Here is a 54,153-nt window from a genome sequence, read left to right as displayed (position 1 = left end):
GTTCCCCGCGCCCCTGGGGGAGCCTGCGGCAGTGCCCCGTCAGGGGCGCGGGGAACTGCGCGAGCAACCCGAGCCGACCCGCACCCGAATCCGCACCGGACCGCACCCGAATCCGCACCGGACCGCACCCGAATCCGCACCGGAGCCCGCAGCGCGGCTACAGATGGGCGCGGAGCCAGTGGCGTACCGACTGGGCCACGCCCCGGCCCCGGAGCAACGCCCCGCCGTGCCCGGCCCCCGCCTCCGTCCGCACCGTCACATCCACCGGCCCCGCCCGCCGCAGCGCCCGCGCAAGCTCCGCGGAGTGCGAGGGCGGCACGAAATCGCCCGTCGAGTGGATCAGCAGCAGTGGCGCGTCATTCGCGCCCGACGCGTGGGACGTGACGGACAGGTCGTCCCACCGCGCCAGACAGCTCCGCCCGGCACCGCGCCGCGGCACGCACCCCGCAAGCCGCTCGGCGGCCCTGCGCAGCTTCCGGCGCTCGGCGGACGCGCCGGACCTCGCGCCGTCCTTCCAGGCGCGGTACGGCGACACCACGGGGGAGAGCGCCACGACCCCCCGTACCCGCGACCGCCCCGCCCCGTACGTCGCGGCCTGCAGGGCGAGGTGCCCGCCCGCCGAGGACCCGAGCACGAGCGGCAGCGTCTCGCCGCCGCCCCGGCGCCGCACCCAGCGCAGCGCCGCGAGGACGTCGTCGCGCTGCGCGGGCCACGCCGCGTCCGAGGTCAGCCGGTAGTCGGTGTCGTACACGGTGAAGCCGCGCGCCGCGAACCACCGCGCCCAGCCGCTCCAGTCGGTGTCCTTGGACCAGTAGCCGCCGTGCACGATGACGAGCGGAGGGCCGGCCTCGCCGTACACCGTGATGTTCTGACGGGGATGTCCCCCGTAATGGACGAGCCGCCCGTGCGGCGGCTCGGGGGCCGCCTCGGCGGCGGCACTGGACGACAGTAGCGCCCCGCAGAGGGCCAGGCTCAGCAACGTACGACACATGGCGAGATGCTGCACCGCGCGGGCGTCCGGTTCCCGCACAACCCCTGCGCGCCACCTGTGCGAGTGGCGACGCGTTCCCCTGTTCGCCCGCAGTGCTCCAGTGTTCGCCCGCAGTGCTCATGTGACGCGACGACCAACGAGCTACGCCTTGTGGGCAATGAAAATGGTGGCCTCGTCGGCATGTGCAGACGAGACCACCACGGAGGGATCAAGGTGAACGGCGGGTCAGCGCACGTCGCCCATGAGCCCGCTGACCTTCTTGCGCGCCATGTAGACCGAGATGCCCGCGAGCACCGCGGCCGTGGCCTCCAGGGCGACCATGCCCCGGCCGTTGAGGTCGACGCCGGCGATGGCGAGCATGCCGGTCACGCTGTCGCCCGCGGTGACGGCGAGGAAGAAGACACCCATCATCTGGGAGGCGTACTTCGCGGGCGCCATCTTCGTGGTCAGGGAGAGACCCACGGGGGACAGGCACAGTTCGGCGACCGTGTGCATCAGGAAGATCAGCACCAGCCACCACATGGTGACCTTCGTGTCGCCGGTGGCCATGCCCATCGGGACGAGGAACACGAAGAACGAGGCGCCGGCCATCACCAGGGCGAAGGAGAACTTCACGATGGTGCTGGGCTCGCGGTCGCTGCGGGCCATTTTGATCCACAGCGCGGCGAAGACCGGGGCGAGCAGCATGATGAAGCCCGGGTTCAGCGACTGGAACAGGGTGTTCGGCATCTCCCAGCCGAAGATGTCCCGGGAGGTGTGGGAGTCACCGAAGAGGGACAGCGTCGACGCGCCCTGGTCGAAGATCATCCAGAAGATCGCGGCGGCCACGAAGAACCAGATGAACGCCGTCATCTTCGTCTGCTCTTCGGTGTTGAGCTCCTTGTCCCGCTTGATCTTGACCAGGACCGCGACGGGGATCAGCAGCCCGGCGACGGTGATCGGGAGCAGCGCCCAGTTCAGGGTCAGGCGGTAGACGTCGGTGAAGGCCACGACGAGGTAGAACGCCGCGATGACGGCGACGGCACCCAGCGTCTTGACGATGACGCCACGCTTTTCCTCGGCCGACAGCGGGTTCGGGACCAGGCTGCTCTCCGCGGAGAGGTGCCGGGAACCGACCATGAACTGGATCGCGCCGAGCGCCATGCCTACGGCGGCCAGGCCGAAGCCCAGGTGCCAGTTGACCTTCTCACCGAGGATGCCGATGGCGAAGGGCGCGGCGAAGGCACCGAGGTTGATGCCCATGTAGAAGATGGTGAAGCCACCGTCGCGACGGAGGTCCTTCGGGTCGCTGTAGAGCTGGCCGACCATCGTCGAGATGTTGGCCTTCAGCAGACCCGAGCCGACCGCGACCAGGGCCAGGCCGACGAAGAACATCACCGAGCTCGGCAGGGCCAGGCACACATGGCCGGCGACGATCACGCAACTCGCGATCGCGACGGTCTTGCGGGCGCCCCAGACGCGGTCGCCGAACCAGCCGCCGGGCATGGCCATGAGATAGACCATGGCCACGTAGACGGAGTAGATGGCCGTGGCGGCCGCCGCGGTGTACGCGAGACCGCCGCCCTGGCTGCCGGTGGCCGCGTCGGCGCCGCCGGAGACCAGGTAGAGCACGAGCAGGGCGCGCATGCCGTAGTAGGAGAACCGCTCCCACATTTCGGTCATGAACAGAGTGGCCAGTCCGCGGGGGTGGCCGAAGAAGGTCTTCTCGGTGCCAGGGGTGCTGGCGGAGTCCTTCGTCAGGCTGGACGCCATGGTCGATCCTCGTGGGTTCGGGACGCGCGGCCGGAGCGTGTGCGCGCCCGGTGGGGGGCGGTCGGCACCGTTGTCGCGAACGTCCAACCCCACGCCCAGGGGAGATTCGTCCCGTGAGAAGGGACGAGGGACGGCGACTCCGGGATCCACACCCTGGCGCATCCTCGCGCTCAGGGCCCGACCACAGGTCATTCCTTTCAAGGCCGGCCGGGGCCGACCCGCACATAAAAGAGACCTAAGGCCGCACAGTGGGCCAAAGGTCCTTTGGGTAGTGCATCAGGCGTTGGGTCACCATACGACACCCCAGGGAGGCATATGGAAGGACTTGAGACATGGATCACAGGTTTCGCTGCAACCAGCAGCACACAATCAAAGGTGTTTCTCAGAATCGCTTCCCACAGCCGCAGGCGTCTCCCTCCACTGTGCGAGCACCTCCCGAGCGTTGTCCAGTGCGGACTACCATCACCCCATGACCCGTGTACTGCTCGCCGAGGACGACGCGTCCATCTCGGAGCCGCTGGCCCGTGCCCTGCGCAGGGAGGGTTACGAGGTCGAAGTGCGTGAGGACGGCCCGACCGCTCTCGACGCCGGGCTGCAGGGCGGTGTCGATCTTGTCGTACTCGATCTGGGACTGCCCGGCATGGACGGCCTCGAGGTGGCGCGAAGGCTGCGCGCCGACGGGCTCACGGTGCCGATCCTCATCCTGACCGCGCGCGCCGACGAAGTGGACACCGTCGTCGGCCTGGACGCCGGCGCCGACGACTACGTGACCAAGCCGTTCCGCCTCGCCGAGCTGCTCGCCCGGGTCCGGGCCCTGCTTCGGCGCGGCTCCACCGAGCCGAAGGAGGCGCCCGCCACGCACGGCGTACGGATCGACGTCGAGTCGCACCGCGCGTGGATGGGCGACGAGGAGCTGCAGCTCACCGCGAAGGAGTTCGACCTGCTCAGGGTCCTGGTCCGGGACGCGGGCCGGGTGGTCACCCGTGACCAGCTGATGCGGGAGGTCTGGGACACGACGTGGTGGTCCTCGACCAAGACCCTCGACATGCACATCTCCTGGCTCCGCAAGAAGCTGGGCGACGACGCGGCGAATCCCCGGTACATCGCGACGGTACGGGGCGTGGGTTTCCGCTTCGAAAAGAGCTGAGTCCCGCCCCGTCAGGGGCGCGGGGAACGGCGCGAGCAACCAAAAGCAAACCCGCACCCGCCATGCTTGCCGCCGCAGGCAGACGCGTCTGCGGCTCCGTCGTGGCCGCCCGCGCAGTTCCCCGCGCCCCTGGGGGAGCCTGCGGCGGCGCCCCGTGAGGGGCGCGGGGAACGGCGCGAGCAACCAAAAGCAAACCCGCACCCGCCGTAGATGCCGCCGCGGGCAGGCGCGTCTGCGGCTCCGTCGTGGCTGGCGGCGCAGTTTCCCGCGCCCCTGGGGGAGCCTGCGGTAGCGCCCCTTGAGGGGCGCGGGGAACGGCGCGAGCAACCAAAAGCGGACCCGCACCCGCCATGCTTGCCGCCGCGGGCAGGCGCGTCTGCGGCTCCGTCGTGGCTGGCCGCGCAGTTCCCCGCGCCCCTGGGGGAGCCTGCGGCAGCGCCCCTTAAGGGGCGCGGGGAACGGCGCGAGCGGCCAAGGCTCAAGGGCACCGAACCCGAGCGGGCCCGCGACGCGGGACACTACTCGCATGCGCCGCAGACTGATCAACAGCACCCTCGCCGTCGTCCTCGTGGTGATCGCCGTCTTCGGCGTGAGCCTCGTCATCGTCGAGACGAGGACGATCAGCAGCAGCGCCCAGGAGCGCGTGGACTCCGAGGCCCTGCGCCTCGCCAGCATCGTCGACAGCCGGCTGATCAGCGAGGAGCGGATCACCGGCGACATCCTGCGCGACCAGGTCGCCACCGACCGCTACGCCCGCATCGAGTTCCCCGGCCGGGACGCCATCGAGATCGGCACCCGCCCGACCGGCGAGGTCATCAGCGCCACCCGCCCCGGCGAGCAGGGCGAGCGAGTCACCGTCCAGGAGCCGAAGGCCGCAGTCACCCGCGAGGTCGGCCGCACCCTGCTGATCATCGCCGCCGTCGCGCTGCTCGCCATCGTCGCCGCCGTACTCCTCGCCGTACGCCAGGCCAACCGCCTCGCCTCGCCGCTCACCGACCTCGCGGAGACCGCCGAACGCCTCGGCTCCGGCGACCCCCGCCCCCGGCACAAGCGGTACGGCGTCCCCGAGCTTGACCGCGTCGCCGACGTCCTGGACTCATCGGCCGAGCGCATCGGACGCATGCTGACCGCCGAGCGGCGCCTGGCCGCCGACGCCTCGCACCAGCTGCGCACTCCGCTCACCGCGCTCTCCATGCGCCTGGAGGAGATCACGGTCACCGAGGAGCTGGACACGGTGAAGGAGGAGGCGACGATCGCGCTGGCCCAGGTGGAGCGGCTGACCGACGTCGTGGAGCGGCTGCTCACCAACTCCCGTGACCCGCGCACCGGTTCGGCCGTCGCCTTCGACCTGGACGAGGTCGTCAAGCAGCAACTGGAGGAGTGGCGCCCGGCCTACCGCAGCGCGGGCCGCGCCATCGTCAGCTCGGGCAAGCGGCACCTGGAGGCCGTGGGCACGCCGGGCGCGGTGGCGCAGGTGCTCGCCGCGCTGATCGAGAACTCCCTGATGCACGGTGGCGGCACGGTCGCACTGCGTACCCGCGTCACCGGCAACCAGGCGGTCATCGAGGTCACGGACGAGGGCCCCGGCGTCCCCGCCGACCTCGGCGCGCGGATCTTCGAGCGGACCATCAGCGGCCGGAACTCGACGGGAATCGGCCTCGCGGTAGCCCGGGATCTGGCCGAGGCGGACGGCGGCCGTCTGGAGATGCTGCAGACGCAGCCGCCCGTCTTCGGCCTGTTCCTGTCGCGTACGCCGCTGTCGAAGGAGACGGACCACGAGCCGGAGGACAACCCGGTGCGCTAGCCGGTCGGCAGCCAGCAGCCAGCAGCCAGCAGCCAGCAGCCAGCAGCCAGCAGCCAGCAGCCAGCGGTCAGCGGCCAGCAGCCAGCGGTCAGCGGCCACTCAGCCACCCGCCCGCCCCGACCCCCGTCCGGCGCCTCAGCCCGCGCGTCGTACGACCGGCGGTTCGCCCGTCTGCTCGTCCTCCAGGAACGATTCCGCATGCGCGACGGTCTCGCGGGCGGGCAGCGCCTTGAACACCCAGGAGCGGTAGGACCAGAAGCGGAAGAGCGTCGCGATGCCCATGCCGAGGAACTTGAAGAAGTTCGCCTGCAGCTTGCCGTCCCAGCCGAACCAGTACGTCGCCGCGTAGAGCACGCCGTTCTCGATGACGAGGCCGACCACGCTGAACAGCAGGAACAGCGTGAGTTCCTTGGTGCGGCCGCTCTTGTCACGGTCCCGGTACGTGAAGTAGCGGAACCCCACGTAGTTGAAGACGATGGCGACGACCGTGGCGATCACGCTCGCCCGCACCACGTGCAGGTCCGTCATGTGCCGCACGAGGTTGAAGACCCCGAAGTTCACCAGAGTTCCGACCGCCCCCACGGCTCCGAACTTGGCGATCTCGCGCGTGAGGCTGTCCAGCCGCACCCGCAGTGCGCCCCGTTCCGTCATGGTGGTCGCCCCAGCCCCCGTCGATTCGTACCGGTCGGTTCGTACCGGTTGTTTACGCGCCGACGGATTGGTGTTTCGGTCGTGTCGACCCAGCCATGCTAACCAGCGGCCCTCTCCGGCGCGCGCGGGCGCCCGGACACTGTGGCGCCGCTGTGACAGGAGCGGCCCAGGGGGCGCTGGTATCCGGCCGTTCCCGGGTGGCCGGTACCGGCCGATACCCTGGGGGTGTGACGTTCCCGGTAGTCGGCATGGTCGGCGGCGGTCAGCTCGCCCGCATGACCCACGAGGCGGGCATCCCCCTCGGCCTGAAATTCAAGCTCCTCAGTGACACCCCGCAGGATTCCGCGGCCCAGGTCGTCGGCGATGTCGTCATCGGCGACTATCGCGACCTGGACACGCTGCGTGACTTCGCGCGGGGCTGCGACGTGATCACCTTCGATCACGAACACGTACCCACCGAGCATCTACGGGCCCTGGAGGCGGACGGCATCCCCGTGCGCCCGGGGCCCGACGCGTTGGTGCACGCCCAGGACAAGGGCGTGATGCGCGAGAAGCTCACGGAGATCGGCGTGCCCTGCCCGCGCCATCGGATCGTGAGGGACCCGGCCGACGTGGCCGCCTTCGCGGCCGAGGGCGCGGCGGACGGCGGCGACGGCTTCCCCGTGATCCTCAAGACGGTGCGGGGCGGCTATGACGGGAAGGGGGTGTGGTTCGTACGTTCCGTCGAGGACGCCGAAGACCCCTTCAGGGCCGGTGTCCCCGTGCTCGCCGAGGAGAAGGTCGACTTCGTGCGCGAACTGGCGGCGAACGTCGTCCGCTCGCCGCACGGCCAGGCCGTCGCGTACCCCGTCGTCGAGTCCCAGCAGGTCGACGGCGTCTGCGACACGGTGATCGCCCCCGCCCCCGGCCTCTCCGAGGAACTGGCGGGCCAGGCGCAGGAGTTGGCGCTGAACGTGGCCAACGAACTCGGTGTGGTCGGCCACCTTGCGGTTGAGCTCTTCGAGACGCGCGACGGCCGCATCCTCGTCAACGAACTGGCGATGCGCCCGCACAACTCCGGCCACTGGACGCAGGACGGCGCGATCACCTCGCAGTTCGCCAACCACGTCCGCGCCGTCCTCGACCTGCCGCTCGGCGACCCGCGCCCGCGCGCCAGGTGGACCGTGATGGCCAACGTCCTCGGCGGGGACTACCCCGACATGTACGCCGCGTACCTGCACTGCATGGCGCGCGACCCGCAGTTGAAGATCCACATGTACGGCAAGGACGTGAAGCCCGGCCGCAAGGTCGGTCACGTGAACACCTACGGCGACGATCTGGACGAGGTCCTCGACCGCGCCCGCCACGCAGCCGGCTACCTCAGAGGAACGATCACCGAATGACCTCCCCCGTTGTTGGCATCGTCATGGGGTCCGACTCGGACTGGCCCGTCATGGAGGCCGCGGCCCAGGCCCTCGCCGAGTTCGAGATCCCCTTCGAGGTCGACGTCGTCTCCGCGCACCGCATGCCGCACGAGATGATCGCGTACGGCGAGCAGGCCGCCGAGCGCGGCCTCAAGGCGATCATCGCGGGCGCGGGCGGCGCCGCGCACCTGCCCGGCATGCTCGCGTCGGTGACCCCGCTGCCGGTGATCGGCGTGCCGGTCCCGCTGAAGTACCTGGACGGCATGGACAGCCTGCTCTCCATCGTGCAGATGCCGGCGGGCGTCCCGGTGGCGACGGTCTCGGTCGGCGGCGCGCGCAACGCGGGCCTGCTCGCGGCCCGCATGCTCGCCGCGCACGACCCCGAACTCCTCGCCCGCATGCGGGAGTTCCAGCAGGAGCTGAACGACCAGGCGACGGAGAAGGGCAAGCGGCTGCGCGCCAAGGTCGACGGCGCGAAAGCCGGATTCGGCTTCGGTTCCGGCTTCGGTTCCGGCTTCGGTTCGGGAAAGTGAGCGCATGACGTCACTCGACGAAGCCCGCGCCCTCCTCGCCGACTTCCCGGTGGTCGACGGCCACAACGACCTGCCGTGGGCGTTGCGCGAGAAGGCGGGCTACGACATCGACCGCCTCGACATAGCCGCCGATCAGACGGGCCGCCTGCACACGGACATCGCCCGGCTGCGCGCGGGCGGCGTCGGCGCGCAGTTCTGGTCGGTGTACGTACGCACCGACCTGACCGGCGACTCCGCGGTGAGCGCGACCCTCGAACAGATCGACTGCGTCGAGCGGCTGCTCGCCCGCCACCCCGCCGACCTGGCCCGCGCCCTGACGGCGGCGGACATGGAGGAGGCCCGCTCCCAGGGGCGCGTCGCCTCCCTGATGGGCGCCGAGGGCGGCCACTCCATCAACAACTCCCTCGCCACGCTGCGGGCCCTGCACACCCTCGGCGTCCGCTACATGACGCTCACGCACAACGACAACATCGCGTGGGCGGACTCGGCGACGGACGAGCCGGGCGTCGGCGGCCTCTCGCCCTTCGGCCACGAGGTCGTACGTGAGATGAACCGCGTCGGCATGCTGGTGGACCTCTCCCACGTGGCGGCGACGACGATGCGGGCGGCCCTGGACACCTCGGTGGCCCCGGTGATCTTCTCGCACTCCTCGTCGCGGGCGGTGTGCGACCACCCGCGCAACATCCCCGACGACGTCCTGGAACGCCTCCCCGCCAACGGCGGCGTGGCGATGGCGACCTTCGTCCCGAAGTTCGTCCTCCAGGCGGCGGTCGACTGGACCCTGGCGGCCGACGAGAACATGCGGGCCCACGGCTTCCACCACCTCGACACGACCCCCGAGGCCATGAAGGTCCACGAGGCGTTCGAGCGGTCGACCCCGCGCCCGATCGCCACCGCGGCCACGGTCGCCGACCACCTGGACCACATGCGCGAGGTGGCCGGCATCGACCACATCGGCATCGGCGGCGACTACGACGGCACGGCGTTCACCCCGTCCGGCCTGGACGACGTGGCGGGCTACCCCAACCTGATCGCGGAACTCCTCGACCGCGGCTGGTCGAAGCCCGACCTCGCGAAGCTGACGTGGCAGAACGCGGTACGGGTCCTCGGCGCGGCGGAAGACGTGGCGCGGGACCTCCAGTCCCGCAGGGGCCCGTCGATCGCGACCCTCGCCCAGCTGGACGGCTAGCCGCTCCCGCACACACGGATGGGGTGCTGCCGGCCCGGGCAGCACCCCATCGACGTAAGAACACCTACCTGACAGCTACGGCAGGTTCCTCGCCACGACGATCCGCGGTTTCCTGTTCCGGCAAGCGTGATCGCTTGACCGCATCCCGGTTCGCCTCCGAGTCCGACCGTGACAGCACGCGGCTGGCGCTGCTGGTCCACTCCGCTGCGGAACGGCTGGGCTGGGGCGGAGACGTGTCCCACGGCTTCTACCTGGAGCGGCCCGCATTTCTGTCCGTAGCCCTGGTGACGTGCTCCCCGAACCGTGCCGCACCGGACGTTGCCTGCGAAGTCGCCTGACAGAGTCGACGCGAACGGCCCCCGGCAGAGTGCCGGGGGCCGTTGCGTTCATGCAGGTGAGACCAGTTCAGTTACGGCAGGTTCCGCGCCATCACGATCCGCTGGACCTGGTTCGTGCCTTCGTAGATCTGCGTGATCTTCGCGTCACGCATCATGCGCTCGACGGGGTAGTCCCGGGTGTAGCCGTAGCCGCCGAGCAGCTGGACGGCGTCCGTCGTGACCTCCATCGCGACGTCCGACGCGAAGCACTTGGCGGCCGCGCCCTGGAAGGTGAGGTCCTTGTCGCCGCGCTCGGACTTGGCCGCGGCGGCGTAGGTGAGCTGACGGGCGGCCTCGATCTTCATCGCCATGTCGGCGAGCATGAACTGGACGCCCTGGAAGTCGGCGATCGGCTTGCCGAACTGCTTGCGCTCCTTGACGTACCCCTTGGCGTAGTCGAGGGCGCCCTGCGCGATGCCGAGGGCCTGCGCCGCGATGGTGATGCGGGTGTGGTCCAGGGTCTTCATGGCGGTCGCGAAGCCCGTGCCCTCCTCGCCGATCATGCGGTCGGCGGGGATGCGGACGTTGTCGAGGTAGACCTCGCGGGTGGGGGAGCCCTTGATGCCGAGCTTCCGCTCCGGGGCGCCGAAGGACACGCCCTCGTCGCCCTTCTCGACGACGAAGGCGCTGATGCCCTTGGAGCGCTTCTCCGGGTCCGTCACGGCCATCACCGTGTAGTACTCCGAGACGCCCGCGTTGGTGATCCAGCGCTTCACGCCGTTGAGCACCCAGAAGTCGCCGTCGCGGACCGCGCGCGTCTTCATGCCCGCCGCGTCCGAACCGGCGTCCGGCTCGGAGAGGCAGTACGAGAACATGCCCTCGCCGCCCGCGAGCGGCGTCATGTACTTCTTCTTCAGCTCCTCGGAGCCGGAGAGGATGACGGGCAGCGAGCCGAGCTTGTTGACGGCGGGGATCAGCGAGGAGCTGGCGCAGACGCGGGCCACTTCCTCGATGACGATGACGGTCGCCAGGGCGTCGGCGCCCGCGCCGCCGTAGCTCTCCGGCACGTGCACCGCGTGCAGGTCGTTCGCCACCAGCGCGTCGAGGGCCTCCTGCGGGAAGCGGGCCTCCTCGTCCACCGCGGCGGCGAACGGCGCGATCTTCGCCTCGGCCAGCGAACGGATCGCGTCGCGGAGCATGTCGTGCTCCTCGGACGGGCGGTACAGGTCGAAATCAGCCGATCCGGCCAAGGTCTCTCACGCTCCAAGGACGCTAATTACCGTTAAGTAACCCGAATTTTAGTGGTGCGTCCGCCGGACGGATACGTGAGCTTGCCGACAGCGCCGAACGTGCCCGGTGAGCGCCACGCGAAGGCCCGACTATGCTCGGTCGCGCACCGCAGCCCGCAGACCTCTGGAGCACCGCATGGCCCTCAAGATCACCGTGATCGGTACCGGCTATCTCGGGGCCACACACGCCGCGGCCATGGCCGAGCTCGGCTTCGAGGTGCTGGGTCTTGACGTCGTGCCCGAGAAGGTCGAGATGCTCCAGCGGGGCGAGGTCCCCATGTACGAGCCCGGCCTGGAGGAACTCCTGCGCAGGCACGTCGCGGGCATCGAGGGCTCCAGCGGGCGCCTGCGCTTCACGATGGACTTCGCCGAGGCCGCCGACTTCGGCGACGTCCACTTCCTCTGTGTGAACACCCCGCAGAAGCACGGGGAGTACGCGTGCGACATGTCGTACGTCGACTCCGCCCTCGACTCGCTGGCCAAGCACCTCACCCGGCCCGCGCTGGTCGTCGGCAAGTCCACGGTGCCGGTCGGCAGCGCGGACCGCCTCGCGGCGCGCCTCGCCGAACTGGCCCCGGCGGGCGACGAGGTCGAGCTGGCCTGGAATCCCGAGTTCCTGCGGGAGGGCTTCGCCGTGCAGGACACGCTGCACCCCGACCGCATCGTCGTCGGCGTACGCGGCGAGCGCGCCGAGAAGCTGCTCCGCGAGGTCTACGCGACGCCGCTCGGGGAGGGGTCGCCCTTCGTCGTCACCGACTTCCCGACCGCGGAACTGGTGAAGACCTCCGCCAACTCCTTCCTCGCCACGAAGATCTCCTTCATCAACGCCATGGCCGAGGTCTGCGAGGCCGCCGGCGGCGACGTCGTGAAGCTGGCGGAGGCGCTCGGCCACGACGACCGGATCGGGAAGAAGTTCCTGCGGGCCGGCATCGGCTTCGGCGGCGGCTGCCTGCCGAAGGACATCCGCGCGTTCATGGCCCGTGCGGGCGAGCTGGGCGCCGACCAGGCCCTCACCTTCCTGCGCGAGATCGACTCCATCAACATGCGGCGGCGCGGCCAAATGGTCGAGATGGCCCGCGAGGCGCTGGGCGGCGGCTCGTTCCTCGGCAAGCGGGTCGCGGTGCTCGGGGCGACGTTCAAGCCGGACTCGGACGACGTACGCGACTCCCCGGCGCTCAACGTCGCAGGTCAGATCCACCTCCAGGGCGGCCAGGTCACGGTGTACGACCCCAAGGGCATGGTGAACGCCCGCCGCCTCTTCCCCACCCTCGGCTACGCGGACACGGCCCTCGACGCGGTCCGGGGCGCGGACGTCGTCCTCCACCTCACCGAATGGCGGGAATTCCGCGACCTGGACCCCGCGGACCTGGCCGCGGTGGCGGCAACCCCCACCATCCTGGACGGCCGCAACGCCCTGGACCCCACGGCCTGGCGCACCGCGGGCTGGACCTACCGGGCCATGGGCCGCCCGTCGGCCTGACCCACCACCCGAAGCGGCGCGGGGAACCGCGCGAAGAGGCGCGGAGAACCGCGCGAAAAATCGCGCGGAAACCGAGCCGGTCGAGGATCATGAAGCAATAGTCGGAGATCAAGGCTTCCGTCGATTGGAGGTCGAGGCTTCCATCAGGCAATCCTCACGGGAGAACACATGCCCCTCGCCGCCTTCCGCGCCGTCGTCCTTGACTGCCCCGACCCCCACGCCCTCGCGGAGTTCTACGCGAAGATCGTCGGCGGCACCCCCGTCCCCGACCCCGCCGACGAAGAGGCCTGGGTCGGCATCGAAGGCCACGGCGGCCCGCCCATCGCGTTCCAGAAGGCCCCGGGCCACCGCCCGCCGCAGTGGCCCGCCCCCGACGGGGGCCAGCAGTTCCACCTCGACTTCACCGTGGACGACATGGACGCCGTGGAGAAGGAGATCCTGACCTTCGGCGCCACGGTCCTCGACGCCGCCGACCGCGACCGCTCCTGGCGGGTTTACGCGGACCCCGCCGGGCACCCGTTCTGTCTCTGTGCCAGTTGAGAAGGAGCGAGACATGGCTGACCCCCATGGCAACACCAGCACCTCTAGCACCTCTAGCACCACAGGCACCTCCGACGCCGCCCCCATCGCAACCCTGCGCAACGTCGTCCTCGACTGTCCGGAACCGCGCAGGCTCGCGGAGTTCTACGCCCAGATCATCGGCGGCACGATCGAGGGGGACGGCGACTGGGTCGACCTCGTCATGCCCGGCCGCGTCAAGGTGTCGTTCCAGCGGGTGAGCGACCTGCGTCCCCCGCAGTGGCCGCGCTCGGACGTGAACGCCCAGCAGGTCCACCTGGACCTCGACGCGGGGCGCACGATCGAGGAGATCGACGCCGCGGAGGAGAAGGTGCTCGCCCTCGGCGCGCGCCCCCTCGACCTGGACGACGACGGCGGGAAGCGGGACTTCCGCGTGTACGCGGACCCGGTGGGCCACCCCTTCTGCCTCTGCAAGATCCCCTGACCGACGTCACGCGACCGTCACGCTACCGGGCCCCGCCCGAGGCAGGGGCCCGGCCGGTCAGCCGTCCAGATGCTCTATCCGCGCCGTCGACGCGGCCCGCCGCTCGCGCGTGGCCCGCGCGGTGAAGTCCGCACCGCGCAGGGCGCGCTGCACGTTCCCCCAGGTGAGCAGGGAGATGTCGGCCTCGGGCCAGCCGCGTTCGACGAGCTCGGCGATCAGCCGCGGGTAGCTCGCCGTGTCGGTCAGGCCCTCCGGGTGCGCTTCGGCGGTGTCGTACGTCCCCGAGAGGCCGACGCACTCCGGCCCGGCGACCCGGCGTACATGATCGAGATGGTCCGCCACCTCGCGTACGGAGGAACCGGTCCGGTCGGTGGCGAGCGGCACCAGGCACAACCCCTTGGCGGCGCCCACCGCGCCAAGGAGCGCGTCCGAGAGGTTCGCCGGATGGTCACGCAGGGCCCGCGCCCCGGAACGGGTGAAGATCACCGGTGCCTTGGAGACGGCGAGGACGCGCCGCGCCGTCGTCTCGGACGCGCCGGAGAGGTCCGCGATGACCCCGAGCCGGTTCATCTCCCTGACGACCTCCTCGCCGAACGGGGTGAGACCGCCGGGACCCGCCCACGACGTACCCGAGAGGGTGACCGCGAACAGGCCCAGGCCGTGCAGCGCGCGCAGGGCGCCCAGCGAGTCGCCGAGCGCGGCGCCGCAGGCCGGGCCGAGCAGCGTGGCGACGCGGCCGCAGTTGCGCGCGTCGGCGGCCTCCGAGGCGTTGCGCACGAGCCGCAGGGCCTCCGGGTGGGCGTCGATGACGTGCCTCGCGAAGTCGATCTGTTCGAGCGTCGCGCCGACGGGCCGGTCGGCACACGGCCCTTCGGGCACGTGCATGGACCAGAACTGCGCGCCGACCTGCCCCGCGCGCAGCCGCGGCACGTCGCTCTCCAGGCCGCTGTCGCCCGTCTCGAAGTCGTGCCAGGGCAGCTCGCGCAGCGCCCAGGGGAGCCCGCTGTAGCCGTCGGCGACCGGATGCGAGGCGAGCAGCGCACGGGCCCGCTCCGCCGGGCCGGACGCCGTTTCGCGCTCGGGCAGCGGCTCGTGCTCGTGCACGGGCAGCGGTTCCGGCACGGGAAGCCGCTCCGGCGGGGGCAGCGGTTCCCGGCCGGGCAGGGGCTCGCGGCGGGGGAACGGCTCGGGGCCCGGCAACGAGGCCCGCGCGGGCGGCGGCTCGGCGGTCGCGTGCGGCGCCCCGGGTGCCCCGGGTGCCCCGGACGCCCGGGGCTCGTCGGGCGAGAGGGCGGGTTCGGTCGGGGCGGGGAGCGCGTCGAGCTCCCCCGCCTCGGCGGGGGTGGAGAGTTCCTCCTGCAGATCTGCCATGGCAGGTGCTCCGGACGTCGGCGGGCGGCAGTTCCCATCACGGTGGCACGGCACGGCCGTTGCTTCGCGGCGGGCGGAGCGTTCGGGGTACGCGGCGGTCCACGGGGGAGGCGCATGGCGCGCCGCGCGGAACGCGGAAGGGCCCCGCCGACCGAAATCGGTGGAGCCCCTTCTCGTACGCGACGGAGAGCGTTCCCGCCGCGCGAACGACCTCGTTGCCGCCCGAGAGCCTCGTTGTCCGGGACCGGCCGCAGTGCCCGGGACCGGCCTCAGTTGCCCGAGACCGTCACCTCGTCGTCGTTGTTCAGCTCCTCGACCAGCTTCTTGACCTTGGCCTTGTCCCAGAGGAGGTTGCCGCCCGTCTGGCCCGCGAGCGGCATGTTCATGGACTTGCCGTCGCCGCCGGTGACGCCCTTCATGGCCCAGAACATGGAGGCCACGTCCATCAGCCCCATGTCCTTGTCGACGATCAGGGTGTCCAGGCCCGCGCCCATCATGGGGTAGAGCTTGAAGGGGTTCATGACCGTGCCGGGCGTCGCGGCCTGGCTGGCGAGGGCCGCGAGGAACTTCTGCTGGTTCTTCGTCCGGTCCAGGTCGCTGCCCGGGAGTGCGTAGCGGGTGCGGACGAAGGCGAGGGCCTGCTCACCGTCGAGCGTCTGTTTGCCGGCCTCGAAGTCGGCTCCGGACTTCTTGTCCTTGAAGCCCTTGGGGATGTCCATCTCGACGCCGCCGACCGCGTCCACGATCTTGGCGAAGCCGCCGAAGCCGATCTCGGCGTAGTGGTCGATCTTCAGACCGGTGTTGAACTCGACGGTGCGGACGAGGAGTTCGGGGCCGTCCTCCGCGTACGCCGCGTTGAGCTTCGTCTGACGGCCCTGGTTCGGGTAGAGCTTGCCGGACTCGGCGCCCTTGAAGGAGGGGATCGTGACGTTCGAGTCGCGGGGCAGCGAGATCATGGTGTTCCCGCCGTCGTCGGCGACGTGCAGGATCATCATCGAGTCCGTGCGCTTGCCCTCGGCCGAGCCCGTGTGCAGCTTCTTCTTGTCCTCGGCGGTCATGCCCTCGCGGCTGTCGGAGCCCACGATCAGGTAGTTCGTGCCGGCGCCGCCCTCGGGCCGCTCGATGACCTTGGAGAGGTCGACCTCGCGCTTGAGCTTGGAGTCGGCCCAGAAGTACGTGACGACGGACGTCACGAGGAGGACGCTGACGACCGTGATCGCGCCCCACTTGATCCGCTTGCGCCAGTTCGGCGCGGGGCGCGGGGCGCGCGGCGGCTGTCCGGTGCCGCCCTGGCCGCCGTTGCCGCCGTTGGGCTGGCCGTAGACCTGGCCGGTGTTGTAGCCGCTGTCGTACGCGTTGCCGGGGCCCTGGCCGTACGGGTCCTGGCGCGGGGTCCGCGGCTCGAAGACGTCGTCGCGGGCGTCGCCGTACGGCTGCCCGTTCCCGTACTGGTCGCCGTACCCGTCGTCGTACGCGGGCTGCGGCGGGACCCCGCCGGGCGGCGTACCGGCCGGACGGGAGGGCTGGCCGCGCTGGATGTGCCGCATTACGCGGGCTCCCTCGTGCTGGGAGTCGCCGCGGCCGCGGCCGTATCCCCGGCCGCCGCCCTGATCGTCAGGCCAATCGCTCATGTGGCCCAGTGTGCCGTCTGGAGGCGTGCGCCTTACAGGGCGGTCGGGAATTCGGGTCAGGGCTGTTGCAGAGCTGATGCAAAACGGGCGGGGGAAGGGTCGGACATACGTCCGGCATAGGGTGGAGGGCATGACAGACCAGGCCCCCGGCTCGGAGTCGGAAATTCCGGGCAAGCCGACTTCGGCGTCCCGCACCACACTGAGCCACATCATGACCCACAACGACACCAACCTCCTCGGTACGGTGCACGGTGGGGTGATCATGAAACTGGTGGACGACGCGGCGGGGGCGGTCGCCGGACGCCACTCGGGCGGTCCCGCGGTCACCGCGTCCATGGACGAGATGGTCTTCCTCGAGCCGGTCCGCGTGGGCGACCTCGTCCATGTGAAAGCGCAGGTCAACTGGACCGGACGCAGCTCCATGGAAGTGGGCGTCCGGGTCCTCGCCGAGCGCTGGAACGAGTCGACGCCCGCGCAGCAGGTGGGTTCGGCCTACCTCGTCTTCGCCGCGGTCGACGCGGACGGCAAGCCGCGGACGGTGCCGGCGGTCGTACCGGAGACGGACCGTGACCGGCGCCGCTACCAGGAGGCGCAGATCCGCCGTACGCATCGGCTGGCCCGCCGCCGCGCGATCAAGGAACTGCGGGAGGCGCGGGCGGCGGAGGGCTTCGACGAGTAGGCGTGGCGGGGGCGCCTTGGGCGGTCTTGTGCGGGTGCGGCTAAGCGGCGGCTTCTCGCGCAGTTCCCCGCGCCCCTTATGGGGCCCGTGCCGGTTGGGTTTTCGTCTGCGGGTGGCAGGTGGCTTGTCGCGCAGTTCCCCGCGCCCCTTTGGGGTGGTCCCGGTTGGGTTTTGTCTGCGGGTGATACGTGGCTTGTCGCGCAGTTCCCCGCGCCCCTTAAGGGGCCTGCGCCGGTTCTGCGGCTCCCCGGGAGGCCAGGGCCTAGGGGTGGCAGTGGCCAGGGTGGCCAGGGGCGCGGGGAACTGCGCGACCAGCCGTAATGCACCTGCAGACAGGAGCCGCCCGAACCCCCCAGGGGCGCGGGGAACTGCGCGACCAGCCACAACGCACCCGCAGACAAGAACCGACCCAAGAACCGCAACGCCCCCCCCCGCAGGGGGAAGCCGCGCCAGGCAGAGCGAGTCCCCTGACCCCCAAGGTCAGGAACAAACCACCTCGTCCCCCGTCACCGCTCCGAACTCCCCCTGCCGAGAATCCTCCGCCCGAACCCCCCGCACCGCCCTGAAATCCGTCCCCGCGATCACCTTCAGCGTCGGCCCCTGCCCAGGCACCGCCCGCATCTCCGCCCCCGGAAGCGCCGTCGCCAGGGACTTCGCGGACCGGTCCCAGCGGGGGTCGAACGTGACCACGGTGCGCGGAGCCGGCCGCGCCGCCGCGCCCGGCACGTCCACCGGCGCCCCCGTGGTCTGGAACCCCGTCGCCCGCAGCCCCGCGTCGACCCGCTGCCCGAGCCCCGGCGTCCCCGTGCCGTTCTCCACCTGGACCCGGATCTGCTGCGGCGAGACGTCGACCATCGTGGCCCTGGACTTCCTGCGGTGCTGTGCCAGCGGCCGGTCCTCGCGCAGCGCGTCGAACAGCCGGCCGGACTTCGACGGGTCCCACTTCAGCGTGGCGCCGATGCCGGGCACGTTCTGGCCCATGGGGCTCAGCGGCACGGTCGTGAACTCCGAGGACGAGGGCGAGAAGCCCCGCATGGCCTGCCCGAGATCCAGCATGTCGCCCGTCCCGAAGCCCTTGTCCGCCCGGACCGAGCCGAGCAGCGTCCGCGTCACGTCGCGGAACTTGACCGGGTTCAGCAGCACTCCGCTGCTCGTCGCCTTCGCGATGAGCGCCGCGAGGAAACGCTGCTGACGCTGCATGCGGCCCAGGTCGGAGGCCCCGTCGACGTACCGGGAGCGGACGAACTGCAGCGCCGCGCCGCCGTCCAGCTGGTGCTTTCCCTCGGTCAGGTTCAGCCCGGTGTGGGAGTCCTGCAGCGGCCGCGGCGTGCAGATCTCGACCCCGCCGAGGACGTCCACGGTCTTCATGAAGCTCAGGAAGTCGACCTCCAGGTAGTGGTCGATCTTGACCTTCGTCATGTGCTCGACGGTGCGCACCGTGAGGTTCGGGCCGCCCTCCGCGTACGCCGCGTTGATCTTGTTGGGGTGCTCGTGATGCTTCTCGCCGGTGCTGATGTCGGTGTGCGCGGGCAGATCCGCGTAACTGTCCCGGGGCAGGCTCACGACGCTCGCGCGGTCCCGGTCCTCCGAGATGTGCACGATCATGATCGTGTCCGTGCAGTGGCAGGGCGCGCCGCCCAGGCGGTACTTCGCCTTCTCCTCGGGAGTGATCTTGTCGCGGCCGTCGGTGCCGACGAGCAGGACGTTCATGCCGTTGCCCGACTCGGGCCGGTTCTTCATGTCCTTGAAGGCGTCCACCCGCTTGATGCCCGTGTCGAGGCTGGTGACGACGGAGTGCCCGATGCCCGCCGCCGCGAGGACCACCACGGAGAACGTGGTCGCCGTCCGCATCGCCCACCGCGGCCGTTTCCCACGCCTCGGCCGCCGTGCGGACGTTCGGGCCGGTGGGCGGGGGTGGCGCGGCGTGGGGGCGGGGGAGCGGGGCGGTGCGGGCACGTGCGGAACACCTCCGCGGAGACGGCGGCCGGGGGCGGTAGACGGGCGGGCGGACGGGCCTGGGAACCCGAGAAAGGTAATGCCATACGAAATGCGGACCGGGGTAGCGACCCGGACGGCGCGCGTCCGTGTCCCCCATTCGCGGTAACGTGACGCGTGATGAACGCGAAGTCTGAGGCGCAGCCTCCAGCCGTATCCGTGATCATGCCCGTCCTCAACGAGGAGCGGCATCTGCGCGAGGCCGTGCACGCGATCCTGCAGCAGGAGTACGCGGGCGAGATGGAGGTCGTCGTCGCGCTCGGCCCCTCCACCGACCGCACGGACGAGATCGCCGCCGAGCTGGTCAGGGAAGACCCGAGGGTCCACACGGTCCCCAATCCGACGGGGCGTACGCCCGCGGCGCTGAACGCCGCCATCAAGGCGTCCCGTCACCCGATCGTGGTCCGCGTGGACGGCCACGCCGCGCTCTCGCCCGGCTACATCACGACCGCGGTCCGCCTCCTGGAGGAGACGGGCGCGATGAACGTCGGCGGCATCATGCACGCCGAGGGCCAGAACGCCTGGGAGCAGGCGGTCGCCGCCGCCATGACCTCGAAGATCGGCGTGGGCAACGCCGCCTTCCACACCGGCGGCGAGCCCCAGCAGGCCGAGACGGTCTACCTGGGCGTCTTCCGCCGCGAGGCCCTTGAACGGCAGGGCGGCTACAACGAGGAGTTCATCCGCGCCCAGGACTGGGAGCTGAACTTCCGCATCCGTGAGGCCGGCGGCCTGATCTGGTTCTCGCCCGAGCTGAAGGTCTCCTACCGCCCGCGCCCGAGCGTGAAGGCGCTGGCCAAGCAGTACAAGGACTACGGCCGCTGGCGGCACGTCGTCGCCCGCTACCACGAGGGCTCCATCAACCTGCGCTACCTCGCGCCGCCGACCGCGGTCTGCGCGATAGCCGTGGGCATCGTCGTGGGTGCGGCGCTCACGCCGTGGGGCTTCGTCATCCCGGGCGGCTACCTCGCGGCCATCGCCGCCGGGTCCGTCCCCGCGGGCAAGGGCCTGCCGCTCAAGGCGCGCCTGCAGATCCCGGTGGCGCTCGCGACCATGCACATGTCGTGGGGCTGGGGCTTCCTCACCAGCCCGCGCGCGCTGGCCAGGAAGGTCATCGCCTCGCGCCGCCCGGCCGTGCTGGGGGAGACCCAGGAGGCCTGAGCGCCCCGCATCCGTACGAACGGCCCGGCCCCACCTCAGCGGTGGAGCCGGGCCGTCGTCGTGAAAGCCGCTACCAGCTGAAGTTCGGGTCGACCTTCATGCACGCCTTCTTGTCGGAGCCACTGAGCGCGTCCGCGGAATCGGGCGTGCTGTCGTCCTTCTTCTTCGGCTTGGGCGGCATGTCGCCCTCGCGCCAGTCCGCGCCGACGACGAGCGTCACGCCGGAGACGTCCGTCGACTTCTTCGCCGAGCTCAGCGGCAGGCCCAGGGCCTTGGCGACCCGCTGGGCGTCGCCCTCCAGTTCCTTGCTGGGGTAGCGCACGACCGTCTTCTTCTCGGTCAGCGCGGCCGACGCGTCCGGGGCCGCCTTCGTGAAGCCCTTGCCGGCCAGGAGCTGCGCCACCGTGTTGGCCCGGCCGCTGACCGGGGGTTCGACGTCGGTACGCGTGCCGTTCTGGACCTGCACCGCGATCTTGTCGTCCGCGGCGGCCGGGTCGTCGGACGGCTTCTCCTTGGCCGGCTTCTTGTGGCCCTTGCCGTCCAGCGGGATGTCGTCGCGGACGAGGCGGAAGAGCTGCTCGGCGTCGCCGGGCTTGGGCACGACGCGCTCACCGGCGTACTCGAACGGCATGGTCGTCATCGTCGTGCGTGACGGAGAGACCTTCTTCAGCTCGTTGCCGAGGTCGTACAGCTTCACGAGGTCGCCGAGCCCGTTGTCGACCTTCAGCGCCCTCGTCGCCTTGTCGGCGAGCTTGCGCAGCTTGTTGGGGCTGCTGAGGCCGGTGTTCTCGCGGAGCTTGCGGACCAGCGCGTTCATGTACATGTGCTGGGCCTTGGCGCGGCTGATGTCGGTGCCGCCCTCGAAGCCGTACCGGGTGCGCAGCCACTGCAGGGCCTGCTTGCCCTCGACTTCCGTGGTGCCCTTCTTCAGCTTCAGGCCCGAGCCGTGGCCCTGGCTGTCGCGCGAGTGGATGTTCCTGTCCACACAGACGGGTACGCCGCCGATGGCGTCCGCCATGGAGACCACGCCCGAGAAGTCGACCATCATGAAGTGGTCGATGTGGATGTTGGTGAGCTTCTCCCAGGTGGCGACCGTGCAGCCGGGGCCACCGCGGCCGAGGGACTCGTTGGTCATGTACCGCGGGCCGGTCTGCGGGTAGACCTTGCCGTCGTCGGGGTCGGTGCACTTGGGAATCTGCAGCAGCGTGTCGCGGGGCATGCTGACGACCGACATGTTGGAGCGGTCGGCCGAGAGGTGCAGCAGCATCTGCACGTCAGCGAGCGGCGGCGAGCCGAAGGTTTCCTTGGCGCCGCCGAGCTTCTGGTTCGCCTTGGAGTCGCGGGCGTCCGAGCCGATGAGGAGGATGTTCAGCGGGGTCTGACCTGCGGCGTTGGGGGTGGGCGCGGGGGCCCGGTGCTCGCCGAGGTTCAGGTCGTCCGTCTCGATATTGCCGTTGAGGTACTGGTAGTAGAGGTATCCGGCGCCGGCCGTCCCGAGTATCAGTACCGAGAGGATCGTCGCCGACCAGCGCAGTACGCGGCGTTTGCGACGTGGCGCTCGCGCGCCGCCGCGCGTGCCGCGGCCCCCGCGCCGGTGCCGGGCGTCGGACTTCGCGGCTTCGCCGTCGGCGTGCGCGGAGTCCTCGGGGCCCGCCTCGCCGTCGTGCGCGCCGCCGTCCCAGCCGTGATCACTGGCGTGCGGAGCGCGTCGTCGCGCCCCCTCCTTACGCACGCTGTTCTGCCTCATCCCCAGCCCCTCCCCGCCCCTGTTCCTGAAGTGCGGCCGCACCGCGGCGCCTTGGCGCATTGTTAGACGCAGAACGACCGCTTCAGGTCACTTGGCACACACAGTCTTGTCCGCTTCGACTTTCTTGATGTCCTTCGGTGCCTTCGACGAGGCATCAATGGGCACCCCCGCGCCCTTGAAGTCGCCGCCGAGCGTCAGCTTGACGGCCGGCAGACCCTGTGCGTTCTTCTCGCTCTTGCCCTGCTTCAGGGCGGATCCGGGCAGACCCATGATGTCGGCGAGCCGACGTGCCTGGTCCGCCTCCGCCGCCCCGTACTCGAGCGTCGTCTTCTTGAGCTCCGCGGGCGCGTTCCCCAGCTGGCTGGACTTGAGCACGCCCTCGTCGTTCTGCAGCCAGGTGAGCGTCGTCTGCGCGGCGCCGGTCTTGCCGCTGCCGTTGTAGATGTCGACGCGCACCTCGGAGGCGTCGGCCTTGGGACCCTTGAGGCGGGCGGCCACCGCGGCCTTCTCCTTCTTCTCCTTCTTCTTCACCTCGGTCAGCGACTGGTCGGCGCGCATCAGCGCGAAGAGCTGCTCGGCCTTGGACCGGTCGGGCACGACCGTGACCGGCGTCTTCTCGGCGGGGTTGTCGACCACCGGCACCGTGGTGAAGCTCAGGTTCTTCATGTCGAGCTTGCCGAGCTCCATGCCGAGGTCCTTGAGCTTCATTATGTCGGCGATCTTGGAGTCGACGGTGAGGGCCTCGGTGCCCGCCTCCGCGAGCTTGACCATCTTCGTCGGGCTGGTGAGGGTGTCGCTGGACTTCAGCTTGCGCATCAGGGAGCTGAGGAACTGCTGCTGGAGCTCGATCCGGCTCAGGTCGCCGCCATTGCCCACGGTGTGGCGGGTGCGGACGAACGCCAGCGCCTTCTCGCCCTCGACCACGTGCTTGCCCTTGGGCAGCTTCAGATGCGACTTGGGGTCGTCGATGTCCTTGGCGAGACAGACCTCCACGCCGCCGACCGCGCTGGAGAGCGTCTTGACCGCGTTGAAGTCGGCCACCATGAAGTGGTCGGGCGTGATGCCGGTGATCGCCTTGACCGTACGCATCGTGCAGCTCGGCGTGCGGTCGTACTGGCCGAGGCTTTCGTTGAAGCGGACCTTCTGCGAGCCCTGGATGTTCTTGGTGCTGCCGTCCTTCTGCTTCGTCGGGCAGACCGGGATGTCGACGATCATGTCGCGCGGGATGCTCAACGCGGTCGCGTTCGTGCGGTCCTTGGAGACGTGCAGCAGGATCGTTGTATCGGCGTGGCCGACGCTGCCCTCGTCCCCGTACCCCTCGTTGCCGTCACCGCTGCGCTTGTCGGTGCCCATCACCAGGATGTTGATGGCCCGGTCCTTGCTGAAGCCGCCGGTGCCCGCGCCGTCATCGTCTATCGACGTGATGTTGTCGTTGAGGTGCTGGTAGTAGAGGTAGCCGCCGGTGCAGCCCGCGACGAGCAGGAAGGCGAGCGTGCCGCCCGTCCAGATCATCACCTTCTTGCCCTTGGACTTGCGCGGCTTCTGCTTGCGCCGCCCGCCCGGGACCACTTCCGGTTCCTTGACGCGCCGCCGGCGCTGCCCCGGCACCTCGCGGCGCTCGTCGCGCCCGTCCTGCCGGGAACCTTGCCGGGAACCCTGACGGGGTCCCTCGCGCGCGTCCTCACGGCCCAGCCCCGGACGGCCACGGCCGCCCCTGCGGGGTGAGGAGCCACGCGGCTTCGGCACCGTCGACTGCTCTGCGGAAGGGCTCAGTCGCAGTTCGTAATCACCGGTATCCGGGTTGAGCACCCACTGGTCTGCGGGGTCGATGTTCTCCGCCCGCCCACGGCCTTGCGCGTCCACGGTTGTTTGCGTCCTCCGTCGGGGCCACGCGGCGCCTTACCCCCCTCAGAAGGCGCTCGGTCAGTCGTTCCAGCGGTGCGTGGCCGAGATGGCCCGGCGCACCGGATCGCTCACACTATCCGCCCAGTTCAGCGTCGAACGACGCCGGTGACAAATTCCACTCCCCTACAACTGGGCAATCCGCCCTATTTCTTTGTGGGGGGCACTCTTCCCTTGGGGATCGCTTTACTTACAGGTGGATCCGGCGGCCGTGTTGCCCCGGAATGTGGGCACGGGCGACGGGGTGGGGCCGGGGTCGTCCGGCTTCTCGTCACTCCATCCCTCACCGGCTCCGTCGTACTCCTCCTCGGCAGGGGACTGCTCTTCGGGAGAGGCCCCTTCCTCTCGGGCAGCCCCTTCTTCGCGAGAGGCCCCTTCCTCTTCCTCGGACGACGAGTTCCGGCGCGCCTGTTCCTCGCCGGGTCCTGCTTGCTGTGACCGCCGCGGGTCCACCACGACCGGACTGTCCGTGCGCAGCCGGGAGAAGAGCTGGTCCGCCGCGGGCTCCACGAGTTCGTCGCGGTTGGCGTCGTAGGTGTACGACTGCCGGGGGACCGTGAGGAACTGCACCCGGTCCGTGGGGATATCGCGCATGCCACGCACCAGTTCGTACAAACCCCGCAGACTGGCGAGTCCGGGGTCGGTGGTCAGTGAAGAGGTCGCCGCGTCGAGAACGGGATAGAGCTTCGTCGGATTCAGCAGGACGTCATTGCTCTGCACCTTGTTGACGAGCGCGCCGAGGAACCCCTGCTGGCGGTCGATCCGGTCGGTGTCGCTGCCGTCGCCGAGGCTCTTTCGCGCGCGTACGTAACCCAGCGCCTGTTCGCCGTCGAGGCTCCGCAGGCCCGGGTCGAGCTTCACGCGGGCGTCGGTGTCGTCGATCGGATTCCGAATGCAGACCTGCACGCCGTCGACCGCGTCGACCATGTCCTTGAAGCCCGCGAAGTCCACGACCATGTGGTGGTCGACGCGGATCTTGGTCAGCTTCTCGACGGTACGGATCGTGCAGGCCGTACCGCCGAGCTCGAAAGCCGAGTTGAACTGGGTGAGTTGCGACTCCGTCCGCGAGCCATCCTGCCTTCGGCAGTCCGGCACCTCCACCATCAGGTCGCGCGGGATCGACACCGCCGTCGCGCTCTGCCGGTCGGCCGCCAAGTGCAGCAGGATCGTGGTGTCCGAGCGCTGGGTGCCGGGGTCCTTGCCGTACTCGCGGTTGCCCGGTCCCGCGCGGGTGTCGGAGCCGAGGAGCAGGATGTTCTGGGCGCCCCGCACCAGCGCGGTCGGCCGCTCCTTCTCGAAGCGCGCCAGCTCGGCGGCCGCGTCGGTGTCCTCGGTGATGTTCCCGTTCAGCTTCTGGTACGCCGCCCAGCCCGCGCCGCCCGCACCGAGCACCAGGACGGCCCCGCCGAGCGCGGCGTACCGCAGCCAGCGGCGCCGGCGCCGGACGACACCCGTACCGGTGGGACTCGCACCCGACCCGGGCCCGAACGTGCCCTTCGGCTCGGGCGAGGCGCCCCCCGCCCCGGAAGACGTGCCTGCGGTCTCGGTCACGTGAGCGTCCACCCCTCATGGCTACGTCGGTCCGTCCGTTACCCGTACCTAAGACCATGACCCGCCACGGCACGCCTGGCCTCCGGTCCGGGTCACGGGTGCGCCGAACGGGGGAGGAGGGGGGTGGTTCGGGGGAGGGGGGAGAGGGCTGGGGGTGGGGGCACTGAACGGGAGCCGAGCCCCGCCTCCCTCAGGGGTGCAGGGCGCTGAACGGGAGGCCGAGCCCCGCCTCCCTCAGGGGCGCGGGGAACTGCGCGCTCAGCCACGACGGCCCGCACCGAAAAGCACGCCCCACCCCCCATCCCCCCCATCCCCCCCATCCCCCCACCGCCCAAGGCCCCCGGCCAGACCCCTCACCGCAGAGTGAGACTCACCTTCTCCTCCACGACCCGCCTCTCCAGCCGACCGTCAGACCCAGACCCCTCCTCCAAATGACGGCAAAGCACCACAGATCCCCCCACCGCCAACGCCCCGTAAAGCCCCGCACTCAGCCCCTGCCACGTGTCGTACGGCAACCCGGACAGCACCCGGCTCCCCGCACCGACGCCGAGCCGCCCCGCATCCGCCCGAGCCCGCTCGACGACCTCCGCCCCGGTCAGCTCCTCACCCTCCACCACGAGGGCGACCTCGTCCGGGTCGACCGGAGCGAAGGGAGTGAACCGGTCCCCCTGCCCCGGCACTTCGACCGCGTAGTCCGTGAAACCGGCCGGTGGCTGCGGAAAGCGTCCGCCGAGCGGCCGCAGCGCGAGCGCCACCCGCTCGCCGGAGCAGCCCCGCGCGGCGTCCAGCGAGTCAGGACCGCTCACGACGAGATCGGCGGACGCCGGGTCGCCGCCCACGTCGGCGACGACTCCCACCGACGAACAGGCCAGCAGCCACACGGCCGTCTGCCAGTGCGCGGGCAGCAGCAGCACGGCCCGGTCACCGGGCTCGGCCGCGAGATCTCCCTGGAGCAGATTGGCGGTCTTGGCCACCCAATTGGCGAAGGTGGCCACGGACAATTCCACGCGTTCACCGGTGGCGTCGTCGTAGAAGGTGACAAGGGGGCGGGCCGGGTCCGAGGCGAGCGCGGATCGCAGCAGGTCGGCAGGGGTGCGGTCATTGGCGTTCACGGGCGCAAGGGTACGCGGGCGCCCGCCCGGCCCCCCGGCGTGGCGGCGAAGTGCGGCACCCGGATCGCCCGCTCAGGGCCGACGACCCGTCAGTTCCCCAATGGACAGATATGTACCGGTATGCCAACTATCAGCTGTATGCGTGGATTCCTTGCTTCCTCGATCGGCGTCACGTGCGCGGCCGCTCTGGCCCTGCCCCTCACTCTGCAGGCGTCCGGCGCCCGAGCCGCAGCGCCCGACGGACCGCCGTCCGCCGGGTCCGCCACGGAGGCGGTCCCCGGCAGCACCCAGTCCCTACCGCTCGCCCCACTCGCCTCCGACCGCTCGCTCGGCCCCGCCGGGGTGAGCGAACAAGGCCTGACCCGACGCGATGTGCACCCCTTCTCCCTGGTGGGCGTCGTCTGGAACGACCCCGACGCCGAACTGAACGGCACGGTCCAGGTCCGCACCCGCGCGACCGGCACCGCCGCCTGGTCCGGCTGGCAGTACGTCGAGACGCACAACCACGAACACGCCCCCGACCCCGACGACGCCGAGCGCGGCGCCGGCACGGTCCGCGGCTCCACCGCGCCGCTCTGGGTCGGCGCCTCGGACGGCGTCGAGATCCGCGTACGGCCGGAGCGGCCCGCGGCCCGGCCCGCCGCGGCCCCGCTCCCCGAGGGCCTGCGCCTCGAACTGGTGGACCCGGGCGACGAGCCCCCGCCGCAGAGCGCACAGACCGACCCGGAGCGCTCCACAGCACCGGCCGCGAAACCCCCCGCCTCCGCGGCTTCCTCCGCCACCGCCTCCGCCGAATCCTCAGCCTCTGCCGAATTCCCCGCCTCCGCCGAATCCTCAGCCTCTGCCAAATCCCCCGCCTCCGCCGAATCCCCGGCCTCCGCCGAGGCTCCCGCCTCCGAGGCCTCCCCCCTCTCCGCGGCCGCCCCCGTCTCCGGAATGACGGCCGCCTCGGACGCCACCGCCGCCTCCGCGGCCTCCGCCTCGGACGCCACCGCCGCCAACGCCGCCTCCGCGGCGAACGCCGATCTCGCGCCGATCGGCGCCACCGTCATTCCCGAACTGACGAAGCAGCAGACGGAGGACGAGCTGATCGCGGCCCGCGGCGGCCCGGAAGTGGCAGGTCAGGAACGGCCCTACGTCGGCCCGCGCCCGCGCATCGTCACGCGCAAGGGCTGGGGCGCCGACGAGGGGCTCCGCGAGAAGAACTTCGCGTACACCAAAACCGTGAAGGCCGCCTTCCTGCACCACAGCGCGTCCGGCAACAACTACCGCTGCTCACAGGCCCCGTCGGTGCTGCGCGGCATCTACCGCTACCACGTCAGGAGCAGCGGCTGGCGCGACTTCGGCTACAACTTCGCGGTCGACAAGTGCGGAACCATCTACGAGGGCCGTGCCGGAGGTGTGGCCAAGCCGGTCCTCGGGGCCCACACTCTCGGGTTCAACAGCAAGAGCATGGGCATCGCCGTCCTCGGCTCGTACAACACCGTCAGCCCGCCGAAGGCGGCCGTGCGAGCCGTCGCCCGGCTGACCGCGTGGAAGCTCGGCCTGTTCGGTGTGAACCCGCGCGGTACTACGCACCTGAAGTCCGGCGGTGGCAATCTCTTCAAGAAGGGCACGAAGGTCCGGTTCCACGTGATCTCCGGGCACCGGGACGGATTCGCCACCCAGTGCCCCGGCAACCGCCTGTACAAGAAGCTCGGCAAAACCCGGACCTCGGCCGCCCGCTACCAGGGCCGCTGAGTCCCGGGCCGCCGAGTCCCGACGCACCACCCGAACCACCCGAACCGCCCGAACCGCCCGATCTGCACATCCGTCTGCATACACTGGCCGGCCGAAACTCAAAGTTCGGCCGGCCCCAGCAGGAAGCAGAGACGACAGGTGACAGAAGCGATCCTCCTGGTCGGCGGCAAGGGGACCCGGCTGCGGCCCCTCACGGTCAACACCCCCAAACCGATGGTCCCGGCGGCAGGCGTCCCGTTCCTCACCCACCAGCTCGCGCGGGCCCGCGCCGCAGGCGTCGACCACATCGTCCTCGCCACCTCCTACCTCGCCGAGGTCTTCGAGCCGTACTTCGGCGACGGCTCGGCGCTCGGCCTGCACATCGAGTACGTCACCGAGACCGAGCCACTCGGCACCGGCGGCGCCATCCGCAACGTGGCCCCGCACCTGCGCTCGGCCCCCGACGAGCCCGTCCTGATCTTCAACGGCGACATCCTCACGGGCCTGGACATCCGCGCCCTGGTCGCCACGCACGAGGAGTCCGGCGCCGACGTCTCCCTGCACCTCACCAAGGTCGACGACCCGCGCGCGTACGGCCTGGTCCCCACCGATCCGACCGGCAGGGTCACGGCCTTCCTGGAGAAGCCGCAGACCCCCGAGGAGATCGTCACCGACCAGATCAACGCGGGCGCGTACGTCTTCCGCCGCTCGGTCATCGACACGATCCCCGCGGGCCGCCCCGTCTCCGTCGAACGCGAGACCTTCCCCGACCTCCTCGCCTCCGGCGCCCACCTCCAGGGCATGGTCGACTCGACGTACTGGCTGGACCTGGGCACGCCCCAGGCGTTCGTACGGGGCTCCGCCGACCTGGTCCTCGGCCGCGCCCCCTCCCCGGCGGTCCCGGGCCGGTGCGGCGAGAGCCTGACCCTGCCCAGCGCCACCGTGGCCGCCGACGCCAAGCTCACCGGCGGCACGGTGATCGGCGAGCACGCCCGCATCGGCGAGGGCGCGCGCATCTGCGGCAGCACGGTCCTGTCCGGCGCGATCATCGAACCGGGCACGGTCATCACGGACTCCCTGATCGGCGAGGGCGCGCGGATCGGCGCCCGCTCGGCGCTCTCGGGGGCGGTGATCGGCGACGGCGCGACGGTCGGCGCCGACAACGAGCTGCGCGAGGGCGTACGAGTCTGGTGCGAGGCCACGTTGCCGGCGGGGGCGGTGCGGTTCTCGTCGGACCAGTAATGCTCGGATCTCCCTCGGACCAGTAGTGACCGGGCGTCCCGGTTCTGCCCGGGCCGGTAGTGGGCGGGCGTCCCGGTTCTGCCTGGGCCGGTAGTGGGCGGGCGTCCCGGTTCTGCCTGGGCCGGTAGCGTCTGGCGCCCCGGCTCTTCCTGGGCCAGTAGCGCCCTGGCGCCCGGTTCCTCCCGGACTGACCGACCGCGTCCCGGGGGGCCCACCCGTCGCCTACCCTCGTACAGATGTCCTCCCGTTTCGCCCCGCGCCCCACCCGCACCACCGTGCGCGGTGGCGAAACGGCCGTACCGGCGGGCGTCCCGCGCGCTGCGTCCGAGGCCTCCCGTTCCCATACCCCCGCCCCCACCCCTGCCCGCACCCGTACGTGGAAGCCGCCCTTCCCCCTGGACCTCGCCCTGACCCTCGGCCCGCTGCGCCGGGGCCCGGCCGACCCCGCCTTCCGGGTGACCCCCGACGGTGCGATCTGGCGCACGAGCCGTACGCCGGAAGGCCCGGGAACGCTCCGGGTGACCGCCCGCTCCGGGACGGTGGAGGCGACGGCGTGGGGCCCGGGAGCGGACTGGTTCCTGTCCCGGCTCCCCGTCCTCCTGGGCGAGTCGGACGACCCTTCGCTCTTCGTCCCGCGCCACCGCCTGGTCGCCGCGACGGCGCACCGCCGCCCCGGCCTCCGGCTGGCCCGTACGGGTCTGGTCCTGGAGTCCCTGATCCCGTCGATCCTGGAACAGAAGATCACCGCGGACGAGGCCTACCGGGCCTGGCGCCTCCTGCTCCGCACGTTCGGCGAGCCCGCGCCCGGCCCCACGCCTCCTCACATGTACGTGATGCCGGCGCCCCGTACCTGGGCCCTGATCCCCTCCTGGGAGTGGCACAAGGCGGGCGTGGACAACAAGCGGGCGTCCACGATCCTGCGCGCGGTCGCGAGGGCGTCCCGTCTTGAGGAGGCGGCGACGATGGCGCCCGTGGACGCGCAGGCCCGCCTGGAAGTGATCCCCGGCATCGGCCCCTGGACGTCCGCGGAAACGGTCCAGCGCAGCAATGGTGCGCCCGATGCGGTGACGGTCGGCGATCTCCACCTTCCCGGCATCATCGGGCACGCCCTCGCGGACGACCGTGACGCGGACGACACGGAGATGCTGAGGCTTCTGGCGCCGTACGCGGGGCAGCGGCACCGGGCGACGCGCCTGCTCCTCCTGAGCGGCCGCGTGCCGCTCCGCCGGGCTCCCCGAATGAGAAAAACGAACATCGCGACGTGGTGAACGCGGCGGGGTCCGCTGCGGGTACGCGGTGACCGTTCGCGCAGTTCCCCGCGCCCCTGCACCACCCCCGCGCCCCTGTCGGCTGCGGCTACCCGATGGTTGCTCGCGCAGTTCCCCGCGCCCCTAGGGGTGGCCCCGCCTCGTTGTCCGCTGCGGGTGCGCGGTGGTTGGTCGCGCAGTTCCTCGCGCCCCTAATGCCCCCGGCTCGTCGCTAACCACCACCCGCGGACGAACGACGGACGGAAACCCCCTCCAAGGGGCGCGGGGAACTGCGCGACCAACCCCCACGCACCCGCACCAAACAACGCACGGGGCCCACCCCTAGGGGCGCGGGGAACTGCGCGACCAGCCACGACGGGCCCGCACCGGACAGCGCACCCTCGCCCCCCCACACACACATAGACGTCACCGCACCACAACAAACTCCCCCACAACCCGCGAACCCCGAGCCGGCGGCTCAACCGCAGGGTGTCCCACCGCCACCGCCCCCATCGGCTCCCAGGACGACGGCAGCCCGAGGACATCCCGTACGACATCCCGGCAGAACATCGTCGAGGAGACCCACGCCGACCCCAACCGCTCCCCGGCCAGCGCCACCAGGAAGTTCTGCACCCCCGCCCCCGCCGCGACCACGAACATCTCCCGCTCGGCCGCATCCCGCCGCGCGTCCCCGTACGCGTGCGCGCCGTCCAGCACCAGGCACGGCACCACCAGATAGGGGGCCTTGCGCAGTACGTCACCCCGGCGGACCCGCTTGGCGATGGACTCCTCCGACCTCCCGTCCCGCCGGAGATCCGCGATCCACGCGTCCCGCATCGCGTCGAGCAGTTCGACCCGCGACGCGGCGGACTCCAGCAGGACGAAGCGCCACGGCGTCGTGTGGTGCGGCGCGGGCGCGGTGAGGGCCGCGGCCACGGCCCGCCGCACGGCACCGGGATCGACCGCCTCGTCCGTGAACTCACGGACGGTACGGCGCCGCGTCACCGCTTCCCGTACCGCCTCGGACGTACCGAGCCGGAACATGTCGTCCCGCGCACCGCGCACCAGCGCCCGGGCCCCGGTGTCCGGCGCGTCCGCCGCCTCACCGGCCACCACGTGCGGCAGCCCGCGGACCACCGCGACCGGCAGCCCCGCGGCCTTCCCCTTGACGAGGTCGCCCGCGGCGGCCAGCTCGTCCGCCGTGGCGACGACGGTCGCGCTCAGCGGGTTGCCGTACGCGTCGACGCCGCCCCGCAGGTCGTCCAGGACCCGCACCCCGGCCGCCCCGATGGCGACGTCGGTGAGCCCGGCACGCCAGGGCCGCCCGAAGGTGTCGGTGACGACGACGCCGACGTCCACGCCCAGCGCGTCCCGCAGCCCGTCCCGCACGGCACGGGCCGACGCGTCGGGGTCGAGGGGCAGCAGCAGCACGGTCCCCGCCGGGGTGTTGGACGCGTCGACCCCGGCCGCCGCCATCACGAGCCCCTGCCGGTTCTCGACGATGCGCAGGGTTCCGCGCCGCGCCACCACCCGTACGGTCTCCTCGTCGATGGCCGCCTCGCGGTCGGCCGCCTCGACGATCCGCCCCTCGGCCTTGCTGACGATCTTGGACGTGACCAGGACCACGTCACCGTCGGCGAGCCCCGGCTCGGCGGCCGCGATCAGCTTGGCCAGGTCGTCGCCCGGCCGGACCTCGGGCAGTCCGGGCACGGCCCACACGCGGTAGGAGGGTGCACTCACGCGCGTACCTCCGAGGCGAGCGTGAGAGCCTGCCGCGCCATCTCGGCGGCGGCGTCGACGTCGGTCATCATCAGCGGCACGGCGCGGCACCGGATCCCGGCGCTCTCCACCCGCTCCACCACGCCCGCGTCGACACTGTCGACGAGCCAGCCGTCGAGAAGGCCGCTGCCGTAGTGCTCGGCGACGGCGGCGGCGCTGGTCTCCACGCCCACGGCCGCGAGGACCTTGTCGGCCATGCCCCGCACGGGGGAGTCGCCCACGATGGGGGAGAGCCCGACGACCGGCACGCCCGCGTCGGCGATGGCCTCGCGGATGCCCGGCACGGCGAGGATGGTGCCGACGCTCACCACCGGGTTGGACGGCGGGAAGAGCACGATGTCGGCCTCGGCGATGGCTTCGAGGACGCCGGGCGCGGGCTTGGCCTGCTCGGCGCCGACGGGCACCACGGCGTGCGCGTCCACGGAGGCGCGCAGCCGCACCCAGTACTCCTGGAAGTGCACGGCCTTCTGCTCGCCGTCGACCGTGACGGCGACGTGCGTCTCGACGCGGTCGTCCGACATGGGGATGAGCCGCACGCCGGGCTGCCACCGCTCGCACAGTGCCTGCGTGACGGCGCTGAGCGGGTAGCCGGCGCCCAGCATCTGCGTCCGCACGATGTGCGTGGCGAAGTCCCGGTCGCCGAGCCCGAACCACTCGGGTCCGACGCCGTAGGCCGCGAGCTCTTCCTTGACCTTGAACGTCTCGTCCGTACGCCCCCAGCCCTGCTCCTCGTTGATGCCGCCGCCGAGCGTGTACATCACGGTGTCCAGGTCGGGGCAGACCTTCAGCCCGAACAGGTGAATGTCGTCACCGGTGTTGCCGATGACCGTGATGTCCGCGTCAGGCGCGGCTTTCTTGAGCCCGCGGAGGAAACGGGCGCCGCCGATACCGCCGGCCAGGACCACAATGCGCATGGACCCCAGCATGTCAGGCGGATACGACAGTGCGTCAGGCGGTTACGGCATCCTCGGCGGTGCCGGGGGCGACGGCGGCGGCGCACCGGGCGGCGTGCATCGGCATCTCGGTCAGGCCGGGGTAGTAGATGTGCAGGCTGACGGCCGGTTCCAGGGAGTCGTTGACGACCTCGTGGACGTACCCGGGCGCGAAGGCGCGCTGCGCGCCCGCGCCGAGCGCCCGGGTGCCCCGCTCGGTGTGTTCGGTCAGCTCACCCTCAAGGAGGGTGAGCACGCCGGAGGAGCGTCCGTGGTCGTGCGTGCCGCTGCCCTGTCCGGGCACCCAGGAGAGCAGCCACACCTCGTAGCCCGGCCCGGTGCGCAGCCGGTGGTACCAGCGGGTGGTGGCGTCGTACTTGACGAGGTGGGCCCATTGGGCGCGGTCGGCGGCGATGGCGCGCCCGAGTCCTGCGAACTCGGCCACGGTGACGGGGTGCTCGCGGGCGGGCTGCAGGAGGTGCGGGACTTCGAGGAGGTCGCCGGCGATCTGGAGGTCGCTGTCGCTGTTCATCGTGCGGTGGTTCCTCAACGTAAGAGTGCTGGGGTGTCGCGAGAATGGTGAAGCGCGGGGGATGCGGAGAGAGCGAGAAACACGCGGGCCCCAAGAGAGTGGGCTCCGCGGCTCAACAGCTGGAGTGGCTCAACAGCTGGAGCAGGAACAGCGACAGCGCGCGTGGGCAGCACCGATGGACCCGCAGGTGCGGGTCATCGAAAGAGCCTGGTTCGCGAGCATGCCCACCAGAACAGCCGCTCACACCCTTCTGTGTCAACTCGCTGTCCGCTATGCGAGAGATGTTTCACCTCATCCGGTTGATCGTTCAGGCGAAAGGTTTGTGCACCCGCCTCTCGGGACACATGGCGCAGCAACCGGCACGCAAACGTCGACGTCCTCCCTATTGAGGCCTCGTGAGGTTCCTGAGGTTCTCCGGTGGGGGGAACGTTCGACGGGGCGTCGGACGGGCCATCGACGGTGTCATGGTTTATGCCGATTTGAACACTTTCCGCATACCCTTGGTTCCGCAGAGTGAATAAGGGGCCCAATAGCAGATCTCGGCTTGACTGGCCCGGATCGGCACACTTGTAATTTCACTCGTGTCGTTCAGTCGAAATCGGTAACGACAGCACCACGGGGACGCACAAGACAGACGAGGGGCGCACATGACCGAGCTGGTTCAGGAACTGCTGGTCGAGGACGCGGACGAAGAACTCGGCTGGCAGGAGCGCGCGCTGTGCGCCCAGACCGACCCCGAGTCCTTCTTCCCCGAGAAGGGCGGCTCCACTCGCGAGGCCAAGAAGGTCTGCCTCGCCTGCGAAGTCCGCTCCGAATGCCTCGAGTACGCACTCGCGAACGACGAAAGATTCGGTATCTGGGGCGGCCTGTCGGAGCGTGAGCGGCGCCGGCTGAAGAAGGCCGCGGTCTGAGCACGAGCGCTCTCGCCCGCGTACGAGAAGGCGGTACGCCAAGGCAGTACGCGAAGGCAGGACGAAGGAAGCACGTGAAGGAACCGGACCCCTGCGGGGCGTGCCGCCCGTCCAATTCGGCACACACCTCCCCCAACCAATGCGCAACGAACGGCCCGTCACCCGTGGGTTATCCACAGGCGGCGGGCCGTCCTCATGCCAGCCGTTAGTGTGGGGCCCCGTCCGAGACACCCCCGTGCCCCCGCAGGGCGCAGGCGTCCACCGCAGTCCATCGAACCGGGGCCCGTACCTCGATGTCCGTGCACAGCCATTCGGCAGCCAGTCACCACGACGCTGCCGCTCCCGAGTTCCCGCGGCACGTCGTGACCGCCGTCCTCGTCACCCACGACGGCGCCCGCTGGCTGCCCGACGCCCTGGCCGGGCTCCTCGGCCAGGAGCGCCCCGTGCAGAACGCGGTGGCCGCGGACACCGGCAGCGGCGACGACTCCGCCCGACTGGTCACCGAGGCACTCGGCGCCGACCGCGTGCTGCACCTCGCGCGCCGCTCCGGCTTCGGCACCGCCGTCGACGAGGCCGTCCGCTCCGCCGACGTGCTCACCCCCGAAGAGCTTCCGTACCTCAAGCGCCCCAGCGGCTGGGACCCGGTCAGCCGGAGCTGGCGCGACGACGCGTACGACCTGCCCGACCTGCCGCACGGCGAACCGGTGCAGTGGCTCTGGCTGCTGCACGACGACTGCGCGCCGGACCCCGACGCGCTCGCCGAACTGCTCCGCGTCGTGGAGAACGAACACGAGCTCGGCAAGGACGTCGCCGTCGTCGGCCCCAAACTCCGCGGCTGGTACGACCGCAGGCAGCTCCTGGAGGTCGGCGTCTCCATCGCCAACAGCGGCCGCCGCTGGACCGGCCTCGACCGCCGCGAGCAGGACCAGGGCCAGCACGACCACGTACGGCCCGTGCTCTCCGTCTCCACCGCGGGCATGCTGATCCGCCGCGACGTCTACGAACAGCTCGGCGGCTTCGACCGCCGCCTGCCACTGATGCGCGACGACGTCGACCTCTGCTGGCGCGCGCACGCAGCGGGCCACCGCGTCCTCGTCGCCCCCGACGCCGTCGTACGCCACGCGGAGGCCTCCTCGCGCGAGCGCCGCACCGTCGACTGCGTCGGCCGCACGGCGACGTCACCGCACCGCGTGGACAAGGCGGGCGCGACCTACGCCCTGCTCGTCAACGCCCGCACCGCCGTACTGCCCTGGGTCCTCTTCCGGATCGTCGTCGGCACGCTCCTGCGCACCGTCGCCTGCCTCGTCGGCAAGGCGCCCGGCCAGGCCCTCGACGAGATCGCGGGCCTGCTTGCGACGCTGCTGCGCCCCGGGCGCATCCTGAGCGCCCGGAAGCAGCGCGGCAAACCGCTGCCCGACGCGGGCGAGATGCGGGCCCTGTTCCCGCCGCCCGGCGCCACCGTCCGGGCCACCGTCGAACAGACCGCGGGCAGCCTCTTCGGCACCACCGACGCCGAGGCACCCGCGGGCGCGGGACGCCACGGAGCCGTCGAGTCCGGACCCGGCGGCGACGACGCCGACTTCCTGGAGATCGAGCAGTTCGCCCGCCTCAAGCGCATCGCCCGCAAACCGGGACCGGTGCTCTTCGTCGTCCTCCTCTTCGCGTCGCTCATCGCCTGCCGCGCCCTGCTCGGCACCGGCGCACTCGCGGGCGGCGCGCTGCTGCCCGCGCCCGCCGACTCCTCGGGCCTGTGGGACCGCTACCTGGACGGCTGGCACCCCGTAGGAACCGGCGGCACCCAGGGCGCACCGCCCTACCTCGCACTCGTGGCGGGCCTGTCCACCCTGCTCTTCGGCTCCACCGGACTCGCCGTCACCGTGCTGCTCGTCGGCTCCGTGCCGCTGGCCGGCTTCGCCGCGTACTTCGCCTCCCGCCCGCTCGTCACCTCGCGCCTGCTGCGCGCGTGGGCCTCGATCGCGTACGCCTTCCTGCCCGCCGCCACCGGCGCGCTCGCGGGCGGCCGCATCGGCACCGCGGTCCTCGCCGTCCTGCTGCCGCTCATCGCGCGCGCGGGCATCGCGGCGAGCGGCCTCGCCTCCGACGGGAGCAACCGCGGCACCTGGCGCGCCACCTGGGCGTACGCACTGCTGCTGACCCTCGCCACGGCCTTCACGCCGATCGTCTGGCCGATTGCCCTCGTGCTCGGCCTCGCCCTCCTCGTGGTGCGCCGCGGCGACATCAGCGCCTACGGCCTGCGCTTCCTCGCCGCGCTCGGCACCCCGCTGCTCGTCCTCGCGCCGTGGTCCCTGACGCTGCTGCCCTTCGGCTTCTTCAAGGAAGCGGGCCTGGAGTTCGGCGCGGGCTCCGCCTCCGCCCTCGACCTGCTCGGCGCCAGCCCCGGCGGTCCCGGCACCGTGCACGGGCTGCTGCTCATCGGCATCGTCCTTGCCGCCCTCGGCGCCCTGCTGCGCCGCGAGCGGCAGCGGGCGGTGCGCACGGCCTGGGCGGCCGCCCTGGTCTCCCTGGTCTTCGCCGTCCTGTCGAACCACTCGGCCTGGGCCGGCCCCGCCACCCTCGGCTACGGCATGGCCCTCCTCGCCGCCGCCGCGCTCGGCGCCGACGGTGCGCGCTCGCGGGTGGCCGAGCAGAGCTTCGGCTGGCGCCAGCCGGTGGCCGCGCTCATCGCGTTCGCCGCGGCCGCGGGGCCGCTGCTCGTCGCCGCGGGCTGGATGATCGGCGGCGCCGACGACCCCCTGGAACGGCGCGACCCGGTGCAGGTGCCCGCGTTCGTCGCGGAGGAGAGCGGCACGCAGGACCAGGCCCGCACCCTGGTCCTCGCCGGCGACTCGGCCGCCAAGGTCTCCTACACGCTCGTACGCGGCTCCGGCGGCCGGCTCGGCGACGCGGAACTCGCCGCGGCGGCAGCCAAGGACGAGCGGCTCGACAAGATCGTCGCCCGCCTTGTCGCCGGTTCCGGCGCGGACCAGGCCGACCAGCTCGGCGGCTTCGCCGTGCGTTACGTACTGGTGCACGACGGCGCACCCCGCCGGATGAGCCGCACCCTGGACGCGACCCCGGGCCTGACCCGGCTCAGCCAGGAGGACGGCAGCGCCCTGTGGCGCGTGGACCGGCAGGTGTCGCGCGCCGCCGTCGTCCCGAGAACCGGCGACCCCGAGCCCGTCGCGGCAGGACCCGTAGAGCTGCACACGAAGATCGACTCGGGCGACGGGGGCCGGATCCTGCGGCTCGCCGACTCGGCGGACCCGGGCTGGACGGCGACCCTCGACGGACGCCTGCTGCCCCGCACCACCGTGGACGGCTGGGCGCAGGGCTTCGAACTGCCCACCGTCGGCGGTCGCCTGGACGTCACCTACGACACCCCGTTGACGCACACGGCATGGCTGTGGGCGCAGGGCGCGCTCGCCGTAGTCCTCGTGGTGCTCGCCCTGCCCGGACGCCGCCGCGACGTCGACGACGACCTCCCCGAGGAGGCCGTCGTACCGGCCCAGGCGGTCGAGGGCGAGGGCCGCAGGGCGCGCAGGCTGCGCGCCCAGAGCGAGCTGGCCGCGCAGGAGGCGGGCCAGGACGTGCCGCCTCCTCCTTCGGAGGAGGCCCTGGCCGCCGTCCCGCAGCAGGCGCGGTCCTACGAGGAGTGGGACACCCCGGCCCCCGTGGGCGCCGAGCACGACGCGTACGGGGACGGGCAGCAGTACGAGGACGGCCGGCCGTACCAGGGCGGTCACCAGTACCAGGGCGACGAGTACCAGGCCGGACCGTACGAGCAGCCTGCGTACCAGCAGGACCCCTACCAGGGCGGCCAGTACGACCCGTACGGGTCCTACGGCGGCGCGGGCACGGTGGGCGGTGCCTACGGGAGCGAGCAGTACGGCGGCGAGCAGTACGGGGGCGATCGGTACGGCGGTGAACAGCAGGGCGGCGAGCAGCAGTACGCGCAGCCCTACGACCCCGCGTACGACCACCAGCGGCCCCCGATGCCGCCGCCACCCCCGCAGCCGCCCCACGGCCCCGACAGCGAGCGCCCCGACGGGAGCCAGCAGTGAACCGCACCACCCAGTCCCTGATCGCCGTGGTCGTCGCGCTCGGCGCCGTCACCGGGTACGCCGCGGCCGGCGGCCCGGACGACACCGGCGACGACACGGCGAAGACCGCGGCGCGCCAGCCCGTCGAGCGCACCAGCCTGCTCTGCCCGGTACCCAGCGGCTCCGACCTCGCCGAGACCTCGTACACCGCGTTCACCCCGAAGGGGAGCGGTGGCGAGGCCGCGGGCAAGGCGGAGCTGCTGCCCGTGGCCAAGGCGCTGACGGACGCGCCCAAGGACGACGGCAAGAACACCAAGCCCTTCCTCACCCAGAAGACGCCGGGCGAGCCGGTCGCGGGCGAGGAGTCCGGCGCCGAGGCGCCCGCCCTCATCGGCACGGCCGACGGCGGCCTGGCCCCCGGCTGGACCGTGCAGCAGACCACGACGTACGCGGCGGGCAGTGGCCGCGGCATGCACGGCACCAACTGCACGGCGCCCGACACCGACTTCTGGTTCCCGGGCGCGAGCACCGCCAAGGACCGCAGCGACTACATCCATCTGACGAACCCGGACGACTCCGCCGCCGTCGTCGACGTGGAACTGTTCGGCCCCGAGGGCGAGGTCACCTCCCAGGTGGGCGACTCGATCCAGGTGCAGCCGCACTCCAGCGTCCCGGTGCTGCTGTCCACCCTCGCCGACAAGCGGTACGCGAACCTCACGATGCACGTGACCGCGCGCAGCGGCCGGGTCGCGGCGGCCGTGCAGTCCTCCGACGAGAAGCTGGGCGGCGACTGGCTGCCCGCCTCCGCCGACCCCTCGGGCAGCCAGGTCATGCCCGGCATCCCGAAGGACGCCACCGCCGTACGCCTGGTCGCCTACGCGCCCGGCGCCGAGGACGCGGACCTCAAGGTCCAGCTGGTCTCGCCGACCGGCACCATCACCCCCGCCGGACACGAGAGCCTGCACGTCAAGTCCGGCATGACGGCCGCCGTCGACCTCGGCGACCTCACCAAGGGCGAGGCCGGCTCGCTGCTCCTGACGCCGACCGACACCGCGGTGCCCGTGGTGGCCGCGCTGCGCGTCACCCGCGGCAAGGGCGGCAAGCAGGAGACGGCGTTCATCCCGGCGACGGGCGCGGTGGGCGCGCGGGCGACGGTCGCCGACAATCGGGCCAAGGGCTCCACGCTCTCCCTGGTCGCCCCGGGCCGGACGGCGCGGGTGAAGGTCACGGCGTCGGCCGGCACCGAGGGCGGCTCACCCGTCACGAAGTCGTACACGGTCAAGGGCGGCACGACCCTGGCGATCGACCATCCGCCGGTGCCAGACGGCCTCAAGGGCACCTACGCGCTCACGGTGGAGCAGGTCTCCGGAGGCGAGGTCCACGCGGCGCGGACACTGTCGGCGCCGGAGGAGGGCATCCCGATGTTCACCGTCCAGACGCTGCCGGACGACCGGGGGACGGTCGAGGTGCCGGAGGCGGAACGGGACCTGTCGGTGCTGCAGAAGTGACGGCGGCTCATGTGACGGCGGCTCAAGTGGTGGCCGTCGGGAGGCGGCAGGAGGCCACCCGCGCGTGGGGGAGTGCGGGAAGTGGTTCTCAGTCCTCGTCCCCGTAGCGCGGGTCCACCGACTCGGGGGAGAGACCGAGCAGTTCGGCGACCTGCTCGACGACCACCTCGTGCACGAGCGCCGCGCGCTCCTCGCGCCCCTTGGTGCGGATCTCCACCGGTCGGCGGTAGATGATCACGCGGGCGGGCCGCCCCTCGGACGCGGACGCCGCGATCGTGCCGCCCAACGGCACCACCTCGTCCTGCCACTCCCCGTCGGGCCGCCCCAGGGGAGGCACTTCGAGCACCATGAATTCCATCTCGCCGAGCTGCGGCCAGCGTCGCTCCAGGCGCTCCACGGAGTCCTGCACGAGGTCGGTGAAGGCCTCGCCGCGGCTCGCCGAGAGCGGAACCTGGGGCGGCGCCACGGGCCCGCGCATGCCCCTGCCGTGGCGGTCGCGGCGACGGGGCCTCGGGTCTGCGGAACGTGGCTGTACGGGGTCGTCCATCACTGACGAAGCGTAGTCCCCGAGATCGGCCTTTCCGCGTGGTGCGCGCCATGTCGCTCGCTGACCGTTCCGGCACCCTTCCAGCAATCTTGGACTCAATTCCGTATCTCTCCCGGACCGCCGATCTCGCGCCGAATGACGTGATCCGCACCATGTGGTGACCGGATTCACCACGGTCCACCCCTGCGGTCACCGGTGTCCACGCAGGTCAGCGCGGTGTCCGTCCGGCATGGCGGGGCACGGGGTGCGGCACGACACGGTGGGGTGACCTCGTGGAGAGTCGTCGCGGCCCGCTCAAGAGTGCGGTACCGTCCAACGCTGTGAGCCCTGTACGTCGCTGTTCGCGCACCGCTTGCGGCCGTCCCGCCGTCGCGACGCTGACGTACGTCTACGCCGACTCGACCGCGGTCCTCGGCCCCCTCGCCACCTACGCCGAACCCCACTGCTACGACCTGTGCGCCCAGCACTCCGAGCGCCTCACCGCGCCCCGCGGCTGGGACGTCGTACGGCTCGCCGACGCCTCAGGCCCGGCCCGCCCCTCCGGCGACGACCTCGAAGCCCTCGCCAATGCCGTGCGCGAGGCGGCCCGCCCGCAGGAGCGCACGGCCGAGGCCGGCGGTGGCGGCGCGCGCTCGGCGGACCCGATGGAGGTCGCACGCCGCGGCCACCTCCGCGTACTGCGGTCGCCGGACTCCTGAGGCAGCGGCTCTACGGGACGCGGCCTCAGGGATACGTGGTCCTACGGAGTGCCCGGTTCTCCGAAACGTGGTCCTACGGAGAGCCCACTTCTCCGCTCCCTCACCGGATCTTCGCCTTCCGCCTCGTTGACGCGCCCGCGCCGGGGCCCTGACGATTTCGCCACCCCACAGCCGGGAGGCGCCCCGTGTTCACCCAGCAACTGGAGCCCGTGGCCGACTCGCTCGGCCTGTCCGCGCTCGTCGCGACCCTGCCCCTCCTGACCGTCCTCTTCCTGCTCGGCGCCGTCCGCATGAAGGCGCACCTGGCCGGGCTCACCGGCCTCGCCGTCGCCGTCCTCGTCGCGTGGCTCGCCTACGGCATGCCGCTCGGCCAGACCGCGTCGAGCGCCGCGCAGGGAGCCCTCTTCGGCCTCTTCCCCATCCTGTGGATCGTCGTCAACGCCCTGTGGATCCACCGCATGACGGTCCGCACCCGGCACTTCGACATCCTGCGCCGCTCCTTCGGGCGGCTCTCCGACGACCCCCGCATCCAGGCGCTCGTCGTGGCCTTCTGCTTCGGGGCGCTCCTGGAGGCGCTCGCCGGTTTCGGGGCGCCCGTCGCGATCAGCGCGGTCATGCTCGTGGCCCTCGGCTTCGACCCGGTGCGTGCCGCGGTCGTCTCCCTCGTCGCCAACACCGCGCCGGTCGCCTTCGGCGCCCTGGCCACCCCCGTGGTGACGCTGGCTCAGGTGACGGGCCTTCCGCTGGACACCGTCGCCACGGTCGTCGGCCGCCAGACACCGCTGCTCGCCCTGGTCGTGCCGCTGCTCCTGGTGGTGCTCGTGGACGGGCGGCGCGGGCTCCGCGAGACCTGGGTGCCCGCCCTGGCCTGCGGCCTCGCCTTCGCCGCCGCCCAGTTCGCGGCCTCCAACCACGTCTCCGCGCAGCTCGCCGACATCGGCGCGGCCCTCGCGGGCGCGGGCGCCCTCCTCGCGGCGCCGCACGCCCGCAGGCCCGCCGCCGAGCCCGTCCGCGCCGCGGTCCTCACCGGCGTACGCAGCGAGAACCTCGACCACGCCGACCCGCGCCCCGAAGTGCTGCGCGCCTACGCCCCGTACGCCCTGATCGTCGCCGTCTTCTCCCTCGCCCAGCTCCCCGCCGTCAAGCACCTCCTCGCCAAGGCGACGCGCACCTTCGACTGGCCCTTCCTGAACGTCGGCGACCCCTCGGGGCACCCGGTCGGCGGCAACGTCTTCACGCTGCCGCTCGTGTCGACCGGCGGCACGCTCGTGCTGCTCGCGGGTGCGGGCACCGCGGCGGTCATCGGGGTGCACGCGCGCGTGGCGGTACGGGAATGGGCCGCGACCGTCCACGAGATGCGCCACGCGATCCTCACCGTGACGTCCGTACTGGCGCTCGCCTACGTCATGAACCTCTCCGGGCAGGCCGCCACGATCGGACACTACGTGGCCGCCGCGGGCGCGGGCCTCGCCTTCCTGTCACCGGTACTCGGCTGGTTCGGCGTCGCGGTCACCGGCTCCGACACCTCCTCCAACGCCCTCTTCGGCGCACTCCAGGTGACGGCGGCCCAGCAGTCCGGGCTCTCCCCGGAACTCCTCGCGGCCGCCAACAGCTCGGGCGGCGTCCTCGGCAAGATGATCTCCCCGCAGAACCTGACGATCGCGTGCGCCGCCGTCGGACTCGCGGGCAAGGAGGGCGACCTGCTGCGCAAGGTGCTGCCCTGGAGCCTCGGACTGCTGCTGGTGATGTGCCTGATCGTGGTGGGGCAGAGCACGGCGGTGCTGGGCTGGATGCTGCCGTAAGAGCCTGTCTTCGAACCCCCGTCTGCGCCCCGACGCCCGGCACGCGCCCGCGCTTCGCGCGGACGACGGGGGTTCAAGGACAGGCTCTGAGTGTGCGGGCCCGACGCCGGGGTACAGGCTGTCGCGACGCGCGGCCGGGTGTCGGTCGCAACGGGTAGTTTTGTGACGACGGAGGGCTCGACGGAGGTCTCTGTCGTACTCGCTGAACTCGCAGAACTTGCAGAGAGGGTTGGCCGTGACTGCTGATCTGTCCCAGATCGTGAAGGCGTACGACGTCCGCGGGGTGGTCCCGGACCAGTGGGACGAGTCGCTCGCCGAGCTCTTCGGGGCGGCCTTCGCGCAGGTCACGTCGGCGGACGCGATCGTCGTCGGGCACGACATGCGCCCCTCGTCGCCCGGCCTCTCGCGGGCCTTCGGACGCGGCGCGGCCGCACGCGGCGTGGACGTCACGGAGATCGGGCTCTGCTCGACGGACCAGCTGTACTACGCCTCCGGGGCGCTGAACCTGCCGGGCGCCATGTTCACGGCGTCGCACAACCCCGCCCAGTACAACGGCATCAAGATGTGCCGCGCCGGAGCCTCCCCCGTGGGCCAGGACACCGGCCTCGCGGAGATCCGCGCCCTCGTCGAGGGCTGGCAGCGCACCGGCGCCCCCGGGCCCGCCGCGACCACGGGCACCCTCACCAAGCACGAGACCCTCACCGAGTACGCCGCCCACCTGCGCGGCCTCGTCGACCTCACCGCCATCCGCCCGCTCAAGGTCGTGGTGGACGCGGGCAACGGCATGGGCGGCCACACCGTCCCCACCGTCTTCGAGGGCCTGCCCCTGGAACTCGTGCCGATGTACTTCGAGCTGGACGGCACCTTCCCCAACCACGAGGCCAACCCCCTGGACCCGGCCAACATCGTGGACCTCCAGCGGCGGGTGCGCGAGGAGGGCGCCGACCTCGGCATCGCCTTCGACGGCGACGCGGACCGCTGCTTCGTCGTCGACGAGAACGGCGACCCGGTCTCCCCGTCGGCCATCACCGCCCTGGTCGCCTCCCGCGAGCTGGCCAGGCACGGCGGCAAGGGCACGGTCATCCACAACCTCATCACCTCCTGGTCGGTCCCCGAGGTCGTCAAGGAGAACGGCGGCACACCGGTACGCACGCGCGTGGGCCACTCCTTCATCAAGGCGGAGATGGCGAGGACCGGCGCGATCTTCGGCGGCGAGCACTCCGCGCACTACTACTTCAAGGACTTCTGGAACGCGGACACGGGCATGCTCGCCGCGCTCCACGTCCTCGCGGCCCTCGGCGGCCAGGAAGGACCGCTCTCCGCGCTCGTCGCCCAGTACGACCGCTACGCGGGCTCCGGCGAGATCAACTCCACGGTCGACGACCAGACCGCCCGCCTCGCCGCCATCAAGGCGGCGTACGGGGACCAGGAAGGCGTGACCCTCGACGAGCTCGACGGCCTCACCGTGACCGCCGCCGACTGGTGGTTCAACGTACGCGCGTCGAACACCGAGCCCCTGCTGCGCCTGAACGTGGAGGCGCGCGACGAGGCGACCATGGCCAAGGCGCGCGACGAGGCCCTGGCGATCATCCGCGGCTGAGCCCCGGCCCCCGAGGACCCTCCGCGGCCGGCCCCCGCACCCACCGCGGAGGGGCCCGTTCACCGGCCCCTCCGCATCCCCCACGCCCCACCTCTCACGGAGGTAGGCTGACCAGGCCGCATCCGCGCGGCGAAAGCGCGGAGCCCGCGCGAAGCGCGAACACGCCCAGCACGACATCACGTCAGCTCGAAGGGACCCACCCCATGCCGCTCGAAGCCGGCCTCCTGGAGATCCTCGCCTGCCCGGCCTGTCACGCCCCCCTCAAGGAGACGGACACCGAGCTGATCTGCACGGCGAACGCCAAGGAGTGCGGCCTCGCCTACCCGGTCCGCGACGGCATCCCCGTACTCCTGGTCGACGAGGCGCGCCGCCCCGCGTAAGGCAGGACCCGCACGCAGTACACCGTGCACGGCGAATCGGAGGCCCGACCCCCATGCTCGACGAGTCGCTGCTTGACGCCCCGGAGGCGCTGGCCCGAGCCGACCGCCGCGGACTGCTGCGCGGCGCGGCGGAGGCGGGCGCCCGCGTCCGCACCGCCGTCCGGCACGCCGCGGAGGCCGGCCTCACGGAGCTCAAGCCCGACGGCAGGCCCCGCGCCGTCCTCATCGCGGGCCCCGGTACCGCCGCGGCCTGCGTCGCCGACCTCCTGGACGGCCTCGCGGGCGCCGGATGCCCCGTCATCCGCCTCGCCCCGACCGGCGTAGCCCCCGCCGCGGGCGCCCTGCGCTGGTCACTGCCCGGCTGGGTCGGCCCCGTCGACCTGCTGCTCATCGCCACCCCCGACGGCACCGAGCCCGGCCTCTCGCTCCTCGCCGACCAGGCGTACCGCCGCGGCGCCACGGTCGTCGCGGTCGCCCCCGCACGCACCCCGCTGGCCGAGAGCGTGGACGGCAGCCACGGCCTCACCGTCCCCATGGCCTGCTCGCCCTACGGCGCGTACGAAGGCGCCCACGACGAATCCGACCGCGACTCCGCCACGTACGAGGCACGCCGCGTCGAGGACGAAGCCGCCCCAGGCGCCCCCGGCACCCTCTGGGCCCTCCTCGTCCCGCTGCTCGTACTCCTGGACCGCACCGGGCTGCTCGCCGCCCCCGTCGACACCCTGCAGAAGGTCGCCGACCGCCTCGACCACGTCGCGGAGCGCTGCGGTCCGGCCATCGCGACGTACAGCAACCCGGCCAAGACCCTCGCCGCCGAGCTGGCCGACTGCCTGCCGCTGATCTGGACCGAGGGCCGGTCCGCCGGTGTCGTGGGCCGCCGCTTCGCCGCCACCCTCGCAGAGCTGGCCGGGCACGCGGCGCTCGCCGCCGAACTGCCCGAGGCGCTGCCCGCGCACGGCGCCCTCCTCGCGGGCAACCCCGCGGGCGGCGACGACACCGACGACTTCTTCCGCGACCGCGTCGACGACCCGGCCGCCCTTCGCGCGCGCGTGGTGCTGCTCCGCGACTCCCCGGTGGACGCCGGGGGCCTCACCGCGGCCCCCGCCGCCCGCGAGCTCGCGCACGGCCACGACATCGCGCTCAGCGAGCTGGAGCCGGAGGACGGCGAGGAGCTGGAAGCACTCGCGGAGCTGATCGCCGTCACGGATTTCGCCGCCGTTTACCTGGCACTCGCCGCGGGGGACCGATCATGACCCCGCAGGCCGCACCGCCGCCGCCCGCCGCGGCAGTGGTCCTGCGCCACTCGCGGCAGTAGTCCAGCATTCGCGTACGTAAGGGAGAACCCCTCCGTGGACCGCCTCAGCAACACCATCCGCCCCTACGCCTGGGGTTCCCCCACCGCCATCGCGGAGCTCATAGGCGCCGAGCCGAGCGGCGAACCGCAGGCCGAGATGTGGATGGGCGCCCACCCGGGCGCACCCTCGCGCACCGCACGCGGCGCACTGAACGAGGTCATCGACGCGGACCCGGAGCGCGAACTCGGCAAGGCGGCAACCGACAAATTCGGCCCGCGCCTGCCCTTCCTCCTCAAGATCCTCGCCGCCGGCGCCCCGCTCTCCCTCCAGGTCCACCCCGACCTCACCCAGGCGCAGGAGGGGTACGCGGACGAGGAGCGCCGCGGCGTCCCGATCGACGCCCCGCACCGCAACTACAAGGACGCCAACCACAAACCCGAACTGATCTGTGCCCTCACACCGTTCGACGGCCTCTGCGGCTTCCGCGCCCCCGCCGAGACCGCGGACCTCCTGGCGGCCCTGGACGTCGACTCCCTCAAGCCGTACGTCGACCTGTTGCGCGCCCAGCCCGAAGAGGCCGCGCTGCGCGAGGTCCTGACGGCCGTACTGAGCGCCGATCCCGAAGAGATGGCGGAGACGGTCACCGACGTCACGGCCGCCGCCCGGCGCCTCGGCGGTGTCTACGAGCCGTACGCGGGCATCGCCCACCACTACCCCGGCGACCCCGGCGTCATCGCGGCGATGCTCCTCAACCACGTGCGACTGCAGCCCGGCGAGGCCCTGTTCCTCGGAGCGGGCGTCCCGCACGCCTACCTCGACGGCCTCGGCGTCGAGATCATGGCCAACTCCGACAACGTCCTGCGCTGCGGCCTGACCCCGAAACACGTCGACGTCCCCGAGCTCCTGCGCATCGTCCGCTTCGAGGCGACCGAGCCCGGCGTGCTGCGCCCGGAAGCGTCCGCCGCGGGCGAAGAGGTCTACGAGACCCCGATCGACGAGTTCCGCCTCTCCCGCTTCGTCCTGCCGGAGGGCGCCGCTCCGCACGACCTCACCGCCACGACCCCGCAGATCCTGCTCTGCACGGCGGGCTCCGTCCAGGCGGGCGAACTGATCCTGGCGCCCGGCCGGTCCGCGTTCGTCCCGGCGAGCGAAAAGGCCGAACTGTCCGGTACCGGCACGGTTTTCCGGGCCACTGTGGTGGCCTGACGCACCAGCACCCTCCCGTGCTGCAACAATGACCCACCGTAAACGGCGGGCAAAGTGCTGCCCGCCGACGACGGCCGACAACGTACGAAGGCGAAGGGACCCCGGGCACTTATGAGCGCGTCAGGCGGAACAAAGGCGATTGTCGCGGCACTCGGCGCGAACCTCGCGATCGCGGTGGCGAAATTCGTCGCGTTCATCTTCAGCGGCTCGTCCTCGATGCTCGCCGAGAGCGTCCACTCGCTCGCCGACTCCGGCAACCAGGGGCTCCTGCTGCTCGGCGGCAAGAAGGCCCAGCGCGAGGCGACCCCGCAACACCCCTTCGGCTACGGCCGCGAGCGCTACATCTACGCCTTCCTCGTATCGATCGTCCTCTTCTCGGTCGGCGGCATGTTCGCGGTCTACGAGGGCTACGAGAAGATCAAGCACCCGCACGAGCTGGAGCACTGGTACTGGCCCGTCGGGGTCCTGGTGTTCGCGATCATCGCGGAGGGCTTCTCCTTCCGTACCGCCATCAAGGAGTCCAACGAGACGCGCGGCCAGCTCAGCTGGACGCAGTTCGTCCGCCGCGCCAAGGCCCCCGAGCTGCCCGTCGTCCTCCTGGAGGACTCCGGCGCACTGGTCGGCCTGGTCCTCGCCCTCGGCGGCGTCGGTCTCGCCCTGGCCACCGGGGACGGCGTCTGGGACGGCATCGGCACGCTCTGCATCGGTCTCCTGCTCATCCTGATCGCGATCGTCCTGGCCGCGGAGACCAAGTCGCTGCTGCTCGGCGAGGCCGCGGGCACCGAGGAGGTCAGGAAGATCGAGCAGGCCGTGGTCGACGGCGAGACGGTCACCAAGGTCATCCACATGCGCACGCTCCACCTCGGCCCCGAGGAACTGCTCGTCGCCGCCAAGATCGCCGTCCAGCACGACGACACGGCCGCCGAGGTCGCCTCCGCGATCAACGCCGCCGAGGAACGCATCCGCGCCGCGGTCCCGATCGCCCGCGTGATCTACCTCGAACCGGACATCTACAGCGAGACGGCGGCAGCCGCGGGCGCGAACCCGGCGAAGTCGCCCGGCGGCCACTGAGTCTTGCTCGTACGTACGTCGATGGGGCCCCGCACCGGTGTGGTGCGGGGCCCCATCGACATGTCAGCCCATGAAGGCGGGCTGGGGCCAACTGGGCCAACCGGTGTAGCTTGGGGATGAGCCAGACGTCGCTGCTGATGGCGGTCGGGCGGTCCACGCACGGACTGTCCGAGGGAGAGAGGGCCTCCGACGGACTGCGCTGCGCGCGTCTGTGCACCCTTGTGCCCGACGCCGCAGGTCAGCCATGTCCACCCTCGATCGATCCCACGAGGAGCAGCTCACTCATGACTCTCATCAACGGCCAGGACTTCAAGGTCGCCGACCTCTCCCTCGCCGCGTTCGGCCGCAAGGAGATCACCCTCGCCGAGCACGAGATGCCCGGCCTGATGGCGATCCGCCGGGAATTCGCCGCCAGTCAGCCGCTGGCCGGCGCCCGCATCATGGGCTCCCTGCACATGACCGTGCAGACCGCCGTGCTCATCGAGACCCTGGTTGCGCTGGGCGCCGAGGTCCGCTGGGTCTCCTGCAACATCTTCTCCACCCAGGACCACGCCGCTGCGGCCATCGCCGTCGGTCCGAACGGCACGCCGGAAGACCCCCAGGGCATCCCGGTCTTCGCCTGGAAGGGCGAGACCCTCGAAGAGTACTGGTGGTGCACGGAGCAGGCGCTGACCTGGCCGAACACCCCCACCGGCGGCCCGAACATGATCCTGGACGACGGCGGCGACGCCACCCTCCTCGTCCACAAGGGCGTCGAGTACGAGAAGGCCGGCAAGGTCCCGTCCGTGGACACCGCCGAGAACGACGAGCACCGCGTCATCCTGCAGCTCCTCAACCGCACCATCACCGAGGGCTCGCAGAAGTGGACCCAGCTCGCCTCGGAGATCCGCGGCGTGACCGAGGAGACCACCACCGGCGTCCACCGTCTCTACGAGATGCAGCGCGACGGCGTCCTCCTCTTCCCGGCGATCAACGTGAACGACGCCGTGACGAAGTCGAAGTTCGACAACAAGTACGGCTGCCGCCACTCGCTCATCGACGGCATCAACCGCGCCACGGACGTCCTCATCGGCGGCAAGACCGCCGTCGTCTGCGGTTACGGCGACGTGGGCAAGGGCTGCGCGGAGTCTCTGCGCGGCCAGGGCGCCCGCGTGATCATCACCGAGATCGACCCGATCTGCGCGCTCCAGGCGGCGATGGACGGCTACCAGGTGACGACGCTGGACGAGGTCGTCGAGACGGCCGACATCTTCATCACCACCACGGGCAACAAGGACATCATCATGGCCTCCGACATGGCCAAGATGAAGCACCAGGCGATCGTGGGCAACATCGGCCACTTCGACAACGAGATCGACATGGCCGGCCTGGCCGCCATCGAGGGCATCGTCAAGGACGAGGTCAAGCCGCAGGTGCACACCTGGACCCACCCGGACGGCAAGGTCCTCATCGTGCTGTCCGAGGGCCGCCTGCTGAACCTGGGCAACGCGACGGGCCACCCGTCCTTCGTGATGTCCAACTCCTTCGCGGACCAGACCCTGGCCCAGATCGAGCTGTTCACCAAGCAGGAGGAGTACCCCACCGACGTCTACGTGCTCCCCAAGCACCTGGACGAGAAGGTCGCCCGCCTGCACCTCGACTCGCTCGGCGTGAAGCTGACCAAGCTCACCCCCGAGCAGGCCTCCTACATCGGCGTCGAGGTCGACGGCCCCTTCAAGTCCGACCACTACCGCTACTGACGGTCGGAGACCGAGGCCAGCAGCCACTCGCCACCGGCCGACAGTCCGCAGATCAGCGTCACTTCAGCAGGCCCTCGCCCCCGCGGCGGGGGCCTGCCCCTTTGAGGCGGCGCACCAGCGGACCCGTCACAGCCCGCCAAGCACCCCAGGACCAGGACCACGCCCATGCCCCGCGGCCGATATTCGCTCCACGATCCGCACGACCACACCCCCCTCGGCGAAGAACACTTCCACTGCGCGCCCGGCCCCTCCGGCTGGCGCTACGTCGCCCAACGGACCACCCCCTCAGCCACCCCCGCGGGCTCCGTCGACCTCGCACTCGACGACCGCGGCCGCCCCATCCGCCTGGAACTCCACGCGGGCGACTGGCAGGTCCGCGCAGGCGCCCTCAACGGCGTCACCTGGGTCCGCACCGACCCCACCGGCACGCACGCCACCGAAGACAACGCCCCCGCCCACGCCTTCACCGGCACGTCCCCCGCTTTCCTCATCGCGACGGCCCGGCTCCTGCGCCTGACCCCCGCTTCCCCCGCGACCCGAATCCGCCTGGTCGCCTTCACGGACCCGGTCCTCGCCCCCCGCACCCTCGACCAGTCCTGGGCCCTGCTGAAAAGAGAAGCACACGCCACTGACAACGGCCCGCTGAACGTGGACGAATACCAGGTCACAGCCCTGGACACCGGTGAACAGCACGCCGTCCACATCACCGGCGACGTAGTCCTCGCGGCCCCCGGCATCGAGCTCGAACACCTCGAAACCCCACCGTCGAGCTTCACCTGAGACCGCGCCGCCCCCGCCCGGCCCGACGGACGCTCAAGCAGGCGGCACGAACCCCGTGCCCGCCGACGGAGACGGTGACTCACCTTCCGGCCCGGTCTGCTCCACGGGCTCCACGGGCTCAGACACAACAGCAGGAGTCCAGGCCGCCGAACCCCAAGAGCTCACGCCGGCACCAGCAGTGCCACTACCAGCAGCGTCGCCACCGGCAACCGGAAAAGCGGGAGCACCCGACCCACCCCCGGATTCCACCGCTCCACCAAACGCCCGCCGCGCGTCCCGAGCCTGCCGCTCATGCACGACAGCCGCCAGATAGGCGGCCGGCGGAACTCCGTACGGCGCGGGAGCCCCGGTCCGCTCCACCAGATCACCGGCGAGCCGCTCGGCCATGGCCCAGCCGACCTGCGGATCCAGCTGCCCCATCCGCGTGAGGTACTGCCGGATCGCCAGCCACAGCCCCTCGGGCACCCCCGACAGATCCAGCCCGGCGAACCGCCCGGCCAGCCAGGGCGGAGGCGGCGGTACGAAGGCCGCCCGCGCCGCGGGCACCCGTTCCCGCACGACCAGCGTCCCCGCGAACACATCGCCGAGCCGCCGCCCCCGGGCCGACACCAACGACGCGATACACGCGACGACCCCGAACGTCAGCAGAATCTCGACGACCCCGACGGCACCCCGCACCAGCGCGTGCCGGAACCGGATCGGCCCCCCGTCGTCCCGCACGACCCGCAGCCCGCACGCCAGCTTCCCGAGTGAACGCCCATGGCTGAGCGTCTCCACCGCTATGGGCCCACCGACCAGGACCAGTACGAAACTGGCGACCGCGACGGCCGCGGCGGCGGCGTCGTCCAACGAAGAGGTCGAGGCGATGATCCCGAGGGTCACCACGAGATAGACCGTCCACGCCACGACCATGTCGATCAACACGGCCAACGCCCGGCTCGGCAGTTTCGCGGGGCGCATCTCCAGCGCCACCGCCTCGCCCGTCACAAGCTCACTCACGCCCGCCGCCCTTCCCCGCCCTGCCGTAGGACTGGCCAGTCTGCCAAGCTGAACAGCCACGCGCCGCAGTACGAGGAGCAGCCACCCGATGGACCTCGACGTCTTCGTGTCCGCCCACCGAGCCGAGTGGGACCGCCTGGACGCCCTGCTGCGCCGCCGACGCCGCCTCACCGGCGCCGAGGCCGACGAACTCGTAGCCCTCTACCAACGCGCCGCCACCCACCTCTCCCTCATCCAGTCCAGCGCCCCGGACCCGCAGCTCACCGGACGCCTGACACATCTGGTGGCACGCGCGCGAAGCGCCGTGACCGGCACGCGCCGCGCCTCCTGGCGCGACGTGACCCGCTTCGTGGCCCACGGTTTCCCCGCGGCGGTCTACCGCTCCCGTCGCTGGTGGATACCCACCGCCCTGCTCTCGACGGTCCTGGCAGCGGTCATCGGCTGGTGGGTCGCCACCCACCCCGAGGTCCAGTCCTCGATCGCGGCCCCCGGTGATCTCCGCGAGATGACGCGTCCGGGTGGTGAGTACGAGACGTACTACTCCAGCCATCCCGCGGCCTCCTTCGCCGCGCAGGTCTGGACGAACAACGCGCAGGCAGCGGCGATGTGCCTGGTGCTGGGGGCCTTCCTCTGCTTCCCCGTCCTATGGATCCTCTTCCAGAACATGCTCAACCTCGGGGTGGGCATGGGCCTGATGTCGTCGGCCGGACGCCTCGACACCTTCCTCGGCCTGGTCCTGCCGCACGGTCTCCTGGAACTGACCGCCGTCTTCGTGGCCGCGGGCACGGGTTTGCGCCTCGGCTGGACCGTCATCGACCCGGGTCACCGAACTCGCCGCACCGCACTCGCGGAGGAGGGCCGCGCAGCCCTCGGTATGGCCATCGGTCTGGCCCTGGTCCTTTTCGTCTCCGGCGCCATCGAAGGCTTCGTCACCCCCTCGGGCCTCCCCACATGGGCCCGCATCGCCATAGGAGTCGCCGCCGAGCTGCTCTTCCTCGTGTACGTCTACGCGGTGGGCGGCCGAGCGGCCCGCGCAGGCGAGACAGGCGACGTTGACCAGCAAGAACGCAGCGCGTCGGTACCCACAGCGGCGTGATGTGCGCAGGCCCCCGGCAACCTGCTAGTCTCCTTCTCGCCCCGGAAAAACCGTTGACACGGAAGGACCGGGGAGGTAGATTCGAACAGTTGCCTAGAGTTGGACAAGTCCAACGGCGGCGGTTAACATTTACCTGCTTCTCGAATTACATCGATACGAGAAGCCACCCCCGATCAATCGGAATCCGAAGCCGGTAAGTCCGGCCGAAAACTTCTGATAAAGTCGGATCAGCCGAAAGGCAAAGGCCCTCCAACGGCCACCGGAAATGAAATCCGAACCGGAAACGGAACGGAAAACGGATCTGGTAAGGTTGGAAACACGAAAT

Annotated in this window: 43 protein-coding genes; 27 read left to right on the top strand and 16 right to left on the bottom strand. The window is 71.4% G+C overall.

What is annotated here, in order from left to right:
* Positions 1-157: 157 nt before the first annotated feature.
* Together ACFVYR_RS35280 and ACFVYR_RS35275 are read right to left on the bottom strand one after the other, a co-directional pair.
* Positions 158-991, bottom strand: a complete 834-nt coding sequence (locus ACFVYR_RS35280; protein ID WP_384263918.1) for an alpha/beta hydrolase — start codon at positions 989-991, stop codon at positions 158-160.
* 225 nt (positions 992-1,216) lie between these two features.
* Positions 1,217-2,743, bottom strand: a complete 1,527-nt coding sequence (locus tag ACFVYR_RS35275) for a peptide MFS transporter (RefSeq protein ID WP_384263920.1) — start codon at positions 2,741-2,743, stop codon at positions 1,217-1,219.
* 469 nt (positions 2,744-3,212) lie between these two features.
* Here ACFVYR_RS35275 and ACFVYR_RS35270 point away from each other — a divergent pair, with 469 nt between their 5' ends.
* Both ACFVYR_RS35270 and ACFVYR_RS35265 read left to right on the top strand, forming a co-directional pair.
* Positions 3,213-3,890, top strand: a complete 678-nt coding sequence (locus tag ACFVYR_RS35270) for a response regulator transcription factor (RefSeq protein WP_384263922.1) — start codon at positions 3,213-3,215, stop codon at positions 3,888-3,890.
* A 526-nt stretch (positions 3,891-4,416) separates the two neighbouring features.
* On the top strand, positions 4,417-5,694 hold the full coding sequence (locus tag ACFVYR_RS35265) for an ATP-binding protein (RefSeq protein ID WP_384261758.1): 1,278 nt from the start codon (positions 4,417-4,419) through the stop codon (positions 5,692-5,694).
* Between the two features lie 135 nt (positions 5,695-5,829).
* Here the strand turns inward: ACFVYR_RS35265 and ACFVYR_RS35260 are convergent, their stop codons facing one another.
* On the bottom strand, positions 5,830-6,345 hold the full coding sequence (locus tag ACFVYR_RS35260) for a GtrA family protein (protein WP_384261755.1): 516 nt from the start codon (positions 6,343-6,345) through the stop codon (positions 5,830-5,832).
* A gap of 227 nt (positions 6,346-6,572) precedes the next feature.
* On the opposite strand from ACFVYR_RS35260, the gene ACFVYR_RS35255 reads away from it, so the two are divergent.
* The 4 genes from ACFVYR_RS35255 (at position 6,573) to ACFVYR_RS35240 (ending at position 9,808) form a co-directional block, all read left to right on the top strand.
* Positions 6,573-7,727, top strand: coding sequence for a 5-(carboxyamino)imidazole ribonucleotide synthase (locus tag ACFVYR_RS35255; protein WP_384261752.1), 1,155 nt, complete (start codon positions 6,573-6,575; stop codon positions 7,725-7,727).
* On the top strand, positions 7,724-8,281 hold the full coding sequence (gene purE / locus ACFVYR_RS35250) for a 5-(carboxyamino)imidazole ribonucleotide mutase (RefSeq protein WP_384261750.1): 558 nt from the start codon (positions 7,724-7,726) through the stop codon (positions 8,279-8,281). Before ACFVYR_RS35255 ends, purE begins: the two co-directional genes overlap by 4 nt.
* A 4-nt stretch (positions 8,282-8,285) precedes the next feature.
* Entirely contained in the window at positions 8,286-9,470 is a 1,185-nt protein-coding gene (locus tag ACFVYR_RS35245) for a dipeptidase (RefSeq protein WP_384261747.1), read from the top strand.
* Positions 9,471-9,604: 134 nt separating this feature from the next.
* Positions 9,605-9,808, top strand: coding sequence for a hypothetical protein (locus tag ACFVYR_RS35240; RefSeq protein ID WP_384261745.1), 204 nt, complete (start codon positions 9,605-9,607; stop codon positions 9,806-9,808).
* 71 nt (positions 9,809-9,879) lie between these two features.
* On the opposite strand, the gene ACFVYR_RS35235 is transcribed toward ACFVYR_RS35240, so the two are convergent.
* Complete coding sequence (locus ACFVYR_RS35235) at positions 9,880-11,037, bottom strand: acyl-CoA dehydrogenase (RefSeq protein WP_384261742.1); 1,158 nt, start codon at positions 11,035-11,037, stop codon at positions 9,880-9,882.
* Positions 11,038-11,212: 175 nt separating this feature from the next.
* On the opposite strand from ACFVYR_RS35235, the gene ACFVYR_RS35230 reads away from it, so the two are divergent.
* The 3 genes from ACFVYR_RS35230 (at position 11,213) to ACFVYR_RS35220 (ending at position 13,559) form a co-directional block, all read left to right on the top strand.
* Positions 11,213-12,556 (top strand): UDP-glucose dehydrogenase family protein, encoded by a 1,344-nt coding sequence (locus ACFVYR_RS35230; RefSeq protein WP_384261740.1) that lies wholly within the window; start codon positions 11,213-11,215, stop codon positions 12,554-12,556.
* 168 nt (positions 12,557-12,724) lie between these two features.
* Positions 12,725-13,096 (top strand): VOC family protein, encoded by a 372-nt coding sequence (locus tag ACFVYR_RS35225; RefSeq protein WP_384261737.1) that lies wholly within the window; start codon positions 12,725-12,727, stop codon positions 13,094-13,096.
* 85 nt (positions 13,097-13,181) lie between these two features.
* Complete coding sequence (locus ACFVYR_RS35220; RefSeq protein WP_384261761.1) at positions 13,182-13,559, top strand: VOC family protein; 378 nt, start codon at positions 13,182-13,184, stop codon at positions 13,557-13,559.
* A gap of 57 nt (positions 13,560-13,616) precedes the next feature.
* Here the strand turns inward: ACFVYR_RS35220 and ACFVYR_RS35215 are convergent, their stop codons facing one another.
* Positions 13,617-14,930 (bottom strand): membrane dipeptidase, encoded by a 1,314-nt coding sequence (locus ACFVYR_RS35215; RefSeq protein ID WP_384261734.1) that lies wholly within the window; start codon positions 14,928-14,930, stop codon positions 13,617-13,619.
* Between the two features lie 269 nt (positions 14,931-15,199).
* Positions 15,200-16,561, bottom strand: a complete 1,362-nt coding sequence (locus tag ACFVYR_RS35210; RefSeq protein WP_384261731.1) for an LCP family protein — start codon at positions 16,559-16,561, stop codon at positions 15,200-15,202.
* Positions 16,562-16,691: 130 nt separating this feature from the next.
* Between ACFVYR_RS35210 and ACFVYR_RS35205 the strand changes: the two genes are divergently transcribed.
* The gene (locus ACFVYR_RS35205) at positions 16,692-17,240 is read left to right on the top strand and encodes an acyl-CoA thioesterase (protein ID WP_384261729.1); all 549 of its coding nucleotides are present in this window, start codon (positions 16,692-16,694) and stop codon (positions 17,238-17,240) included.
* A gap of 480 nt (positions 17,241-17,720) precedes the next feature.
* Here ACFVYR_RS35205 and ACFVYR_RS35200 read toward each other — a convergent pair whose 3' ends face one another.
* Positions 17,721-19,091 carry an LCP family protein gene (locus tag ACFVYR_RS35200; RefSeq protein ID WP_384261727.1) on the bottom strand — a complete coding sequence of 457 codons (1,371 nt, stop codon included), beginning with the start codon at positions 19,089-19,091 and terminating at the stop codon, positions 17,721-17,723.
* Positions 19,092-19,355: 264 nt separating this feature from the next.
* Between ACFVYR_RS35200 and ACFVYR_RS35195 the strand changes: the two genes are divergently transcribed.
* Complete coding sequence (locus ACFVYR_RS35195) at positions 19,356-20,393, top strand: glycosyltransferase family 2 protein (RefSeq protein ID WP_384261724.1); 1,038 nt, start codon at positions 19,356-19,358, stop codon at positions 20,391-20,393.
* A 70-nt stretch (positions 20,394-20,463) separates the two neighbouring features.
* Here ACFVYR_RS35195 and ACFVYR_RS35190 read toward each other — a convergent pair whose 3' ends face one another.
* The 4 genes from ACFVYR_RS35190 to ACFVYR_RS35175 all read right to left on the bottom strand — a co-directional run bounded on the left by ACFVYR_RS35190 (position 20,464) and on the right by ACFVYR_RS35175 (position 26,705).
* On the bottom strand, positions 20,464-22,140 hold the full coding sequence (locus ACFVYR_RS35190) for an LCP family protein (RefSeq protein ID WP_384261722.1): 1,677 nt from the start codon (positions 22,138-22,140) through the stop codon (positions 20,464-20,466).
* 87 nt (positions 22,141-22,227) lie between these two features.
* Positions 22,228-24,003, bottom strand: coding sequence for an LCP family protein (locus ACFVYR_RS35185; protein ID WP_384261720.1), 1,776 nt, complete (start codon positions 24,001-24,003; stop codon positions 22,228-22,230).
* A gap of 225 nt (positions 24,004-24,228) precedes the next feature.
* A complete protein-coding gene (locus ACFVYR_RS35180; RefSeq protein WP_384261717.1) occupies positions 24,229-25,593 on the bottom strand; it encodes an LCP family protein in 1,365 nt (454 codons plus the stop codon).
* A gap of 353 nt (positions 25,594-25,946) precedes the next feature.
* Positions 25,947-26,705, bottom strand: coding sequence for a TIGR03089 family protein (locus ACFVYR_RS35175; protein ID WP_384261715.1), 759 nt, complete (start codon positions 26,703-26,705; stop codon positions 25,947-25,949).
* Between the two features lie 138 nt (positions 26,706-26,843).
* Between ACFVYR_RS35175 and ACFVYR_RS35170 the strand changes: the two genes are divergently transcribed.
* The 3 genes from ACFVYR_RS35170 to ACFVYR_RS35160 all read left to right on the top strand — a co-directional run bounded on the left by ACFVYR_RS35170 (position 26,844) and on the right by ACFVYR_RS35160 (position 30,934).
* Complete coding sequence (locus tag ACFVYR_RS35170; protein ID WP_384261712.1) at positions 26,844-28,445, top strand: peptidoglycan recognition protein; 1,602 nt, start codon at positions 26,844-26,846, stop codon at positions 28,443-28,445.
* A gap of 138 nt (positions 28,446-28,583) precedes the next feature.
* Positions 28,584-29,666: a sugar phosphate nucleotidyltransferase gene (locus tag ACFVYR_RS35165; RefSeq protein ID WP_384261710.1), complete on the top strand. Its 1,083-nt coding sequence runs from the start codon at positions 28,584-28,586 to the stop codon at positions 29,664-29,666.
* 236 nt (positions 29,667-29,902) lie between these two features.
* Positions 29,903-30,934, top strand: a complete 1,032-nt coding sequence (locus ACFVYR_RS35160; RefSeq protein ID WP_384261708.1) for a DNA-3-methyladenine glycosylase family protein — start codon at positions 29,903-29,905, stop codon at positions 30,932-30,934.
* 405 nt (positions 30,935-31,339) lie between these two features.
* Here ACFVYR_RS35160 and ACFVYR_RS35155 read toward each other — a convergent pair whose 3' ends face one another.
* The 3 genes from ACFVYR_RS35155 to ACFVYR_RS35145 are packed head-to-tail and all read right to left on the bottom strand — an operon-like array spanning position 31,340 to position 34,156.
* On the bottom strand, positions 31,340-32,653 hold the full coding sequence (locus tag ACFVYR_RS35155) for a coenzyme F420-0:L-glutamate ligase (RefSeq protein WP_384261705.1): 1,314 nt from the start codon (positions 32,651-32,653) through the stop codon (positions 31,340-31,342).
* On the bottom strand, positions 32,650-33,606 hold the full coding sequence (gene cofD, locus ACFVYR_RS35150) for a 2-phospho-L-lactate transferase (protein ID WP_384261703.1): 957 nt from the start codon (positions 33,604-33,606) through the stop codon (positions 32,650-32,652). Before cofD ends, ACFVYR_RS35155 begins: the two co-directional genes overlap by 4 nt.
* Before the next feature lie 34 nt (positions 33,607-33,640).
* Positions 33,641-34,156, bottom strand: coding sequence for a cysteine dioxygenase (locus tag ACFVYR_RS35145; protein WP_384261701.1), 516 nt, complete (start codon positions 34,154-34,156; stop codon positions 33,641-33,643).
* Positions 34,157-34,803: 647 nt separating this feature from the next.
* Here ACFVYR_RS35145 and ACFVYR_RS35140 point away from each other — a divergent pair.
* The 3 genes from ACFVYR_RS35140 (at position 34,804) to ACFVYR_RS35130 (ending at position 40,615) form a co-directional block, all read left to right on the top strand.
* Positions 34,804-35,067: a WhiB family transcriptional regulator gene (locus ACFVYR_RS35140; protein ID WP_016642094.1), complete on the top strand. Its 264-nt coding sequence runs from the start codon at positions 34,804-34,806 to the stop codon at positions 35,065-35,067.
* Between the two features lie 293 nt (positions 35,068-35,360).
* Complete coding sequence (locus tag ACFVYR_RS35135) at positions 35,361-39,128, top strand: glycosyltransferase (protein ID WP_384261699.1); 3,768 nt, start codon at positions 35,361-35,363, stop codon at positions 39,126-39,128.
* Positions 39,125-40,615 carry a DUF5719 family protein gene (locus ACFVYR_RS35130; RefSeq protein ID WP_384261696.1) on the top strand — a complete coding sequence of 497 codons (1,491 nt, stop codon included), beginning with the start codon at positions 39,125-39,127 and terminating at the stop codon, positions 40,613-40,615. The genes ACFVYR_RS35135 and ACFVYR_RS35130 overlap by 4 nt, the downstream gene beginning before the upstream one ends.
* Positions 40,616-40,703: 88 nt before the next feature.
* Here the strand turns inward: ACFVYR_RS35130 and ACFVYR_RS35125 are convergent, their stop codons facing one another.
* On the bottom strand, positions 40,704-41,162 hold the full coding sequence (locus ACFVYR_RS35125) for a metallopeptidase family protein (RefSeq protein ID WP_384261694.1): 459 nt from the start codon (positions 41,160-41,162) through the stop codon (positions 40,704-40,706).
* Positions 41,163-41,434: 272 nt separating this feature from the next.
* Between ACFVYR_RS35125 and ACFVYR_RS35120 the strand changes: the two genes are divergently transcribed.
* The 9 genes from ACFVYR_RS35120 (at position 41,435) to ACFVYR_RS35080 (ending at position 51,733) form a co-directional block, all read left to right on the top strand.
* Complete coding sequence (locus ACFVYR_RS35120) at positions 41,435-41,860, top strand: DUF3499 domain-containing protein (protein ID WP_384261692.1); 426 nt, start codon at positions 41,435-41,437, stop codon at positions 41,858-41,860.
* A gap of 185 nt (positions 41,861-42,045) precedes the next feature.
* Positions 42,046-43,662, top strand: coding sequence for an L-lactate permease (locus tag ACFVYR_RS35115; protein ID WP_384261690.1), 1,617 nt, complete (start codon positions 42,046-42,048; stop codon positions 43,660-43,662).
* Between the two features lie 235 nt (positions 43,663-43,897).
* Entirely contained in the window at positions 43,898-45,262 is a 1,365-nt protein-coding gene (locus tag ACFVYR_RS35110; protein ID WP_384261687.1) for a phosphomannomutase/phosphoglucomutase, read from the top strand.
* A gap of 203 nt (positions 45,263-45,465) precedes the next feature.
* Complete coding sequence (locus ACFVYR_RS35105) at positions 45,466-45,642, top strand: Trm112 family protein (RefSeq protein WP_384261685.1); 177 nt, start codon at positions 45,466-45,468, stop codon at positions 45,640-45,642.
* A gap of 53 nt (positions 45,643-45,695) precedes the next feature.
* Positions 45,696-46,895 carry an SIS domain-containing protein gene (locus ACFVYR_RS35100; protein ID WP_384261683.1) on the top strand — a complete coding sequence of 400 codons (1,200 nt, stop codon included), beginning with the start codon at positions 45,696-45,698 and terminating at the stop codon, positions 46,893-46,895.
* A gap of 96 nt (positions 46,896-46,991) precedes the next feature.
* Complete coding sequence (gene manA / locus ACFVYR_RS35095) at positions 46,992-48,143, top strand: mannose-6-phosphate isomerase, class I (protein WP_384261680.1); 1,152 nt, start codon at positions 46,992-46,994, stop codon at positions 48,141-48,143.
* A gap of 111 nt (positions 48,144-48,254) precedes the next feature.
* Positions 48,255-49,214 carry a cation diffusion facilitator family transporter gene (locus tag ACFVYR_RS35090; RefSeq protein ID WP_384261678.1) on the top strand — a complete coding sequence of 320 codons (960 nt, stop codon included), beginning with the start codon at positions 48,255-48,257 and terminating at the stop codon, positions 49,212-49,214.
* Positions 49,215-49,498: 284 nt separating this feature from the next.
* Positions 49,499-50,953 (top strand): adenosylhomocysteinase, encoded by a 1,455-nt coding sequence (gene ahcY, locus ACFVYR_RS35085; RefSeq protein ID WP_384261676.1) that lies wholly within the window; start codon positions 49,499-49,501, stop codon positions 50,951-50,953.
* A 165-nt stretch (positions 50,954-51,118) separates the two neighbouring features.
* Positions 51,119-51,733 carry a hypothetical protein gene (locus ACFVYR_RS35080; protein WP_384261673.1) on the top strand — a complete coding sequence of 205 codons (615 nt, stop codon included), beginning with the start codon at positions 51,119-51,121 and terminating at the stop codon, positions 51,731-51,733.
* A 33-nt stretch (positions 51,734-51,766) separates the two neighbouring features.
* Here the strand turns inward: ACFVYR_RS35080 and ACFVYR_RS35075 are convergent, their stop codons facing one another.
* Positions 51,767-52,732 (bottom strand): RDD family protein, encoded by a 966-nt coding sequence (locus tag ACFVYR_RS35075; protein WP_384261671.1) that lies wholly within the window; start codon positions 52,730-52,732, stop codon positions 51,767-51,769.
* 88 nt (positions 52,733-52,820) lie between these two features.
* Here ACFVYR_RS35075 and ACFVYR_RS35070 point away from each other — a divergent pair, with 88 nt between their 5' ends.
* Positions 52,821-53,828, top strand: a complete 1,008-nt coding sequence (locus tag ACFVYR_RS35070) for a stage II sporulation protein M (RefSeq protein WP_384261669.1) — start codon at positions 52,821-52,823, stop codon at positions 53,826-53,828.
* The last annotated feature ends 325 nt before the right edge of the window (positions 53,829-54,153 follow it).

Source organism: Streptomyces sp. NPDC058284, from assembly GCF_042881135.1.
Classification (GTDB): domain Bacteria; phylum Actinomycetota; class Actinomycetes; order Streptomycetales; family Streptomycetaceae; genus Streptomyces.
This window is presented reverse-complemented; position numbering and strand designations above follow the sequence as displayed.

Coding starts and splice junctions, on each gene's coding strand:
- ACFVYR_RS35280 (WP_384263918.1), bottom strand. CDS start 991: ATGTGTCGTACGTTGCTGAGCCTGGCCCTCTGCGGGGCGCTACTGTCG.
- ACFVYR_RS35275 (WP_384263920.1), bottom strand. CDS start 2,743: ATGGCGTCCAGCCTGACGAAGGACTCCGCCAGCACCCCTGGCACCGAG.
- ACFVYR_RS35270 (WP_384263922.1), top strand. CDS start 3,213: ATGACCCGTGTACTGCTCGCCGAGGACGACGCGTCCATCTCGGAGCCG.
- ACFVYR_RS35265 (WP_384261758.1), top strand. CDS start 4,417: ATGCGCCGCAGACTGATCAACAGCACCCTCGCCGTCGTCCTCGTGGTG.
- ACFVYR_RS35260 (WP_384261755.1), bottom strand. CDS start 6,345: ATGACGGAACGGGGCGCACTGCGGGTGCGGCTGGACAGCCTCACGCGC.
- purE (WP_384261750.1), top strand. CDS start 7,724: ATGACCTCCCCCGTTGTTGGCATCGTCATGGGGTCCGACTCGGACTGG.
- ACFVYR_RS35245 (WP_384261747.1), top strand. CDS start 8,286: ATGACGTCACTCGACGAAGCCCGCGCCCTCCTCGCCGACTTCCCGGTG.
- ACFVYR_RS35230 (WP_384261740.1), top strand. CDS start 11,213: ATGGCCCTCAAGATCACCGTGATCGGTACCGGCTATCTCGGGGCCACA.
- ACFVYR_RS35225 (WP_384261737.1), top strand. CDS start 12,725: ATGCCCCTCGCCGCCTTCCGCGCCGTCGTCCTTGACTGCCCCGACCCC.
- ACFVYR_RS35215 (WP_384261734.1), bottom strand. CDS start 14,930: ATGGCAGATCTGCAGGAGGAACTCTCCACCCCCGCCGAGGCGGGGGAG.
- ACFVYR_RS35210 (WP_384261731.1), bottom strand. CDS start 16,561: ATGAGCGATTGGCCTGACGATCAGGGCGGCGGCCGGGGATACGGCCGC.
- ACFVYR_RS35205 (WP_384261729.1), top strand. CDS start 16,692: ATGACAGACCAGGCCCCCGGCTCGGAGTCGGAAATTCCGGGCAAGCCG.
- ACFVYR_RS35200 (WP_384261727.1), bottom strand. CDS start 19,091: ATGCGGACGGCGACCACGTTCTCCGTGGTGGTCCTCGCGGCGGCGGGC.
- ACFVYR_RS35195 (WP_384261724.1), top strand. CDS start 19,356: ATGAACGCGAAGTCTGAGGCGCAGCCTCCAGCCGTATCCGTGATCATG.
- ACFVYR_RS35190 (WP_384261722.1), bottom strand. CDS start 22,140: ATGAGGCAGAACAGCGTGCGTAAGGAGGGGGCGCGACGACGCGCTCCG.
- ACFVYR_RS35170 (WP_384261712.1), top strand. CDS start 26,844: ATGCGTGGATTCCTTGCTTCCTCGATCGGCGTCACGTGCGCGGCCGCT.
- ACFVYR_RS35160 (WP_384261708.1), top strand. CDS start 29,903: ATGTCCTCCCGTTTCGCCCCGCGCCCCACCCGCACCACCGTGCGCGGT.
- cofD (WP_384261703.1), bottom strand. CDS start 33,606: ATGCGCATTGTGGTCCTGGCCGGCGGTATCGGCGGCGCCCGTTTCCTC.
- ACFVYR_RS35145 (WP_384261701.1), bottom strand. CDS start 34,156: ATGAACAGCGACAGCGACCTCCAGATCGCCGGCGACCTCCTCGAAGTC.
- ACFVYR_RS35140 (WP_016642094.1), top strand. CDS start 34,804: ATGACCGAGCTGGTTCAGGAACTGCTGGTCGAGGACGCGGACGAAGAA.
- ACFVYR_RS35135 (WP_384261699.1), top strand. CDS start 35,361: ATGTCCGTGCACAGCCATTCGGCAGCCAGTCACCACGACGCTGCCGCT.
- ACFVYR_RS35125 (WP_384261694.1), bottom strand. CDS start 41,162: ATGGACGACCCCGTACAGCCACGTTCCGCAGACCCGAGGCCCCGTCGC.
- ACFVYR_RS35105 (WP_384261685.1), top strand. CDS start 45,466: ATGCCGCTCGAAGCCGGCCTCCTGGAGATCCTCGCCTGCCCGGCCTGT.
- ACFVYR_RS35100 (WP_384261683.1), top strand. CDS start 45,696: ATGCTCGACGAGTCGCTGCTTGACGCCCCGGAGGCGCTGGCCCGAGCC.
- ACFVYR_RS35090 (WP_384261678.1), top strand. CDS start 48,255: ATGAGCGCGTCAGGCGGAACAAAGGCGATTGTCGCGGCACTCGGCGCG.
- ahcY (WP_384261676.1), top strand. CDS start 49,499: ATGACTCTCATCAACGGCCAGGACTTCAAGGTCGCCGACCTCTCCCTC.
- ACFVYR_RS35080 (WP_384261673.1), top strand. CDS start 51,119: ATGCCCCGCGGCCGATATTCGCTCCACGATCCGCACGACCACACCCCC.
- ACFVYR_RS35070 (WP_384261669.1), top strand. CDS start 52,821: ATGGACCTCGACGTCTTCGTGTCCGCCCACCGAGCCGAGTGGGACCGC.